The sequence below is a fragment of the Lentzea sp. NPDC058436 genome (assembly GCF_042721515.1).
GTDB lineage: Bacteria > Actinomycetota > Actinomycetes > Mycobacteriales > Pseudonocardiaceae > Lentzea.
Genome location: NZ_JBHXLF010000037.1, coordinates 1 through 42,204, shown reverse-complemented (window position 1 = coordinate 42,204; position 42,204 = coordinate 1). Strand labels below are relative to the sequence as shown.

The following is a 42,204-nucleotide window of genomic DNA, read 5'->3' as shown; positions in this document are numbered from 1 at the left end:
TTTTTGCCTCTTTTGTGGGGGTCTCAAACCCCCCCCCGTTTGGGGGTGCCCCCCCACCCCTCCTCTGATGTGGCCCGCTCTTGGCTCGACTCGTGACGAAGCCACCCCACGGAACGCAACCAACCAACGCACCGCGCAGCCGCCAAAAGCAACAGGCGTGCCATCTACCCGCCGAGGGCGCTGGCCCCGGCTTTGGATCAGATTGGCGGGGTCTGGGGCGGAGCCCCAGGAAGAAACCGGCACCCGCCAACGAAACAGGGGGACGACCTGCGGGAAGGTGCGCGCACCAACCAGCAAGCGTCCCCCTGGGGAACGACGAACCTCAGAGGTTCGGGAACCAGATCTTGATCTCGCGCTCCGCCGACTCGGCCGAGTCGGACCCGTGGACCAGGTTGTACTGGACCTCGGTGCCGAAGTCGCCGCGGATCGTGCCGGGCGTGGCCTTCTCGACGGGGTCGGTGCCGCCGGCCAGCTGGCGGAACGCCGGCACGGCGCGGACACCCTCGACCACGAGGGCGACCAGCGGGCCGCCGGTGATGAAGTCGACGAGGTCGTTGTAGAACGACTTGCCGTCGTGCTCCGCGTAGTGCTGCTCGGCGGTGGCGCGGTCGGCGGTGCGCAGCTCGAGGGCGGCGAGCTTCAGGCCCTTGCGCTCGATGCGGGCGATCACCTCGCCAACGAGACCACGGGCGACGCCATCGGGCTTAACGAGAACCAGGGTGCGCTCGGACACGACGGTGTGACTCCTCGAAAACAGGTACGGGATGTGCGGACAAGGGTAACCGCGCACGTGCGGCACACGTCCGGAGGGCTGTGACGCGGGATACGTCGGCCAACGAGGACGACCGGACCAAGACGACGACCGGACTGAGACGACGACCGCGCTGCATAGGCGGCTGATGCGACATAGTGCTGCGCGTGACTGCCAAGCACACGGGTTCCGCGCTGACCGGCGCCGCCGTCCTCTTCGTCCTGCTGAGGCTCCTCGCCGTCTCCCACTACGACTGGCACACGGCGTTCGCTCTGCTCCACACGCTCGAACTGGACGACGCGCCCGGCCTGTTCCTCGGCACGTTCATGGCCGACGACCGCATCAGCACGGTGTTGCTGATGATCGTCACGCCCGCGACGTTCTTCTTCTACCTGCGCACGCGCAAGGATCCCGAGCGGGCGAACACGACGGCGTTGCTCACGTTGATCGTGCTCATAGCGCTGATGGTGTCGCACACGCTGACGTACCACCGGTGGTGGCTCGCGGCGGGAGCTGTGGTGATCGGGGCGGCGATGGTGCTCGCGATCCGGAACGCGCGGTGGTTGCTCAAGTGGTTCGCGTGGTTGCTGGCCGGGTCCGCGCTCGTGGTGGCTGCCGTCGTGAGCACGCCGTGGGTGCCCAAGGAGCGGATCAACGACGCGCAGGAGGTCTACGTGTTCGAGACGAGCCCCGGCTTTCTGAAGGTGCTGGACGCGCACGACCGGAAGTTCGCCATTCTGCGGACCGACGAGGTCCGCAAGCGCGAAGAACTCGCTGATCACTGACAATCCCATAGAAGCCGAATAAATAAGTTTCGAAACTGTTGCCACACGATCTGGAATCATTCACTCGATCGTGTAGTTCCGCACGCGCTTTTGCGATACCGACAGGTATGAAGTAACGGCGTCGGTCACTCCTTCGATGAGTTAGAAGTGCCCGATTGGGCGGTCATTTGCCAGGATTCCGCTCGGTTAGACCTAAATGACTCGGAGTTACCTCTGTTACGCGACCATCAAGCCGCATTCGATGCCCTCGCATGCGCCTTGACTCGGTGCCACGAGGATCGTGTCACCGGGGCGTTGCGTGTTTCCGGAAATGCGGGAGGACTGTTCCACCTGCACGAAGGCGCGGTGATCGCCGTGGACAGCGCCGGCTCTCCCGGAGTGGAGACGCTGTCGCTGAAGAGCGGGGTCAGCGCGGAGGACTGGGACGCGGCGCTCGCGGAGAGCGTCTCCAGCGGGTCCTTGCACGACGCGCTCGCCGGGCGCGGGTACGACGGCGTGGAGGCGGTCGCCCTGGCCGCCCTGCTGGACGGAGCGTTCGCTGTCGCCGCAGGTGACGTGGAGGAATGCGTCGTCGTCAGCGACTCCGCCGACGTGCCGCTGTTGCCGGTGGACGGCATCGCTCCGGCCCTCTTGCTCGAGAAGGTGGCAAGCAGGCTCGACGAACTGACCGTCCCGTTGTCGCCCTACCGGGACCGCCTGGTGCCGGGCCGCGGGACGCCGTCGTCAGAGGAACGACAGGAGATCGTCGCGCACGCCACGGGACGGCGCAGCGCACGGGACATAGCGTTCGCGACCGGCAGGAGCCTTTATCCGGTCACCGTCGAGATCTCCCGAATGCTCGGTGAAGAACTGCTGGAAATCGCCTCGCCCGCGACGGCCTTCAGTTTTTCGCACTGGGGTCTGCCCTCCCTGCGCCCTCGGGCTCCGGGGCTGGGCAGCGGAAAGGAACTGGAGTGGACTACGACGCCCTGGCCGCCGAACTGCGGAAAGTCAGGGAGAACATCGCCGGAGTGACGGACACGGTGATCGCCGCGTCCGACGGAATCCCGATTCTCACCGACGTCGCGAAGAACGTCGAGCCCTCGCACATCTCGGCGCTCGCGGCCGCCGATCTCGGCATCGCGCGCCAGGCGGCCGAGGTGGTCGGCCTGGGCGCGCTCCGCCAGACCGTGGTGTTCGGCAGCGAGGGCTACATGGCCGTGTACTCCATCAGCAGGACCGCGCTGATGGTCGTGCTCGGGGACAAGGGCCTGAACCTCGGACGCCTCCTGCACGAGACCCGGCCCGCGATCGACCGGATCGGTTCGATCATGACCCCCTGACGCACCGCCCACCGAAAAAATGGTCGCAGCACATGTCCGCATTCGGTTCATTGCTCTCATCTATGTGGAGACGTGTCCGCATGCGATCGGGGAGCGAGAAACCGACCACGTTGCCTCGATCACCAGTTGACACAGAAAAGTGGAGTTTGATGAACATCGACACCGCACTAAAAGAGGCCATGTCCATCTCCGGCGCCGTCGGCGTCGCGCTGGTCGACTACGACAGCGGCATGTCGCTGGGCACCAGCGGCGGCGGCGACTGGCTGAACCTGGAGATCGCGGCCGCCGGCAACACCGAGGTCGTCCGGTCGAAGCTCCGGGTCATCCAGACGCTGGGCCTCAGCGACACCATCGAGGACATCCTGATCACCCTGCACCGCCAGTACCACCTGATCCGCCTGATGGGCGGCGTGAAAGCAAGGGGATCGCTCTTCCTGTACCTGGTCCTGGAAAGAGATGTCTCGAACCTCGCGCTGGCCCGGCACCACCTCAAGCGCATCGAGGCCGAGCTGCAGATCTGACCGGAACAACGACGAGGGGTGCCCGGTTCGCGGAGAACCGGACACCCCTCGTCGGTGCGACTCCCCCTAGTGCACCAGAACGGGCTGGGCATCCCGCGCCACGGCGACCTGCCGCAGCACGAACACCGCGAGCCCCAGAGCGACCGCGACGAGCGCGGCCGAGATCCAGAACGCCAGGTGGAAGCCCGAGGTCAGCGCCTCCAGCCGCCCGACGCCCGACGCCAGCAGCGACGACGTGTAGCTCGTCGAGGTCGTCGCCAGCACCGCGAGCCCCAGCGCACCGCCCACCTGTGCGGTCGTGTTCACCAGCCCGGACGCCAGCCCTTCCTCGCCGTGGGCGGCGCCGGACATCGCCAGCGACATCAGCGCCGGGAACGACAGCCCCAGCCCGATCCCCAGCGGCGCCACCGCGGGCAGGATGTGCGCGAGGTACGAGCCGTCGACCGGCACCTGTGTGAACACCAGCATCCCCGCCAGCATGAACAGCAGGCCCACGATCAACATGTTGCGCTCGCCGAACCGCGAGTTCAGCCGCGCCGACAGCGACACCGAGAACACCGCGATGGCACCGGCGACGGGCATGAACGCCAGGCCGATCTGCAACGGCGTGTACTGCAGCACGAGCTGCATGTACAGCGTGCCGAGGAAGAACAGCCCGAACATGCCGGCGACCATCGAGATCTGCACGAGGTTCGCGCCGGTCACGTTGCGGGACTTGAACACCCGCAACGGCAGCAACGGCTTCGCGGCGGTCCGTTGGCGCAGGACGAAGCCCACCAGCAACGCCACGGCCACGGCGCCAAGACCCACCGTGTGCGCGGAGCCGAAGCCGTAGTGCTCGGCCTTGACGATCGTGTAGACGCCGAGCATCACCGCGGCCACGATCAGCAGCGCCCCCAGGACGTCCGCGCCCTCCCGCAGCCCGAGGCCTTCCGAGTCGGGCACGAGACGCACGGCCGCGACGGCGGCCACGATGCCGATCGGGATGTTCACGAAGAAGATCCAGTGCCACGACATGGCGTCGGTCAGCACACCGCCGAGCAACAGGCCGAGGGACGCGCCCGCCGCCGCGACGAAGCTGAAGATGCCGATGGCGCGCCTCCGCTCGTCGGGCTCGGGGAACATCGTCACGACCATGCCCAGCGTCACGGACGTGGCCAGCGCGCCGCCCGCACCCTGCACGAAGCGGGACACGATCAGCATCTCGGCGCTGAACGACAGCCCGCACAGCAGCGACGCGACCGTGAAGACGCCGAGGCCGATCAGGAACACCTTCTTGTGCCCGATCAGGTCGCCGAGACGGCCCGCGAGCAGGAGCAGACCGCCGTAGGCGATCAGGTACGCGTTCACGACCCAGGCAAGCCCTGCCTGGCCGAACTTGAGGTCCTCCGCGATCGCGGGCAGCGCGACGTTCACGATCGTCTGGTCCAGCACGATCATCAACATCCCCGCGCACAGCACGATCAGCGCGAGCCAGCGCGCGTCGGTTCTCGATCCCCCTGAGGTCATAAGAGGGACCGTAGCAGATAGTTTTGTACGGGACTATCTTCTACCCAACGGCATGACGCAGAGCACGCTTGCGCGGCGGCTTCTCGCACGCGACAGGGGTGCTCAACCGGCCTTCCACGAGCCTCGTCAGGCCGCTGACCATGCCTTTTCGTTCGTCGTCCGGCAACGAGCCCAGCACGCTGCCGACCACGTCCTCGTACACGTCGTCGGCCTTCGCCACGATCTCGCGGCCCAGATCAGTGACGACGACAACGCGCGCACGGCGGTCCGTAGGCGACGGCTTGCGCTCGGCGTAACCAGCGGATTCAAGGGCGTCCATCGTCACGACCATGGTCGTCTTGTCGATGTTCACGCGGTCGGCGATCTCGGTCTGCGTGAGACCCGCGTCGAGGGCGCTGGACAACACGCAGCGGGCTCGCGGAGTCAGTCCGATCTCCGCGAGCCTCGCCGTCAGTTCCGTCTCCAGTGCGTGACCCGTGCGATGCAGCAGCATCATCAGGTCGGTACACCCCTTCGTGCCCATGGGCTCGACGGTACCAAATAGTCCTGATCCGAACTATTTGTTGACGGGACTACCTCTCCAGCACCACGACCGACCGTGCCGCACCGGCCTTCTTCTCGCTGGTCACGGCCTTCCAGTCACCGGCGGGCAGCGTCACGGCCTTGTCCGTCGGGAACGGGTTGATGACCACGAGCACGCCCCGGCGAGCACCGTCCACGTCCGGCCCGACCGTGTCGTCGACGTGCATGACGATCACCCCGGACTCGGCCGCGGGGAACGAGACCTTCTGCTGCACCAGGTTCGCGTCGCCCAGCGAGAACAACGGCGACGTCTGGCGGATCCGCAGCAGCTCCAGGGTCGCGTCCAGCGAGGCCTTCATGTCGGACGAGGAAGGCTTCGCCAGACCCAGCAACGGCTTCGCGTACGGCCACTTCGCCTCGTTGTCGGCCTTGGGCGGCAGCCCGCGACCGAAACCGTTGTCGCGCAACGACGGGTCGTAGGCGTTGAACCAGTCCCCCGAGTCGTAGCTGTTGCGGTCCAACGACTTCGAGCGCAGGAACTCGGTGCCCGCGTGCACGAACGGCCGCCCCTGCCCCAGCAGCGCCGGTGCCAGCGAGACCGTCTGCATCTTCACGCGGTCCGCCATCGACGTCTCGGGCTTCAGCTTGAACATCAACGCGTCGAACAGCGCCTCGTTGTCGTGCGCGTCCACGTACGTGATGGCCTCCAACGGCTGCCCGGTGTACCCGGCGGGCGAGCCGTTGTACTGGACGTCCCGACCGGCGACGACAGGCCCGGCCGTCGACTGGAACCGGTACGACGCCATGTTGCCCGCCATGCCGAGCTTCACGAGGTCGCTGTAGTTCTCCAGGCGTTGAGCCACGTTCCCGTTGGCGGGCGAGGAGTTCACGTCGCCGGCCAGACCGGAGCCGATGCCCTGCACGCGCGGGTCGTCGTCGAACGGACCGCCGCCGCGCACGGCGTCGCGGAGCCGGTCGCTGAACGTGCCGACGCCCGTGCCGGCCATGTTCGCCTGCGTGGCCTGCTCGAACCGGGCGTTGCCGGCGACCTCGCCGAAGTCCCAGCCCTCGCCGTAGACGCCGATCTTGCGCCCGTCCACGCCGTCCCGTTCCACGGTCAACGCGTCCAGCACCGCCCGCACGGCCAGGATGTTCGCCTTCGGGTGGTGGCCCATCAGGTCGAACCGGAACCCGTCGACCTTGTACGTGCGCGCCCACCGCACCACCGAGTCCACGACGAGCTTGCCCATCATGGCGTTCTCGGTCGCGGTGTTCGCGCAGCACGTGGAGTTCGCGACCGAGCCGTCGAGGTTGAGCCGCTGGTAGTAGCCGGGCACGACCTTGTCGAGCACGGACGTCGGTGCGTCGCCGAACGCCGCCGTGTGGTTGTAGACCACGTCCACCACCACGCGGTTGCCGTTGTCGTGCAACGACTTCACCATCTCGCGGTACTGCTTCGAGCGCGCCCAGCCGTTCTGCGCGTCCGCTGTGGCGTACGAACCCTCCGGCACGTCGTAGTGGAACGGGTCGTAGCCCCAGTTGAAGCCGTCACGGCCGGCCACCGCGCCGACGCACGCCTGCTGCTGGTCCGAGTCGGCGGGCAGCGACGCGAGATCACAGGCCGGGGTGGCCTGGTCGGAGCGCTTCTCAGGAATCGTCGCGATGTCGAACGTCGGCAGCAGGTGCACGGTGTCCATGCCCGCCGCGGCCAGCGTCTTCAGGTGCTTCATGCCGGTCGAGTCGCGGTGCGTGAACGCCTTGTAGGTGCCGCGATCCGACGCAGGAACCGACTGGTCGTTGATCGAGAAGTCGCGCACGTGCAGCTCGGTGATCGCACCGCCCATGCCCTTCGCGACGTCGCGCGACCACCCGTCGGGCATCGACCGGCTGTCCTTGAGGTCCGCGAACTGCGAGTGCGTCGAGTTCACCGACAACGCCACGGAGTACGGGTCGGTGACGACGACCGTGCGCTGCCAGTCGGTCACCTCGAACTGGTAGTACTTGTTCTTCCACTCGCCCGTGCCGGTCCACGAACCCGAGGCGTCGTCCCGCTTGAGCTGCACGACCTTCCGGGGCTCACCGGAAGGCTGGTCGAAGACGCGCAGCTTCACGTCGGTGGCCGTCGGCGCCCACAGCCGGACCGAGGCGCGGTCCCGGTCGAACGTCGGCCCGAACGCCAGTTTCGTTGCGGCAGCGGCATAACGGTCGTCCAGCACGCCCGCGATCTGCACGCTCGTGCGGTGCCGGATCGCACCGCCCGCGTCGACGTGCACGGCGACGAGCTTGTCCCGCAACGCCTCGTCCACGAACTCGCGCACGGCGAACACCGGCTTCCCGCGCAGGTGCGGGAACTGCGCGGGAACCTCGTCGGTCGTGGGCGAGAGCCGCAGCACCTTCGCGCCGTACTCCAGCCGGTAACCGTCGGACTGCACGGACGGCACGTCCCAGACGACCTTGTCCTTCGAGATCCAGATCGCCTTGGCCTTGGTCAGGTCGTCATCCGCGGCCGGGCCCACGCTGGACGGCAGCAGGTAGGTCTCGTTGCCCTGCAACTGCCACACCTCGTTGCCCTTCTGCCCCAGGTCGAGGAACTGGTCAGGGCCGGGGTCCTTGGTGTCGCCGCGGTGGACGATGTAGCTCAGGCCCGCCGCGCCGGCCGCCAGTGGCACCGACCAGTAGACGCCGAACTGGTCGCGCCCGTCCGGCACCCGCGACTGGTTCCAGCCCGGTGACGGCTCCGCGGAACCCGTCCAGTGGTACATCGTCCAGTCGGTGTAGTCGCCGTCAGGGCGGTTGTAGTGGATCACCGCCCGGTTCTCGGCGGCGGCGAGCGAGGCGTGCACCTTCCCGCCGGCGACCCACGCGTGGCCGCTCGTGAACTTGCCCGAGGCCTCCACGGTCGTGCCGCGCACGACGGAGAAGTCCGTGGTGGGCGGGAGTTCCGCGACGCCGTTGCTGAACGGCACGTCACCGCGTCCGGCGACGCGCACGAAAGCGCCAGCGGCGTCACCAACGTAGTGCACGACCGCCTTGCCCGTGGCCGCCTGCTCGGAGGGGTGCACGGACGGGTCGCCCTGCTTCAGCCACACCTCGGGCGTCACGCTGGGATCGACGAACCGGTCGACGGACGTGTCCTTCTCGTCGCCCTTGTGCGCGATGAGCCCGACGGACTTCGCGCCCGGCTTCAGCTTCACCCAGGCGAAGCGCCCGTAGGCGTCCTCCCCCGCGAACGGCAGCGGCGCGTTCCACTCGGTCGGCGTCTCCACGTCACCCCAGACGTGCAGGCCCCAGCCGTCGTAGTTGTCGCGCGCGTAGTGCACGACCAGCCAGTCCGGGTTCTTCGTGCCGGGGTCCGGCAGCGGCGGGGCGGCCACGAGCGACACGAACGCGCCGTCCGCTCCGATCTCGCCGGACTTCGCGACCACGCGCAGTTCGACGCGCTTGCCCACAGCCGCACCCGGAAGTGCCGACAGGTCAGCGAAAACGCGGTAGGGCGCTGCGTCGTCGGTGCCGAGCACGGTCCAGTCGCGGGCGCCCTCGACGCGCGCGGCGAAGGTCGCGGCGGCGTTCGGCGCGCTGATGCCGTCCGCACGGAGCTCGACGCGCTTGTCCAGCACCGTTCCGGCGGCCGGGGCGACCAGCGTCGGCGCCGGCTTGGACTTCGCGACGTCGCTGGTTCCCTTGAGCACCAGCGTCGACAGCGCGGGCACGGTCACCGTGACGCGGCCGTTCTGCACCTGGGCGTTCTCGAACCCGGCGGACGACACCGGCACGGTGACGGTCGCGGGCGCGGTGCCGGCGTTGGCGACGACGAGGTGCTCGCGGCCGAGGATCCGGCTGAACGCGAACACGTCACCGTCGGCGTAGCGGAGCACCTGGTTGCCGTCGCGCCACACGGGATCGCGGTCGACCTGCGCGGCGAGTGCCTTGAGCTGCTGGTACAGCGGGTGCGCGGTGTTGAAGTTGTCGACGGCGCCCGTGCGGTCGGAGCCGATCAGCTTCTCCGCCATGTACTCGGGCGTCTTGGAGGCGAACATGTCCTGGCGGGACAGCTTGTCTCCACCCGTGCCCGCGAAGCCCTGCTCGTCGCCGTAGTAGACGACCGGGTTGCCGCGCCACAGGTACATCAGCTGGTTGCCGAGCTTCAACCGTTCCAGCAGCTCGGCGTCCGAGATGCCGGGACGGTCGTTGCGGATCATCCACGCGATGCGGCCCATGTCGTGGTTGCCGAGGAACGTGGGCAGCGACGAGGCGTTGGAGTCGGCGTCGGTGTAGCGGTCGTCGTCGAGCAGGACCTCGCCGAGGCGCTGGGAACCCTTGCCGGACAGGAAGTTCAGCGCACTGCTCTGGAACGGGAAGTCCAGCGTGGCCTGCATGCGGCCGTCGGTCGTGTACTTCGAGGTGTTCTCGGGCGAGGAGTCGAAGACCTCGCCGAACACGAAGAAGTCCTTCTTGCCCTTGCGGTTCGCGTACTGCTTCACGTGCGGCGCGAGGGCCTGCCAGAACTCCAGGTTGACGTGCTTGACGGTGTCGACGCGGTAGCCGTCGATGTCGAGCGTGTCGATCCAGCTGGTGAAGATGTCCTTCATGCCGTTGACCACGCGCGGGTGCTCGGTCATGAGGTCGTCGAGGCCGGAGAAGTCGCCCTGCTCGCTCGACTCGCCGGAGAACGTCGAGTCACCGCGGTTGTGGTAGAGCGTGGAGTCGTTGAGCCACAACGGGAACTTCGTCGGGCCGTCCTTCACCGGCGTGTACGGGAACGACTTGTCCGCGTCCAGCTTGGGGAAGTCCTTCCTGCCCGCGTACTGCCCGATGTCGAACGGCTTGCCCGACGCGTCCAGGTACGGCTGGGCGCCCGTGGAGACGTACTGGGTCTTGCCCTCCTCGTACTTGATCACGTCCGCGGTGTGGTTCGCGACGATGTCGAAGAAGACCTTGATCCCACGCCGGTGCGCGTCCCTGATCAGGTCGCGCATCTCCTGCGTGGTGCCGAAGTGCGGGTCGAGCTTGGTGAAGTCGAGCGTCCAGTAACCGTGGTAGCCGGCGGAGTCGCCCTGCACCCAGCGGTTGAGGAACATCGGCGTCATCCAGATCGCCGTGATGCCCATGCCGTCGAGGTAGTCGAGCTTCCCGCGCAGGCCCTTGAGGTCGCCGCCGTGGTAGAAGCCCTTGTCAGCGGGGTCGAAGCCGTGCTCGGCGGCCTTGGACCGGCCCCGGTCGTTCGACGGGTCGCCGTTCGCGAACCGGTCGGGCATCACGAAGTAGAAGCGCTCGCCCCGCAGGTCGTCGCGTTTGGGCGGCAACGCGAGTTTCGCGTCCCCGTCGCGCACACCGGGCGCTATGTCCACCACCTCCCCCACGGCCAGGCGTTGCGGTGGAGCGGCAACGGCCTGAACGGGTGTCAGGGGGAGCAAAACCAGTGCAGCGAGCGCGGCGACGACCCGACGCATCGCGACCTCCTTGTCGCAAACTCTTGCAGGGTTGCTGCACGAAACCACGACAAACAGCGGGAAACAATACGTCGGCTATTGCAAATGTTTGCGATCAGCCCGTCGGACGCCGGTAGGTGATCGCCATCTTCAACGGATGCGAGCGCCACTCGTTGACCGCCAGACCGGCGATCACGCCGATGCCCTCGACCGACTCCGGCGTGGCGGGGGCGCTGCGGCTCGGCGACCCGGCCAGCGGTCCCTCGGCGGGTGGCGGCGAGAACTGGGCGATCACCACCTGCTGGCCCTCGTGCGGCTGCACGGCCAGCAGGACGTGCGGATCGGCCTGCTCGCCGTCGTTCTCGATCGGTTCCAGCGACAGGAATTCACCGCGTTCCGCCGCCTCACCGCTCATCCGGCCCGCCCACTTGAAGGCGTCCATGACGTCGTCGTCGGAGAGCGCGGCGTTGGCCTCGGCCAGGGAGACCTGCTGCAGACGGGTGCTGTGCGCGGTCATCTGGCCGTTGGTGGTGAAGCGGTCGGGGATCATCGCGTCGCCGGTCTCGACGTCGATCATGAGCATGTCGCGGAACCGGGTGTCCGCGAGCGGCGAGCGGCCCATGAGACCGCGGCCGAGCATCTCCTGGAGCTTCGAGTCGGTGGTGCGCCAGTACGTCGTCTCCTCGCCGATCCGCAGTCCGACGAAGTCCCTGACCGGCAGGCTCGGCAGCGCCGTGATGAGGCTCTGACCAGGCGCGACCGGAGGTGGTGGCGCCGGAGCCCTGAACGGCGGCAGTGAGGCGAAGCCTGGATCCACCTGCGCCGTGCGGACCACGTGGTGTGCCCACGCGCGCACACGCGACAACGGGTGGTCGGGGAACCGTGGGTCGTGGCGCGGGTCGTCGCCCGCGTGGAACGGCAGCACACCCTGCAGCTCGGGCGCGTACGGGTGCGGCTTGACCCAGTCCTCGAACCCGAGCTCGGCGGCGAGGATGGCCTCCCGCGCGCCCGTCATCCCGCGTTCCGCCGCCACGAGCTGCAGCACCGCGCTGGAGCGCTCCTTCGGGACGGTGAAGGAGCAGGTGAACACCTGCCCGTTCGGCTGGTTCGGCAGCGGCAGCTTGACGATCCGCAGCAGCGCGGGCGCACCGCCGAGCTGGACGACGTGCGCCTCGATCAGGCAACCGGCCTCGCCGTGGATGATCGCGAGGTCGTGCCGGAGCTTCGGCAGGTCGTCCAGCCCGGCCGGAAGATCCGGGACCAGGCCGAAGTAGGTGAGCACGGCCTGGTCACCGTTGGCGTGCTGCCAGGTGTTCTGGTCGAGCTGACGGAAGCCGGAGGTGTCGAACGAGATGGGCACGCACCGACACTACGTCGCTGCTAGGCAGCCCTCAGCGTTTTGGACCACAGCGACGCGCCCGTGGCGTCGCGCAGCCACACCGTGAGCTCGTGGTGCGACGCCTTGACCTCCCCGAAGTGCTGGAACCCGTCCAGCGGCGAGGTGTTGGCGGCGGGCGGGGCGTGCACGAACACGGCCTGCGGGCCGAACGTCGGGTCGAGCGTGTTCGGGCCGAACGCGCCGGAGTGCAGCGGACCGGACACGAACTCCCAGAACGGGTCGAAGTCGCCGACGGCCGCGCGGTCGGGCGAGTAGTGGTGCGCGGCGGTGTAGTGGACGTCCGCGGTCAGCCAGACGGTGTTCTTGACGCGGCGCTTCTTGAGCTCCCTGAGCACCCACGCGATCTCGTGCTCGCGGCCGTTCGGTGCGCCCGGCAGGCCGTTCGCGACGCCCTCGATGTCGGTGCCGTCCGGGACCGTGAGGCCGATCGGCAGGTCCGCGGCGATGATCTTCCACGTGGCGGTGCTGCGGCTCAGGGAGTCGACGAGCCACTTCGCCTGCTTGGAACCAAGAATGACGCCCGGCTGGTCCTTGGGCGAGGTGTTCCTGTCCTTGTAGGTGCGCATGTCGAGCACGAAGACCTCGACGTTGCGGCCGTAGGCGAACTTCCGGTAGACGCGGCCGTCCACAGCGCGCTTCTGGTCGATGGGCATCCACTCGTGGAACGCCTGGAAAGCGCGCTGTGCCAGCACGTCCACGCGCTTCTCGGTGTAGAGCGGGCTGTCGAGGATCTCGCCCGGATACCAGTTGTTGGTGACCTCGTGGTCGTCCCACTGGACGAAGCTCGGAACCTGGGCGGCGAAGCGCTTCACGTTGTCGTCGAGGAGGTTGTAGGCGAACTGGCCGCGGTACTCGTCGAGCGTCTCGGCCACCTTGGACTTCTCCGGCGTCACGAGGTTGCGCCAGACCCGGCCGTCCGGGAGCGTCACGCTCGCCTGCATCGGGCCGTCGGAGTAGACGCTGTCGCCGCTGTGGACGAAGAAGTCGGGCCTGCGGTCGGCCATCGCCTTGAAGATCGGCATGCCGCCGATGTCGGGGTTGATGCCCCAGCCCTGGCCCGCGACGTCACCGGACCACACGAAGCTGACGTCCTCGCGGCCGAGCGGGGCCGTGGTGAAGCTGCCCGTGACGGGTTCGCTGCGGCTGCGGCCGTGCAGGTCCTCGGCCGCGACGCGGTAGTAGGCGGTGCGGCCGGGCAGCAGGTGGTCGAGACGAACCTGGCCGGTGCCACCGGTCTCCGGCGTGAGCAGCGGACCGCGGACCCGGTGGGAGAGGCGGAACTTCGGGTCGTGGGACACCTCGACGAGCATCCGGGACGGGCGGTCGGCGCGGGTCCAGACGATGCCGCCGTCCCAGGTGACGTCGCCGGACTGCACGCCGTGCGTGAGGATCGGACGGTCGGTCTTCGCGAGGCTGATGCCCGAGGGCACCAGCGCCGCGGCCGTGCCGAGTGCGCCTGCCTTGAACAACGTACGACGGTCGAAGGTCATGCGCGGGTTTCTAGTCGCCGGTTCTGACCAGGGGCCGAACCTGCGGTGAACTTCAGCAGCGCTTGTCGGTCCAGCCGCTCGCGTAACCGCCGCCGGGCACCGTGACGCTGGCGACCGCGCGGGTGCACTTGTTCAGCGTGGCGCCACCGGCACCCCACAGCTCCTGCCTGGTGGTGCTGCGGGAGTCGCTGCCGGGGTACTCCTCGGTGCCGTCGATCACCGCGATCCAGTTGGTGACGCGGAAGGAGTGGTTCTGGGCGTAGGAGTCCCAGACCCAGGTGTAGGCGTAGTTCTTGCCGCAGCCGGCGAACTGCTTGACCGACGCGATGGTCGCGCCCTGGTGCTTCACGTACCCCGTGGTGCCGATCTGCTTGGCGGAGGCACAACCCGGGACGGTCTCGGCGTGGGCGGTGCCCGAGAACCCGGCGGACAGCAGCGTCGCGGCCAGTGCGGCGGCGATGGCGAAAGGCTTTCTCACGGCCGCGACGCTGCGCTAGTCCGGTTATGCGGTGGTAAATCGCCTACGTCAGGCGCTTCAGCCAGTCCGTGATGATCTGACGTGACGCCGGGGTGGCGTGCACCCACGTCTGGTGGTTCTCGTCGGTGTACTTGACCACGAGCCAGCGGCCGTCCTCGAAGTCGATCGTGGTGAGGAACGTCTTGGCCCGCTGCCTGCCCTCGCCGTTGCGCTTCGCCGCGTACAGCTTCGCCGTGCCCTTGCGGGGCTGGGCGAGCAGCTGGCGCAGCTCGATCGACGGCGACACCTTGCCGGACTGGTGCAGCTTGATCTCGCTCTCGTGCACGTTGATCGACGCGCCGCGGCCCGCCGGGACGTCCGGCAGCTGCATCGCGAGGACCTCCGGCGCGTTCTCCGGGCGGATCGGGTGCAGCTGCACGAACCCGTTGTCGTGCAAGGCGAGCACCCCGTACTGCGAGTTCGCCGCCACGACCACGGGCCTGCTCTCGTTGGGCGTGGCCGCGATCCAGGCCGAGTAGTCGTGCTCGGCCTTGGCGATCAGGTGCAGCGTGCCTCTGACGTCCGGGTGGTCGAGCCCGACGCGGCGCAGCTCACCGATGACGTCGCGCTCGATGAGCACGCGGTCGTCGTCGGTCTCACCGGGCGAGTCGACGGAGAGGGCCGGGTGGTACTCCCCCAGCTTCTCCTGCTTCCACAGCACGTCGAAGGCGAGGTCGGACAGTTGGATGGACGACCGCAGCACGTCACCCCCCGATCGTCGGCGGTGCGACCATCGGCATGTCGCCGATGATCTCGTTCGTGTTCTCCTCGGTGATGAGGTAGTCGGCGGACTTGTGCTCCAGGTCGTCCTCTCCCTGACCCTTCGCGCCGTGACCACCCATCCCGCCCATGCCGGTGGCACCCGCCCTGCCGGCCGCACCCGCGGCACCGCCACGGGCACCCGCGCCGGTCTCGCCCATGCCGCCGAACACCCCGGCCTTGCCGCCGGGCTGCTGGCCCGCGCTGCCGGCCGTGGCACTGCCGCCGAGACCGCCGATGCCTCCGGTGCCGGCCTTCCCCGCGCCGGTCTTCCCCGCGCCACCGGGACCGCCACCGGCCTTGCCCGCTGCGGCACCTCCCGCCGTGCCTGGGCCGCCGGGCCCACCGGTGGTGGGGCGCAGCGGCACGCCGACGGGCGGGAGACCTGTGTTGCCCGGTCTGTCGATCACGCTGCCGACCGGCGGTTTGCCGGTGAGGTTGTCGGTCGGTCTGCCCGTGTTCGTGGTGGTGTTGCTCGTGTTCGTGGTGTCCGTGGTGCCGGTCCAGCCGCTGGTGGTCTGGCCGCCGGTGGTGGTCGGCGCGGTCCAGCCGGTGCCGGTCGTGCTCTGCGGCGAGCCCGTGGAGGTGGGAAAGCCCGAGGAGCTCGACGAACGGGTCGTGGTGCTGCTCGTCGAGGTCTTGTCGTCACCGTTGTCGCCGCCGGTGTTGATGACCTCGACGTTCAGCGTGTCGGCCGTGACGCCGGGGAACTCCTTGGGCAGCTCACCGCGGTTGGTGTTGCTGGCGCTCTGGAACTCGCTGTAGATCCTGCGGTTGTGCGCCTCTTCGGCGTTGTAGCTGTTGACCTTGTCCTCGGTGTCGGTGTCCCAAGGGGTCGCGTCGTCCCAGAAGTTCGTGTCCGGCTTGGTCGCCGGCATGTCCTTGAGCTGACCCTTGTTCAGGTTGAACTGGTAGACCTGGTTGGAGATCGACCGGTCGGCCTGGCGCAGCGCGTCCTGCATCTGGACCATGGCCTGGTTGATCGGGTTCGCGGCGGCCTGCGCGGCGTCGGCGCTCGCCCCGGTCCACGACTCCCCCAGGGTCTCGCCGACCTTCTTGAGCCGCGCCTCGATCAGGGCGTAGCCCTTCGCCAGCTCCGCGGCCTTGTCCGCGGCGAGCTGCGCGGTCCCCGTGCCGTCACCGCCGTGCATCTGGGCGTAGATCTGGGCCCCGGAGAAACCCTCGGCGCGGGTGTTGTCCTCCGCGAAGCAGCTGGGCGCGGGTCGCGTCATTTCGCACCTGCCTTGATCGTGGTCATCGCCAGGTTCGCGAACTCGGTCGCGCCCGCGCACGGATCCGCGAAGTACCTGCTCTTCGCGAAACTCTGGAAGCTGAAGAGGATCGCCTTGTCCTCGGAGGCGCCGACGAACAACTCGCAGCTGCCGTCCTTGCGCTGGTCGACGGCGAGCGCGACGGCAGCCGGGTAACCCTGGACGTCCGCCTGCGGCTCGAACACCGGATAGGTCGAGTCCTTCTTGGCGTAGATGGATTCGAGGCTCGTGCCATTGGGGAGGATGGTGACGCCGGGCGTCATCTCCGCGTCCGTGACCACGCCGGGCCACGAGCAGCCGGCGCCGGGAGCCGTGGTGTTCACCTTGCCCGCCACGCCCGTCAGCCCGTACGTCTGCAGCTGCGCCGCGGTGACCACGGCGCACGGGTCGGACTCGGCGGCCGTCAGGTCGAGCGGGTTCGAGATCTTCGGAGCGCCCGCGCCGTTGCCGGTGCCGGTCGGCTGCGGGGCGTTCGTCGGCGTACCGCTGGTGCCACCGCTGTCACAGCCCGCCAGCAGCACGAGTGCGGCGGTACCGGCGACGATGGTTCGGATGCGCAACAGCTCAGTCCTTCGGCTTGAGGTTTGCCCGGTTGCCGTGCTCGGTCTGCTCGTACTGGGTGAGCGTGGCCTTCAACCGGTCGATCCGGGCCTTCAACGTCTCCTGCAGCTGTCTGTTCGACGTCTGGTGCGCGGCGCCTGCCGTGACGGCCCAGTTGTTGTAGACACCGCTCGGCCGGTCGAGACCCGCGGGGCGGACGGAGATCAGCACGGCGCCCGTGGTGTGCGCCTCGCCGAGCTCGACGAGGACGGACTCGTACTCCTTGATCGCGGCGCGCAGAGTCTCCAGATCGACCTTGGTCCCGCTCATCCCCGGTGCCTCCCCTGCGGAATCTCGCGCAGAACAGAATAGCGCCAGGTCGCGGGACCAGTCCCGGTTTCCAAGCACGATCGGGTGAACACGCGAAGTGCTTTCCGCCGGCCCGGACATCGCTCGCCGACGTCATTTCCGAATCACACCCGGCTCACCCGCCACCTCATTAGGGTGTGCCCGTGCGCGCACTCGCCTTCGGACTTGCCGCGGTCCTCGCCTTCCTCGCACTGGCCACGACGATCCGGACGACGGACGTCCTGACCGGTGCGCTCGAAGCACGGCAGGTCGGCACCGCCACCGTGGCGTCGTGCACCGAGCACGGCCCTATCGGCAGATGGGGTGTGGGCACGTCCTACGGGTGCGAGGCCGACGTGCGGTGGGACGGCGGCGGCACCGAACGGGTCGCGTTCGCACCGGGGCAGCTGGAGCCGGGTGAGCAGGACGTCGCCGTGTTCCGGTCCACTCGGGAGGCCGGGCGCAACGACAGCGCGCGGTGGTTCCTCGCCGGACCGCTGGCCGCCGTGGCACTCGGACTGCTGACGTTGTGGTTCCTGCTGGCGGCAGTGCTGTCGCTCGTGCCCGGCCGCCGTTCGCAGAAGCCCGACGAGGAGTGGCCGGTCACCAAGGACGAGGTCAAGGCGACTCCGGTCATTCGGCGGGTGCGCCGGTTGCGGTTGCTCGCGTGGCTCGGGCTCGGTACGGCCGCCGCAGAGGGCCTGGCCTCGATGCCGTTCTTCGACGCTCCGCGCAGGGCCGGGGAGTTCGTCTCGCCGTGGCCGGGGATCGAGCAGGCCTGGCTGGTCGACCTGCCGTCGGGTGTGCTGGCCGGGTTCGCGGTCCTGGTGGCCGCGATCATCGGGCTGATCGCGGAGAACGTGCACAAGGACGCCGCGCGGATCGTCCGATATGGACAGTCTTATCTGGACTCCAGGAAGGCGCCGCAGGGCGGGAACAGCTGGGTGCCGGCGGCGCTGATCGCGGCGCTCGCGGTGTGGGCGGTCGTCGAGGTGGTACTGGCAACGGGTGACGCGCCGGTCGTCGTGTGGCTGGCCGGCGGACGGGACGCGCTGGTGCTGCTGGCCCTGCTGGGCGTCGTGCTCTCGACCAGGCAGTCCGCAAAGGACATGGTCGCGCGATTGGTCGCGAAGTAGGGGAACCGGACGGCGGTCCGACCAGTCTCACGGGGCATGAGTTCCGCAGAACTGGGCGCTGGGCAGCAGCGGCTCGACGAGTACATGCGTCGCGTCAACGACATCCAGCGCAGAGCCGAGGAGACGCAGGCCCAGCTCAAGGCGTTGCGCGCGGACGTGAGCAGTCCCGACCGGTCGGTCACGGTGCGGATGGCGCCCGGCGGGCGGCTGGAGAAGCTGAGCCTCACGCCCGCGGCGATGCGGATGTCGCACGACCAGCTCGCCGCCATGATCACGGAGACGATGAGCAGGGCGCACGCGGCCGTCGCCGGGCAGATGGAGGCGACCATGCAGCCGTTGATCGGCGGCACGCCGGCCATGGACTTCCTGCGCGACCAGGTCACCGCGGCGCAGGCGCCGGAGGAGACCGAAGAAGCTCCGAAACAGCAAAGGCCGCGGCCGTCGGGCGACGACGACGAGCCGTTCGGCACCATCTACCGGTAAGGGGTCCCGGTGACAGGATTTTCCATGGAGCCCGCTGACGTGATCAGTCACGCGGGCAACGTGCGGTCGTTCGGAATGGAGCTCACACGCGCCGCCGGACGAGGCGAGAGCGTTGATCTCGGCGTCGAGACGTACGGGCTCATCGGCCAGGTGTTCAGCATTCCCGTGCGCATTCACATCGCGGCGATCGCGAGCTCCATCAACGAGCTGGCGAACGCGCTGCCGGACGTGGCCGACGCGCTGCGCGACAGCGCGGACGCGACCCGCGAGACCGACGACGACCACGCGAAGCTCTTCGCGAAGTACAAGGGGTAGAAGATGGTTCTCGACGTCAGTGCGGACAACGCCACCGACGGTGCGCGGATCGTCGACACCGTCTGGAAGTGCGCGGAGGACTTCAACAACCCGAGCGACTGGGCGTTCGACGGCGTGGCACTCGGGCTCGACGTGCTCGGCTTCGTCGCCAACCCGCTCGGCACGCTCGTGGGCGCGGGCATCGGCTGGCTGATCGAGCACGTGTCGTTCCTCAAGGAGCCGCTCGACGACCTGGCGGGCGATCCGGGCGCGATCAACGTCGTCGCGGCCGCCTGGGGCGAGGTCGCCAAGGCGTGCGCCAAGGTGGGCAACGACTACGCGGCCGCCGCCACGAGCCAGACCGGCACGTGGACCGGCCAGTCCGGCGACGGCTACCGCGCGGCGGCCTCCACGCTCGCCGAGCAGATCAAGGCCCTGGAAGGCGCCGCGAACGCGGTGGCGACGGGCATCCGCGGCACGGGCATCCTGGTCGCGGCGGTGCGCGGCATCATCCGCGACATCGTGGCGGACGTGGTGGCGGAGTTCATCATCGCCGCCGTGACCGCGCTCGCGACGAGCTGGTGCAGCTTCGGCGCCTCGATCGCCGCGTTCACCGGCTGGGCCGTGGCACGGGCGGCGTCGACGGCGGGCAAGATCGCGGGCAAGGTCAGCAAGCTGCTGATGAAGCTCGCGCAGGCCGTCCGCAAGTTCGACAACCTCAAGGGCGTGTCCGACGCGCTCGCCAAGGCGGCGATCAACATCGGCCGCAAGGCCAAGGGCGTCGGCCGCTCGATCGGCAAGAACCACGCCGCGGTCAAGCAGATCGAGGACGGGTTCGCCAGCGCCAACAACGCGATCCGCGACAAGCTGACGTTCGGCAACGACGCGGCGAAGAACGCGGCGAACCGGGTCGACGACGTCATGGCCCCGCGTGGCCGCGACGGTTTCGCGGACACGGTGAAGCCCGTCGCTCTCGGCCGGACCGGCGCCTCGGAGGCGTTCAAGGAAGGCGCGAACTGGGACGAGAGCTACGAGAAGGGCCAGGAGGACCTGAACAAGCAGAAGTGAGGGGTCGGGCCTGGCCGCCGCACGCGGTCAGGCCCGGCTCACGCGGTCAGGCCAGTCTCAGGCCTGTTCCGCCTGCTTCTGTTCCGCCTGCTCCTTCGCCGCCTGCTGCTGCGCGGGAAGCCTGCCCTCGGCCATCCGCTGCAGCAGGTCCTTGCGCAGCCACAGCAGGTACGCCCACACCAGCCCGAAGATCACGCCGATCACGCCCATCGCCGGCAGCAGCAGCCACGAGGCGATCAGCAGCACGTGCAGGCCGACGACGACCGGGATCGCCCACGGCTTGCGGACGAACGCGCACATCGCGATGAACACCGCGATGAACCCGAACGCGATCCAGCCGACCAGCGACGTGACGCCGCCGTGCAGCTTGGCGATCACCGGCAGGGCCAGTGCGACGACGATGACCTCGAGGATCAGCGTGCCGGCCATGATGCCCCGGAACGCCTTCATCGGGTCCTTCTTCAGAGGGGCCGGGGCGGTCATGCCGGCTCCTTTCCGAACAGCGCGCGGGCCTCGCCCGCGGTGACGACCGAGCCGGTGATGACGATGCCCGCGCCGGACTGCTCGTCCTCGGTGAGGTGGATGGCCTCCTCGATGGCGTCGACCAGTCTCGGCCGCACCTCGAAGCGGTCCTCGCCGAAGATCGGGACGGCGATGCCGGCGAGCACGTCCGGGTCCATGGCGCGCGGCGAGGAGTTGGTGGTGATCACCAGTTCCTGCACGACAGGTTCCAGGGCGGCGAGGATGCCCTCGGCGTCCTTGTCGGCCATGACGCTGACCACGGCGACGAGCTTGCGGAAGCCGAACTCCGAGTCGAGCGCCTTGGCCAGTGCCGCGGCGCCGTGCGGGTTGTGGGCCGCGTCGACGAAGACGTTGGGCGCGGAGCGGAGGCGCTCCAGGCGGCCCGGCGTCACGACCGAGGCGAAGCCCTCGCGGATGACGTCGATGTTGATCTGACGGTCGGGGCCCGCGCCGAAGAACGCCTCGACCGCCGCGAGCGCCAGTGCGGCGTTGGCGGCCTGGTGTTCGCCGTGCAGCGGAAGGAAGATGTCCTCGTAGATGCCGCTGAGGCCCTGCAACGTGATCATCTGGCCGCCCACCGCGACCGCGCGGGAGACGACGCCGAACTCGCTGCCGAAGCGCGCGATCGTGGCGTCGACCTCGGCCACGCGCGTGAGGATCACCTTCATGACCTCGGCGGTCTGCTCGCCGATGATCGCGACCGAGCCCGGCTTGATGATGCCGGACTTCTCGACCGCGATGTCCTCGGGACGGGTGCCCAGGTACTCGGTGTGGTCGACGCCGATCGGGGTCAGCACGGCGACGCGGGTGTCCACGATGGACGTCGCGTCCCACGTGCCGCCCATGCCGACCTCGACGACGGCGACGTCCGCCGGCGCCTCCGCGAAGGCCGCGTAGGCCATGCCGGTGAGCACCTCGAACTTGCTCATCCGGATTTCCGACTGCGCGTCGACCATCGCGACGTACGGCTCGATGTCGCGGTAGACCTCGACGTAGCGCTCGGGCGAGATCGGCTCGTTGTCGAGGCTGATCCGCTCGGTCGCGAGCTGCAGGTGCGGGCTCGTGAACCGGCCCGTGCGCAGGCCGATGCGCGTGAACAGCGCGTCGACCATGCGCGACGTCGACGTCTTGCCGTTCGTGCCCGTCAGCTGCACGACCGGGTAGGACGTCTGCGGGTCGCCCAGCACGTGGGCGAGCGCCTTGATCCGTTCCAGCGACGGCTCGAGCTTGGTCTCGGGCCACCGCTGGTTGAGCTCGTTCTCGACGTCGAGGAACTCGTCGAGGTTGGTTTCCACGGTGCTTAAGCCTCCGGCAGCGCGGCCAGGCGCTCGTTGATGCGGGCGATCTCGGACTCGGCCGTGGCCTTGCGCTCCTCGATCTTCGCGCGAACGTCGGCGGGCGCCTTGGCGAGGAACGCCTCGTTGCCGAGCTTCTTCGTCGTGCCGTCGAGCTCCTTCTGCGCCACGGCGAGGTCCTTCGCGAGGCGCTTGCGCTCGGCGGCGACGTCGATCGTGCCGGACAGGTCCAGCTCGACCTTCACCGCGCCCTTGGGCAGGCCGACCTCCAGCGTCGCGGAGACGGTGAACTCGTCGCCGGGCTCGGTCAGGCGCGTCAGCGAACGCACCGACGGGACCTGGTCGATCAGGCCGACGCAGCACGCGCCGCGGACCTTGCCCGCGACCTTCTGGCCGGGGTTCAGGCCCTGTTCCGAACGGAACCGGCGGATCTCGGTCGCGAGCTTCTTCAGGCCCTCGATCTCGGCCTTCGCCTCGACGTCCCGCTCCGCGCCGGAGACCTTCGGCCACTCGGCGACGACGAGCGACTCGCCGCCGGTCAGCGACGTCCACAGCGCCTCGGTGATGAACGGGATCGCCGGGTGCAGCAGGCGCAGCAGCTTGTCGAGGACGTGGCCCAGGACGGACTGCGTGGCCTCGGCGCGGCCGTCCGCGATCTGGACCTTCGCGATCTCCAGGTACCAGTCGCAGAACTCGTCGCGCGTGTAGCTGTGCAGCGCCTCGCAGGCACGGGAGAACTGGAACGCCTCGAAGTTGGAGTCCACAGTGGACACCAACTCGTCGAGCTCGTCGAGGATCCAGCGGTCGGCCGCCGTCAGCTCGTCACGGGCCGGCAGCGGGCGCTCGATCGTGGCGCCGTTGCCCAGGGCGAACCGCGTGGCGTTCCACAGCTTCGTGGTGAAGTTGCGGGAACCGGCCGCCCACTCCTCGGCGACGGCCAGGTCCGAACCGGGGTTCGTGCCGCGCAGCAGCGTGAACCGGGTGGCGTCCGCGCCGTAGCGCTCCATCCAGTCGAGCGGGTCGATGCCGTTGCCCTTGGACTTCGACATCTTCTTGCCGTACTGGTCGCGGATCAGGCCGTGCAGGAAGACGTGGTCGAACGGCTGGACCTCGTCCATCGCGTACAGGCCGAACATCATCATCCGGACGACCCAGAAGAACAGGATGTCGTAGCCGGTCGACAGGACCGACGTCGGATAGAACTTCTTGAGGTCCTCGGTCGACTCCGGCCAGCCCAGCGTCGAGAACGGCCACAGGCCAGAGGAGAACCACGTGTCGAGGACGTCCTCGTCCTGGCGCCAGCCCTCACCGGTGGGCACCTCGTCGTCCGGTCCGACGCAGACGACCTCGCCGTTCGGGCCGTAGTAGACCGGGATCCGGTGGCCCCACCACAGCTGGCGCGAGATGCACCAGTCGTGCAGGTTGTCGGTCCAGTCGAAGTACCGCTTGTTCAGCTCGGCCGGGTGGATCGTGGTGCGGCCGTCGCGGACGGCGGCGGACGCGGCCTCGGCGATCGTCTCGACCTTGACCCACCACTGCAGCGACAGGCGCGGCTCGACGACGGTGTTGCAGCGCGAGCAGTGCCCGACGGAGTGGAGGTACGGCCGCTTCTCCGCGACGATCCGGCCCTCCGCGCGCAACGCGGCGACGATCGCCGGACGCGCCTCGAACCGGTCCAGGCCGAGGAACGGGCCGTTCGCGGTGATGACCGCGCGGCCGTCCAGGACCGTGAGGTTCGGCAGGCCGTGGCGCTGGCCGATCTCGAAGTCGTTCGGGTCGTGGGCAGGGGTGACCTTGACCGCGCCGGTGCCGAACTTCGGGTCGACGTGCGCGTCCGCGACGATCGGGATGCGGCGGCCGGTCAGCGGCAGCTCGACCTCGGTGCCGATGAGGTGCCGGTAGCGCTCGTCGTCCGGGTGGACGGCGACCGCGGTGTCGCCCAGCATCGTCTCGGCGCGCGTGGTCGCGACGACGATCGACGCGTCACCGTCGCCGTAGCGGATCGAGACGAGCTCGCCCTCGTCCTCGCTGTGGTCGACCTCGATGTCCGACAGCGCGGTCTGGCAGCGCGGGCACCAGTTGATGATCCGCTCGGCCTGGTAGATCAGGCCGTCGTCGTACATCTTCTTGAAGATCGTCTGGACGGCGCGCGACAGCCCCTCGTCCATGGTGAAGCGCTCGCGCGACCAGTCGATGCCGTCGCCGAGCCTCTTCATCTGGTCGAGGATCTTGCCGCCGTACTCCTCTTTCCACTCCCAGACGCGCTCGACGAACTTCTCGCGCCCGAGGTCCTGCCGCGACAGGCCCTGCTTCGCGAGGTCGCGCTCGACGGCGTTCTGCGTCGCGATGCCGGCGTGGTCCATGCCCGGCAGCCACAGGACCTCGTAGCCCTGCATGCGGCGACGCCGCGACAGCGCGTCCATGACGCTGTGGTTCATGGCGTGACCCATGTGGAGGCTGCCGGTGACGTTCGGCGGGGGCAGCACGATCGTGAACGGCGGCTTGTCGCTCTTGACGTCCGCCTCGAAGTACCGCCGGTCGACCCACCGCTGGTACAGCTCCGCCTCTACCTCCGCCGGGGTCCACGCGGCGGGGAGGTCGGGACGCTGGGTTGCGGTGTCGAGTTCAGTCACAGCCGAGAAGTCTACGGAGGCCGGGGTCTCGACTTGAAACGAGATACCTGATAACGCCCGGCGGCAACCCCGACCTGATCGACAGCGTGCATTTCCCGTACCCGATGATGTGCGCCGAACTTCTGGGGGGAACGTTGCAGTACGACATAGAAGACCATCCCGATCTGAAGGACGCGGCGTGGATCCGCGACGCGAACAGACGGGCCAAGCGGGAGATCCGCAAGCAGCGCCGGCAGGCGCGCAGGCGCAGGCACGGCGGCAAGATCGTGTCCGTCGTCTCGCTGCTCGTCATCGGCGGCGTCCTGTACGGCTTCTACCGCGCGGGCAAGTTCAGCGACGTCTCGCTGCCGGACGTGGAACTGCCCTACTCGGGCGTGAACGTGCAGGTGCCGTTCGCGAAGACGCCGGCGGAGCAGTGGCCGGAGGGCGAGAAGGGCATCGTCGCGCCGGACGCGAACCCGGCGTACGAGCAGGTGCGGCAGGCCCTCATCGCGTCCAGGCTGGATCCGGCGACGCTCACCGACCACAAGCCGGACCGGTTCCTCGCGATGCTCGCGCCGCCGGCCCGCGAGCACATCGCGAAGGACGTGTCGGGCTGGGTCACGCGGCTCAAGCAGGGCACGAAGCTGCTCCCGAACGGCATCCGCGCGTCCGGGAAGATGACGCTCGGCGAGAAGGACGGCTACCCGGCCGTCACGACGGACTACGTGTTCGCGTACGCGTTCGAGCCGCCGGACCCGAAGAAGCTCCTCGACCAGATGGAGATCGTGGCGGCGGTCCGCGAGCAGGTGACGTACACGATCACGCCGGAGGGGCTGTGGCCCTCGGACTCGACGGGTTTCCAGTACTCCATCGCGTGCCAGGCGGCGCGGGAGGGTTTCCTCGCGCCGCAGTTCACCGAGCCGCCCAAGTACGGCGACGGCGTGGCCGGTGACGAGAAGAAGCACTTCTCGGTCGACGGGCAGATGCCGACCGAGAACAGCTGCGACTGATCACTCTTTCAGAGGTGCCGGGCGAGAGTGACGGCGATCACAATTGAGCGTCACGGACCGGTCAACCCCTTGGGGCCCGTGACGGGCGACGCCGCCGCGTTCTTCGGGGGCGCTGGCGGCGCCGACGTCCATAAGCGTTGAATGAAGGCATGAGCAGCAAGCCCCCGCAGCACGACGTCGACGAGTCCGCGATCGAAGTCAGCACCCCGAAGACCTGGGCAGCGGGGATTCCCGGTGTGCTCGTGTCCCTCGACCGCGCGGTCGAGCAGATGGGTGTCGGGCGCACGGTCAAGACGTTGCGGCTGCTCAACCAGCGCGAAGGCTTCGACTGCCCCGGTTGCGCGTGGCCGGAGCCGCAGGGCCACCGCAAGATGGCGGAGTTCTGCGAGAACGGCGCCAAGGCCGTCGCGGAGGAGGCCACCAAGCGCCGCATCGGGCCCGCGTTCTTCGCCGAGCACTCCGTCGAGAGCATGCGGACGAAGACCGACTACTGGCTCGGCCAGCAGGGCCGGCTCACCGAACCCATGGTGCTCAGGCCCGGTGCGACGCATTACACACCGATCAGCTGGGACGACGCGTTCACGCTGATCGCCGACGAGCTGACAGCGTTGTCGAACCCGGACGAGGCGATCTTCTACACCTCGGGCCGCACCAGCAACGAGGCCGCGTTCCTCTACCAGCTGCTGGTCCGCTCGTTCGGCACCAACAACCTGCCGGACTGCTCGAACATGTGCCACGAGTCGTCCGGCTCGGCGCTGAACGAGACGATCGGCATCGGCAAGGGCTCGGTGTCGATCAAGGACTTCGACCTCGCCGACCTCATCGTGGTCATCGGCCAGAACCCCGGCACGAACCACCCGCGCATGCTCAGCGCGCTGGAGGACGCCAAGAAGAACGGCGCGAAGATCATCGCGATCAACCCGCTGCCGGAGGCGGGCCTGATGCGGTTCAAGAACCCGCAGAACGTCGCGGGCGTCGTCGGCAAGGGCACCGCGCTGTCCGACGAGTTCGTGCAGATCAAGGTCGGCGGCGACCAGGCGCTGTTCCAGGCGATCGGTCACCTGCTGCTGCAGTGGGACAAGCTCGACAGGACGTTCATCGAGGCGAAGACCCACGGCTTCGAGGCGTACGCGGAGAGCCTGCGCGAGCTCGACTGGGACGCCGTGCTCACCGCGACCGGCCTGACCCGCGAGCAGATCACGCGCGTGGCGGGCATGTTCGTCGACTCGAAGGCCACCATCGCCTGCTGGGCCATGGGTCTCACGCAGCACAAGCACAGCGTGCCGACGATCCGCGAGATCACGAACGTCATGTTCCTGCGCGGCATGATCGGCAAGCCCGGTGCGGGCCTGTGCCCCGTGCGCGGCCACTCCAACGTGCAGGGCGACCGCACGATGGGCATCTACGAGAAGATGCCCGAGTTCTTCCTGAAGGCGCTGGAGAACGAGTTCAGCATCTCCGTGCCGCGCAAGCACGGCTTCGACACCGTCGACGCGATCAACGCGATGCGCCAGGGCCGCGGCAAGGTGTTCATCGCGATGGGCGGCAACTTCGTCAGCGCCACCCCGGACACCCCGGTCACCGAGAAGGCGCTGGAGCAGTGCTCGCTCACGGTGCACGTGTCGACGAAGCTCAACCGCTCGCACGTGATCCACGGCAAGACGGCGCTGATCCTGCCCGCGCTGGGCCGCACCGAGAGCGACGTGCAGCACTCGGGCGAGCAGTTCGTGACGGTCGAGGACTCGATGTCGGTCGTGCACCGCTCCCGCGGCCGGTTGGCACCCGCGTCGGACCAGCTGCTGTCCGAGGTCTCGATCGTCTGCCGGTTGGCGCGCAAGACGCTCGGCGCCTCGCACCCCGTGGCGTGGGAGACGTTCGAGAAGGACTACGACATCATCCGCGAGCACATCTCACGGGTCGTGCCGGGCTGCGCCGACTACAACACGCGCGTCCGTCAGCCGGACGGTTTCGTGCTGCCGCACCCGCCGCGCGACTCGCAGGAGTTCGCGACGGCGACCGGCAAGGCGAACTTCACGGCCAACGAGATGACGGTCATCGACATCCCCGAGGGCAGGCTGCTGATGCAGACCCTGCGCAGCCACGACCAGTACAACACCACGATCTACGGCCTGGACGACCGCTACCGGGGCGTGAAGGACGGCCGTCGCGTGGTGTTCGTGAACCCGGAGGACGTTGCCGCACTGGGGTTCTCGGACGGTCAGATGGTCAACATCATCTCGGAGTGGAAGGACGACCCGACGGGCGTCGTCGAACGCCGCGCCGAGTCGTTCCGGATCGTCTCCTACTCGACCGCCCGCGGCTGCGTGGCGACGTACTTCCCGGAGGCGAACCCGTTGGTGCCGCTGGACTCCAAGGCGGACATCTCCGGGACGCCGACCTCCAAGTCGGTGATCGTGCGGCTCGAAGCCGCCTGACCACCTCAGGCGTGCCGGACCCGGACGAAGAGCCTTAACCGGCTCCGTTCGGGTTTCGGCGCGACCTCCTCGGTCTTCTTGACGAGCCGGCGCGCCGCGGCGTCGGCCTCGAACTCCTGCTGACGGAACTTCGCGATAGCAAACGCGTCGTGGTGTGACAGCACAGCGGATCTCCTTCGGTGGGTTCTTATTCGGGTGCGACCGTGTGGCTCAGGAAGAACCTGACCGCCTTCGCGCCTTCCGGCCGCAGCTCGGGGTTGAGCCGGCGCTCGTCGTACTTGTCGAAGAGCGCCCGCAACTCCTCGACGAGAGCGAAGGCCTCCTCGGCGGTGACGAACTTGACCGTGCCCTCGGTGCCGACCACCTGACGCCACTCCGCCGGCAGGTGGTCGAACTGCCGCAGGCGCGCCCGCATGCGTTCGAACTCCTGGTCCAGGTAGGCCATCGACGCCGCCTCGGCCGCCATGGCCGCCTCGCCCTCCAGGCCCTCCGACGAGATGGACTGGCGCTTCGGGACGATCTTCCAGGGCTTCTGCCGGCCAGGACCCTCGACCTCTTCGACGAAGCCGTACTTGGACAGCATGTTCAGGTGGTACGAGCAGCTCGCGACGCTCTCACCCAGCGCCGCCGAGCACTGGGTCGCCGTCTGCGGCCCCTCCTCGGTGAGCAGCTGGAGCAGCTTCCACCGGAACGGGTGCGAGAGGGCTCGCAGCGCTTTGGGGTCGGTGATCGGAGCGTCGGTCATGGCACCACCGTACGCTTATCAAGGAACCCTTAGCAAGGTTCCTTGATATAGAAGTCTTGAGTTAGCGGGTCACCAGTCCGGCGAGTTGCGCGCCACGGCCGTGACCAGCGGCAACGACTCGATGACCGGCACGCGCAGCAGTTCGGCGGGTACATCAGGGTCGCGAACGGGCTCGATGAGCTCGCGCAGCAGAGCGCCGACGACGTCGTCCGCGGACTGGTCGACCTCGTGGATCAGGTCGCGCAACTGGTCCGCGGCCTCGTTGAGCACGCGCGGCCGTTGGGGTTCCTCCAGCATCAGCGCCGCCAGCCTCAGCACACGACGGCAGGTGCGCAGCCTCAGACTCCTGCTCGCGGACTCACGCGTACCGGCGAGGCCGAGCCGCCCGCGCGTGCGTTCGATCCACGGCTCGACCGTCTCCCGCCGCCAGATCGGGCCGGACGCGAGCTCCGCGTCGGGCTCGGGAATGCCGTGCGAGCGTCTCTTGCGCCAGACGGCCACCAGCTGCCGGCTCAGCCCCATGGCGTCGGCGATCTCGGCGATTCCGTAGAAGTCCCCCACGCCGCAAACTGTAACCAGAGATGACGGCAGGTGTCATCGAACATGTCTCAAATTCGTTCGAGAACCGCCCTCGCGGCGTTGTGCCCGCCGATGCCGCTGACCCCGCCGCCGCGCCGGGAACCCGCGCCGCAGACGAAGATGTTGTCCACATCGGTCTCGACGCCCCACTTGCCGACCTGGTCGTCGGTCTCGGCGAACGGCCAGTCGAGCTCGCCGTGGAAGATGTTGCCGCCCGGCAGGCCGAGCTCGTCCTCCAGGTCGAGCGGGGTGCGCGCCTCGATGCACGGGTTGCCCTGGGCGTCGACCGCGAGGCAGTCCTGGATCGGCTTCACCAGGTGCGCGTTGAGCTGGTCGAGGTAGCGCCGCACCAGCTCGTCGCGCAGCTCGTCGTTGCGGCCGCGGAAGAGCGACGCGGGCAGGTGCAGGCCGAACAGCGTCAGCGTCTCGTGCCCCCGCAACGACGGCCCGAGGATCGACGGGTCCGTCAGCGAGTGGCAGTACATCTCGCCGGGCAGCACCGACGGCACCTGGCCGGCCGCGCTCTCCAGGTACGCGGTCTCCAGCTGGTCGTAGGACTCGTCGAGGTGGAACGTGCCGGCGAACGCGAGCCGCGCGTCGACCCCTGACTTGAGTTCGGGCAGCTCGCGCAGCAGCATGTTGATCTTCAGCTGGCAGCCGGGAGCGTCCTGGACCTCGTTGCCCCGCAAGCGTCCCAGCACCGACGGCGCCACGTTGGACAGCACGAACCTGGCCTCGACGGTGGTGTCCCCGTACGTCACCGAGGCTGTCTTGCCGTCCGACTCGACCGACGTCACCTCGACTCCGGTGACGATCTGCGCGCCGGCCTCGCGCGCGACGCGTTCCAGTTCGGCGGTGACCCCGCCCATGCCGCCGACAGGGACCTTCCACTCCCCCGTGCCGTTGCCGATCACGTGGTAGAGGAAGCACTTGTTGGCGCTCAACGAATGCAGCGACGCGTGCGTGCCGATCAACGCGTCCGTGGCGACCACACCGCGCACCAGGTTGTCGTCGAACAGCTCCTGCAGCGTCGCGCCGATCGGCCGTTCGAAGACCTGCTCCCACAACCGCCCGCGCACCACGGCGTCGACGTGCACGCGCAGATGTTCGCGTGACACCAACGGTTCCAGCAGGGTCGGCGCCAGTGCCTGGGCCATCAGCTCCAGGTCGGCGTACCAGCGCTGCCACCGGTCCCAGTCGTCGAGCGACCCGCAGACGGCCTCGAACGACCGGACGGTCGCCTCCCCCGGCGAGCGCTCGACCAGCAGGCCCGTCCTGCCGTTGGGCGTGTAGGAGGAGGCCGCACGGGACTTGAGGGCCAGCTTCAGCCCGAGGTCCGACACGATCCGGTCGGGCAGCAGCGACACGAGGTACGAGAAGCGCGAGAGCCGGGCGTCCACGCCCTCCCACGGCGACGCGCTCACCGCGGCCCCGCCGACGTGCGGCAGCTTCTCCAGCACCCTGACCGACTTCCCCGCCCGTGCGAGGTACGCGGCCGCCACCAACCCGTTGTGGCCGCCCCCCACGATCACGACGTCGTCCATGCCCCGGAATCCCTCCCACGTAGCCTGGTCGGTGGGGAACATAGCGGTCCGAAGGAGATGTGCACATGGGCCGAGTGACGGTGCGCCGAGCGGTCGAACGGGTGTCGTCGAGCGGTCGTCGCCGCAGGGTGGACGCGCTCGCCGCCGAGGAACCGCTGGAACTGAGGGTCAACGGCAAGGCCTTGGCCGTCACGATGCGCACGCCCGGTCAGGACGTGGAACTCGCGCACGGCTTCCTGCTCAGCGAGGGCGTGATCGGGTCGTCGGCCGACATCTCGATCGCCCGGTTCTGCGAGGGCACCGGGCCCGACGGCCTGAACACCTACAACGTGCTGGACATCGCGCTGGCCGAGGGCGTGCCGCCACCGGACACCGGGGTGGAGCGGAACTTCTACACCACGTCGTCGTGCGGGGTGTGCGGCAAGGGCGCGCTGGACGCGGTGAAGCTCAAGACCCGCTACTCCCCCGCGTTCGACGCGGTCAGGGTCACGCCCGAGGCGCTGACGGGCTTCCCGGACGCGTTGCGGGAACGGCAGAAGGTCTTCGAGAGCACCGGCGGGCTGCACGCGGCCGGGCTGTTCGTGGACGGCGAACTGCTCGTCGTGCGCGAGGACGTGGGCAGGCACAACGCCGTCGACAAGGTGCTGGGCTGGGCGGTGCTGCAGAACCTGGTGCCGTTGCGCGGCGCGGTGCTGATGGTGTCCGGGCGGGCGTCGTTCGAGCTGGTGCAGAAGGCCGCGATGTCCGGGATCCCGGTGCTCGCGGCGGTGTCGGCGCCGTCGTCGCTCGCGGTCGAGCTGGCCGAGGAGCAGGGCATGACGCTCGTCGGCTTCCTGCGCGGCGACTCGATGAACGTCTACACCGGTGGGGAGCGCGTGGTTGAGACCGCTTGACGGCGTCGTGGTGGTGAGCCTGGAGCAGGCCGTCGCCGTGCCGTACGCGACGCGGCTGCTGGCCGATCTCGGGGCGCGGGTCGTCAAGATCGAACGGCCCGGCGTGGGCGACTTCGCCCGCCACTACGACTCGGCGTGCGGTGAGGTGTCGTCGTACTTCGCGTGGACGAACGTGGGCAAGGAGTCGGTGTCGCTGGACATCACCCACCCCGACGGCCACGAGGTGCTGTCCCGACTGGTCGCGCGCGCCGACGTGCTGCTGTGCAACCTGTCGCCGCGGGTGTGGTCGCGGCTGGCCCTGGACCTGCCGCCGTCGTTGATCGTCGGCGAGCTGTCCGGCTACGGCTGGGACGGCCCGTACGCGGACCGCAAGGCGTTCGACGCGCTGGTGCAGTCCGAGGCGGGGCTGGTGTCGCTGACCGGCGAGGGCGACGTGGTGGCCCGCGCCGGCATCTCGGTCGCGGACATCGCCGCCGGGGTCCAGCTGCAGGCGGCCGTGCTCGCGGCATTGCTGCAACGCGGCCGGACGGGTGAAGGTGCGAGGCTGCGGTTGTCACTCTTCGAAGCGATGGCCGAGTGGATGCACCAGCCGATGCTCTACGCCGCCGGGACGGGCGCCTCCGCCCCGCGTTCGGGAGCGCACCACCCGAGCATCGCGCCGTACGGGCCGGTGGCCTGCGCGGACGGCGCCGTGCACCTCGCAGTGCAGAACGACGGGCAGTGGCAGCGGTTGTGCGGCCTGATCGGACTCGCTCCGCAGGAGAGGTTCGCCACAGTGGCCTCCCGCGTGGAGCACCGCGCGGAGCTTCAGAAACTGCTCGAAGAGGCGTTCTCGGGCCTCACCGCGGCTGAGTTGCTGATCACGTTGGACGGCGCCGACGTGCCGGCCGCACTGACCCGCCCGATCACCGACCTGCCCACCCACCCGCAGCTCGACACGTGGGTTGACGTGCGCGTTCCCGGCGGAACGGCCCGGATGCTGCCGCCGCCGGTGGCCGGTTTCGAGTGGACACCGGGTGCGGTGCCCGCACTCGGCGAGCACAATGACGCCGTGCTGACCTGGCTGGGCTATTCGAGTGAGGAACGAACCTCATTACGTGAGCGTTGCGTCCTCTGAGTAGGAAACGCGCAACGGTGCCCACGCGATGAGGTGAGCATGGGGGAACCGAGGTACAGCCGCCGCACCCTCCTCGCGGCGATCGGCGTGGTCATCGCGACAGCCGTCGGCGTCGCGACGTACGTGACGTCGTCGTCCAGCGCCGTCGAGCAGCAGCAGATCGCGACGGCGGACAAGGTGCGCGCCACCCCGGTCGCGAAGCCCGTGATCCGGTTCGAGCGCGTCTACTCGGCCGCCCGCCACCGCGAGATCACCCTCGCCTTCTACCTCCCGGCCGGCGCGAACACCCGCGGCCTGCCGATGTCGATCCTGCTGCACGGCCTGCGCGGCGACGCCCGGCACGCGGCCGTAGGTGACCTCCCCCAGGTCCTGTCCGCGGCCGTCGCGAAGGGCTCCGTCCCCGCGTTCGGCTTCGTCGCGGTCGACGGCGGCGACAACTACTGGCACGAGAACATCCCCGGCGACGACCCGATGGCCATGCTCCTCGACGAGATCCCGCGCTGGCTCAAGGAACGCGGCTACGGCGAACCGTTCGCGGTGACGGGCGTGTCGATGGGCGGCTTCGGCTCACTGCTCTACGCGCGGCGCCGAGCCGAACGAGGCGACCCGATCGCGGCCGCCGCGGCCATCTCCCCCGGCCTGATCACGACGTGGCCGGAGATGGCCAAGCGCCGCGCGTTCAAGAACGAGCGCGAGTGGACCTCACTCGACCCGCTGCGCAACCTCAAGTCGACCGGCACCACCGCGCTGGGCGTGTGGATCGGCGACAAGGACAAGTTCATCGAGGGCACCCGCCGGTTCATCCGCGACGTGCGCCCGCAGGTGAGCGCGGTGAAGCCCGGCGGCCACGACGACGGGCTGTACCGCAAGGTGACGCCCGACGTCGTGCAGTTCCTCGCCAAGTACGCGAAGCGCGCCGTCTAGACCCTGCGGGCCGCCCGGCCCCAGTGCAGGTACTTGACCCGGTCCTCCTCGTCGCGTCCACACAACACGGCCACCGAGTGGTACCCGCCCTCGCTCTTCACAGCGATCAACGCGTCGTCGCGCAGCCCGGTGAACTCGTGCTCGTCGCCGTCGACGAAGTCGTCCCAGTCCGGGTCGAGCCGCTCGAACCGCAGCTTGACCGTGCCGCCGTCGCCTTCGGTGACGTGCAGTTCCAGACCTGTCGACCGGTACACGCCGACGACCCGTTCCACGTCCACCGGCACCGGCGGCGGCGTGGGGAAAGCGGGCAGGACGATGCCCTGCCTGCCGAGCACCTCGTCGAAGACCGCGCGGGCCAGCGAAAGGCTCTCCCCGCCGTTGGTGAGCACGGCGATCGCGAGCCCAGCAGCGGGGACCACCCGGAGGTAGGCCCGATACCCGCGGGTCGACCCGTTGTGGCCGATGCCGGTGACGCCGTCCGCGTACTCGTGCAGTGCCCAGCCGAGCCCCTGCCTGCCGCCGAACCCGAAGTCCGGCGGCACGACCTGAGGCTCCCGCATCGCGTCGAACTCGTCGGTGCCCAGGTGCATCCGCACGAACTCCAGCAGGTCCCGCGCGCTCATCGCGAGCACCGTGCCCGCCGGCGCGTCGCCCTCGGCCATGAGCTTGCCGGCGGGCTTCGGCTCCTTGCCGACGTGCCCGGTCGCGAGGGTCTGCGCGGCGTACTCTGCGTGGCTCGCGGCAGCCGTGCGCAGGCCGAGCCGGTCGATCAGGCGTTCCCTGAGAACAGCCCGGAAGGGCTTGCCCCGCAGCACTTCCACGATCCGGCCGAGCAACGTGAAGCCGCTGTTGCAGTACGAGTAGAGCTCGCCCGGCGGCACCTCCTGCCGCGCGTCCGCCAGCAGCGCGACGTACTTCTCCAGCATGTCGTCGCCGTGACCGGTGTCGTGGAACAGATCGCCCTGGAACCCAGCGGTGTGCGTGAGCAGGTGCCGCGGCGTGATGACCGCCGCGGCCTCCTCGTCGGCGAGCCGGAACTCCGGGAGGACGTCCCGGACCGGCCGGTCGAGGTCGAGCAGCCCCTCGTTCACCAGCTCCTGGACGAGCGTCGCCGTCCACACCTTGGTGATCGACCCGATCTGGAAGATCGAGTCCGTCGTCACCGCCTCACCGGTGACGTTGTTCAACACACCGGCCGCCAGGTCGACGACCTCGCCGTCGCGCAGCACCGCGACTTGGGCGCCGACGACACCGTGTTCGGCCAGCAGTTCGTTCAGCTCGATCATGCAATTCCCCAGGATTCGATGAACTAGCGCGGCGAGAGCGGCACCGTCCTCGACCGCACCCACTTGAGCACCGCGGGCCACTCCCCGTAGCCCGAGTCGATGTTGATGTGCCCGGCCCCCGGCACCACGTCGACCTCGATCCGCAACGCCTCCGCGAGCTGCTTCGCGTCCTGCATCGAGCAGTGCGGGTCACCCTCCCCGGCGACGAGGCGCGTCTCGGTGGCGGCGCGGCGCAGGTTCGCGGGGTCGAGCGGAGACGGCAGGAACGACTTGATGGCCGGCTCCGGGTGGTCCAGCCGCGGCGGCGCGACCAGCAGCACGCGGTCGACGTGCGCGATGCCCTCGCGGGCCGCGTGGTGCAGCCAGAGGTGGCAGCCGAGCGAGTGCGCGACGACGACCCGTTCGCGGTCGGCCGGCAGCGCTTCGAGGTGGGTGTCGAGCTCTCGCAGCCACGTGTCGAGGTCGGGTGCGTCCGGGTCGCTGAAGTGCGGCATGTCGGCGAGGCCACCGTGTTCGGACACGGTCTGGGCGAGCCAGCGCTGCCAGTGGCCGGGGCCGGAACCGGTGTAGCCGTGGAGCATTAGCACGTGGGGCAGCGACATGCCTCCACCCTAGTGGCGGACGGGGGTGTCGAGCGGGGGCGCCGGCGACGCGGAAGGAAGGTGGTCGGCACGCGAGCCCGCGCCGCACTCGCCGGACCGTCTGAGGGGCCGCTTGGTGGACCCCGAACCACTCCGCCGGCACGCCGGAGGGGAAGCCGGTGCGCGAGCCCGCCCTCGCTCAGCTCACAACCCGGCCCCGTCATGGACGGCCCATGGCGCCTGGCGTGCCCGCCCGCCCCCTGAAAGGAGCGCTGGTGTGCCCACCACGCCCCTGGAGCGACGAAAGACGCCCGAAGGGGCCAGAACGCCGAAGGGCGCCCGGTCGGAACCGGGCGCCCTTCGGCGTTGAAGACCTCGAACCTAGGCCGACTTCTCGCGGCGCTCTCGGCGCGAGGGCTGCCGGGCCACGATGGTCGGGTTCACGTTCTCCTTCACCGTCTGCTCGGTGATGACGACCTTGGCGACGTCCGTGCGGCTCGGGATGTCGTACATGACCGGCAGCAGGACCTCCTCCATGATCGCGCGCAGACCACGAGCACCGGTGCCGCGCAGGATCGCCTGGTCGGCGACCGCTTCGAGCGCGGTCTTGGTGAACTCGAGCTCGACGCCGTCCATCTCGAAGAGCTTCTGGTACTGCTTCACCAGGGCGTTCTTCGGCTCGGTGAGGATCATGACCAGCGACGGCTTGTCGAGGTTCGTGACGGAGGCGACCATCGGCAGACGCCCGATGAACTCGGGGATCAGGCCGAACTTGATCAGGTCCTCCGGCATGGAGTCGGCGAAGTAGTCCGCCGCGTCCGTCTCCGCCTTGGAGCGGACCTCGGCGCCGAAGCCCAGGCCGCGCTTGCCGACCCGGTCCTGGATGATCTTCTCCAGCCCCGCGAACGCACCGGCCACGATGAACAGCACGTTCGTCGTGTCGATCTGGATGAACTCCTGGTGCGGGTGCTTGCGGCCGCCCTGCGGGGGCACCGAGGCGGTGGTGCCTTCCAGGATCTTGAGCAGAGCCTGCTGGACGCCCTCACCGGACACGTCGCGCGTGATCGACGGGTTTTCACTCTTCCGAGCGATCTTGTCGACCTCGTCGATGTAGATGATGCCCGTCTCGGCGCGCTTCACGTCGTAGTCGGCGGCCTGGATGAGCTTCAGGAGGATGTTCTCGACGTCCTCACCGACGTACCCGGCCTCCGTCAGCGCCGTCGCGTCGGCGATGGCGAACGGCACGTTCAGCATCTTCGCGAGCGTCTGCGCGAGGTAGGTCTTGCCGCACCCCGTCGGGCCGAGCATCAGGATGTTCGACTTCGCCAGCTCGACGCCGTCGTCACGACCCTCGCGCCCGCGGTCGCCCGCCTGGATGCGCTTGTAGTGGTTGTAGACGGCGACGGAGAGGGTGCGCTTGGCATCACTCTGGCCGATGACGTACTGGTCGAGGAACTCGTGGATCTCGGCGGGCTTCGGCAGCTCGTCGAGCTTCACGTCGCCGGCTTCGGCCAGCTCCTCCTCGATGATCTCGTTGCAGAGATCGATGCACTCATCGCAGATGTAGACGCCGGGGCCGGCGATGAGTTTCTTCACCTGCTTCTGGCTCTTTCCGCAGAAAGAGCACTTCAGCAAGTCGCCGCCGTCACCGATACGCGCCATGACCGCTGACCTATGTCCCCTCCGGCGCACACCTGCTGAGTGCGCCTGCTGACTTGCTGTGGCAGTCCCACTGGCTGTGGGTGCGAAGCCCGTTCTCCTGACGGTACCTGGCCGACCCCGTTTCAGGGGAGGACCCGCGTGCCCCCGACGCGCCGATCAGGCCAGATGACTGGTCACATCGGCGTGTCGGGTGGGCAGCCGCTCTCCGGAGGCCGGTGTCCCAGCCCCTGGGAAAGCACCCCAGGTCTGGAGGCCCCGGACGGCGGGTGGGCGAGCGCTCCTCACGAGCACACCTCGCCCCTCCGCCGACACCCTCAGGACTTGGCGGAAAGCTTGCGGTAGGGCAGCACCGTGTCGACGATGCCGTACTCCCTGGCCTCCTCGGCCGTCAGAATGCGGTCGCGCTCGATGCTCTCGCGAACCTCCTCCGCCGTCCGGTTGGTGTGCCGCGCGAGGGTGGTCTCCATCAGGCGGCGCACGCGCTGGATCTCGTTCGACTGGATCTCCAGGTCGGACACCTGACCGTACGCACCCTCCATGGAGGGCTGGTGGATCAGGATTCGCGCGTTGGGCAGCGCGTGGCGCTTGCCCGGGGTGCCGGCGGCCAGCAGCACCGCGGCGGCCGAGGCGGCCTGGCCGAGGCAGTACGTCTGGATGTCCGGACGGACGAACTGCATCGTGTCGTAGATGGCCATCAGCGAGGTGAACGAGCCACCCGGCGAGTTGATGTACATCAGGATGTCGCGGTCCGGGTCCTCGGACTCGAGGACCAGCAGCTGCGCCATGACGTCGTTGGCCGAAGCGTCGTCAACCTGCACGCCGAGGAAGATGATGCGTTCCTCGAACAGCTTGTTGTACGGGTTCGACTCCTTCATGCCGTAGCTGGTGCGCTCGACGAACGACGGCAGCACGTACCGCGACTGAGGGGCGTGGAACTGGCTCACTTCGAGATCTCCTCAGCTGCTAGTTGCTCGAGCCGACCGGCTGCGCGCGGGTGACGACCTTGTCGACGAAGCCGTACTCCAGCGCTTCCTGCGCCGTGAACCAGCGGTCGCGGTCGGAGTCACGGGTGATCGTCTCCACCGACTGCCCGGTGTGCTCGGCGATGAGCTCCGCCATCTCGAGCTTGGTGCGCGTCAGCATGTCCGCCTGGATCGCGATGTCCGCGGCCGTACCGCCGACACCCGCCGAAGGCTGGTGCATGAGGATGCGGGCGTGCGGGAGCGCGTGGCGCTTGCCGGGAGCGCCCGCGGAGAGCAGGAACTGCCCCATCGAGGCCGCGAGGCCCATCGCGTACGTGGCGACGTCCGGCTGGATGAGCTGCATCGTGTCGAAGATGGCCATGCCCGCCGTGACGGAGCCACCCGGCGAGTTGATGTAAAGCGTGATGTCCTTCTCGGGGTCCTCAGCGGCGAGAAGCAGCAGCTGAGCGGTGATCTGGTTGGCGATGCCCTCTTCGACCTGCGATCCCAGGACGATGATCCGCTCGCGGAGCAGCCGCTCGTACACCGAGTCGTTGAGGTTCATCCCGGCGGTGGCCGACCGCATCTCGGGGGTCGGGAAGGAGTGCTGCGTCACGTCTGCCTGCCTAACTCCAGGTGGAACGAATCTGGAAGCGAAAACTCTCTGCGATCGACCTTAACGAAGGCGGGCGGCGTCAGATGCCCGACACCGCCCGCGTTCGCTATCAGCTGTATTTCCTAGAGCTCGCCCGCTCGCGGTAGGGCGCGTGAAGTGCCCGTCTGAGATGGGAAGACCCCGTCTCGGACGATCAACTCACGCCTCCTGGCCGTCCTCTTCGGACTTGGTCTCGCCGAAGAGCTCGTCGAGGTCGAGCTTGTTGCCGCTGGTGTCGGACACCTCGGCCTGACGCACGACGCTCGCGAGCGCCTTGCCGCGGCGGACGTCGGCGAAGATCGCGCCGAGCTGGCCGGACTGCTGCGCGCGCTTGACGTACTCGTCGGGCGAGATGCCGAAGCGCTGCGCCTGGTAGATGATCCGCTCGGTCAGCTCGCCGTCGGACACCGTGACCTGCTCGGCGTCGGCGATCGAGTCGAGCACCAGCTGGGTCTTGACGGCCTGCTCGGCCGCCGTGCGGAGCTCGGTGTCGAACTCCTCCTCGGTCTGACCCTGCTCGGTCAGCCACGCGGCGAACTTCGCGTCGTCGTGGTCGAAGGCGTGCACGGCGTCGTGCTTCCGCGCGTCGATCTCGCCCTGGACGATGCCCTCGGGCAGCGGGACCTCGGTGGTCTCCAGCAGCGCCTCGAGGACCTTGTCGCGCGCCTGCACGCCCTGCTGCATCTTCTTGACGCGGGCCAGGCGGGTCTGCAGGTCGGCCTTGAGCTCGTCGAGCGTGTCGAACTCGCTGGCGAGCTGCGCGAACTCGTCGTCGAGCTGGGGGAGCTGACGCTCCTTGACGGTGCTCAGCACGACGGTGACCTCGGCCTCGCGGCCCTCGTGCTCACCGGCGACGAGCGTCGTGGCGAAGGTCTTGGTCTCACCCTCGGAGGCGCCGACGAGCGCGTCGTCGATGCCCTCGACGAGCTGGCCGGAGCCGACCTCGTAGGACAGGCCGCTGGTGCGGGCCTCCTCGACCTCTTCGCCGTCGACGGTGGCGGACAGGTCGACGATGACGAAGTCACCGGTCTGCACCGGGCGGGAGACGCCGGTCAGCGTGCCGAAGCGCGCGCGGAGCTCGTCGAGCTGGGTGGTCACGTCCTCGTCGGTGACCTCCTGCTCGTCCACGGTCACGGCGAGCTCGCCGAACGCGGGCACGGTGATCTCGGGACGGACGTCGACCTCGGCGGTGAACTCGAGCGTCTGGCCGTCCTCGATCTTGGTGACCTCGAAGTCCGGACGGCCGAGCGTGCGCACCTCACCCGCGTTGACCGCTTCCAGGTACTTGGCCGGGATGGCCTCCTGGATGACCTCGTCCAGCACCGGAGCGCGGCCGATGCGGTTCTCCAGGACCTTGGCGGGGGCCTTGCCCGGACGGAAGCCGGGGATGCGGACCTGCTTCGCGAGCTTCCGGTACGCCTGGTCGAAGTTCGACTTGAGCTCGTCGAACGGCACCTCGACGTTGATCCGGACCCTCGTCGGGCTCAGGTGCTCGACGGTGCTCTTCAACGTGGACTCCTCGATACGAACAAGAACGTGCAAGACAGCCGGTACCACCACTGCGGGCGCCCGGATTCCCAGCGAGTCTAGGCGAGACCCGCACCGTGACCGCCGCCACCCCGCTTCAGGCCGGCGGGAGGCCGCCCGGCACCCCGGCCACCACTCACCTCGCAGACTCGCGGAACCACCGGCTCTCGGCTCGCGTCCAACCGATCACACGGCAAGTCGGCACCACTTCGCGTCACCGTTATTTGTTCGCCTCGCGAAAGGCTTCACTGAAGGAAGTCACGCCACTACGGCGCGTCAAAACATTGCCCGCAATTTCACTCGTTCGGCCGAAACAGCCTTTCCGCGACCGATCAAGATGACTCCATAAGCACCAATCATCCCGCCTCTGCGGACAGGTAGCGTTACTGCTCCCGCACCATCCGTAACAGGACCACGGGAACGAACGAGAAAAAGATGTCGCACCGTTTTACCCCGAGGATCCGCCTGATGGAGACACGCCAGCTTCTCGCGTTCACGACCGTGGTTCAGACAGGGAGCTTCACCAAGGCCGCAGCCACGCTCAACTGCTCGCAGCCGACCATCACCACCCGCATCAAGGCGCTGGAGGAGGCCCTCGGGGTCGTCCTTTTCCGACGCCTCCCCAGAGGTATCCAGATGACCTCCGCAGGCGTGGAACTACTCCCGTTCGCGCGAAACATCATCAACCTCACCGAAAAGGCTCGAAAAGCCATCACGATGAACGGCGAGCCGCACGGCAAACTCGTCATCGGTTCCGCTCAGAGCCTGACCGACTACCGTCTGCTACCGCTCATCGAATACATGTGCTGGCGCTACCCGTCGGTCCAACTCTCACTGCACTCGCGCAACGCGCTGAACAACCTGAACTCGGTGCGCGACGGCCAACTGGACTGCGCGTTCTTCATCGGCGCCATCGAACCGCGAGAGGGCCTGGAAACCACAGTGCTCTGCCCGGAACCCCTGGTGATGGTCGCGGGCCCGAACCACATGCTCACCCAACGCCAGTCCCTCGCCGAGGACGACCTGACGAGCAGCACCCTCATCCGCGCGGAGAACGGCGCCTCGTACCACGAACTCTTCGAGCACTCCCTGGGCTACGACGACACACGAGCGCCAGTCCTGGAACTGGACTCCGTGGACGCCGCCAAGCGAGCAGTGGCCTCAGGCCTGGGCATCGCCCTCATGCCCGAGGTGACGGTCTCCTCGGAACTGGCCGACGGCAGGTTGGTCCGCTTGCCCTGGTCCCCGACCTTCCGCGTGTACACGCAGTTCGGGTGGCGCCAGGACAACTCGACGAACCCGGCGGTGACGGCCCTGGTGTCGGCGGCGGCGCAGGTGGTGAGCGACCAGGTCGCCTCCCTGACCTGACGCCAGCGCAGGCCGTCGTGGGGGCTGGGCTGGGCTGGGCTGGGCTGGGCTGGGCTGGGCTGGGCTGGGCTGGGCTGGGCTGGGAAAAGGTAGCGGCGGGTCAAGCCACGCGCAGGCAAGGCAGGGCGGCTGGTGAGGCAGGGCGGCTGGTGAGGCAGGGCGGCTGGTGAGGCAGGGTCGATGGGGGGCCGGACCCAGGCGCCTGATCATCCGCGATGCCGCAGGCGAGCCGTCCTTACCAAGAGGCCTGGGTGGGGTGGCTTCGTCACGAGTCGTGCCACAGCTCTTGCTGCATCAGAGGAGGGGTGTCAAACCGCCACGCTCTTCGGCGGTTTGACAC

The 42,204-nt window shown here is 68.7% G+C and carries 38 protein-coding genes; 14 read left to right on the top strand and 24 right to left on the bottom strand.

The annotated features are described in order from the left end of the window. Positions 1-322: 322 nt before the first annotated feature. Complete coding sequence (gene ndk / locus ACFWN2_RS45420; RefSeq protein WP_382436958.1) at positions 323-733, bottom strand: nucleoside-diphosphate kinase; 411 nt, start codon at positions 731-733, stop codon at positions 323-325. A gap of 185 nt (positions 734-918) precedes the next feature. Between ndk and ACFWN2_RS45415 the strand changes: the two genes are divergently transcribed. From ACFWN2_RS45415 to ACFWN2_RS45400, 4 genes are all read left to right on the top strand, one after another. Beyond that, positions 919-1,536 carry a hypothetical protein gene (locus tag ACFWN2_RS45415; protein WP_382436957.1) on the top strand — a complete coding sequence of 206 codons (618 nt, stop codon included), beginning with the start codon at positions 919-921 and terminating at the stop codon, positions 1,534-1,536. Between the two features lie 345 nt (positions 1,537-1,881). Then, entirely contained in the window at positions 1,882-2,550 is a 669-nt protein-coding gene (locus tag ACFWN2_RS45410; protein WP_382436956.1) for a hypothetical protein, read from the top strand. Then, positions 2,490-2,858 carry a roadblock/LC7 domain-containing protein gene (locus ACFWN2_RS45405; protein WP_382436955.1) on the top strand — a complete coding sequence of 123 codons (369 nt, stop codon included), beginning with the start codon at positions 2,490-2,492 and terminating at the stop codon, positions 2,856-2,858. Before ACFWN2_RS45410 ends, ACFWN2_RS45405 begins: the two co-directional genes overlap by 61 nt. A 149-nt stretch (positions 2,859-3,007) precedes the next feature. Next, complete coding sequence (locus ACFWN2_RS45400; protein WP_191305660.1) at positions 3,008-3,379, top strand: hypothetical protein; 372 nt, start codon at positions 3,008-3,010, stop codon at positions 3,377-3,379. Positions 3,380-3,445: 66 nt separating this feature from the next. Here ACFWN2_RS45400 and ACFWN2_RS45395 read toward each other — a convergent pair whose 3' ends face one another. From ACFWN2_RS45395 to ACFWN2_RS45350, 10 genes are all read right to left on the bottom strand, one after another. Continuing rightward, entirely contained in the window at positions 3,446-4,888 is a 1,443-nt protein-coding gene (locus ACFWN2_RS45395; protein WP_382436954.1) for a DHA2 family efflux MFS transporter permease subunit, read from the bottom strand. Between the two features lie 40 nt (positions 4,889-4,928). Beyond that, positions 4,929-5,411, bottom strand: a complete 483-nt coding sequence (locus ACFWN2_RS45390) for a MarR family winged helix-turn-helix transcriptional regulator (protein WP_382436953.1) — start codon at positions 5,409-5,411, stop codon at positions 4,929-4,931. A gap of 49 nt (positions 5,412-5,460) precedes the next feature. Beyond that, the gene (gene pulA, locus ACFWN2_RS45385; RefSeq protein ID WP_382436952.1) at positions 5,461-10,860 is read right to left on the bottom strand and encodes a pullulanase-type alpha-1,6-glucosidase; all 5,400 of its coding nucleotides are present in this window, start codon (positions 10,858-10,860) and stop codon (positions 5,461-5,463) included. 94 nt (positions 10,861-10,954) lie between these two features. Continuing rightward, positions 10,955-12,199 carry a hypothetical protein gene (locus ACFWN2_RS45380; protein WP_382436951.1) on the bottom strand — a complete coding sequence of 415 codons (1,245 nt, stop codon included), beginning with the start codon at positions 12,197-12,199 and terminating at the stop codon, positions 10,955-10,957. Between the two features lie 20 nt (positions 12,200-12,219). Next, complete coding sequence (locus ACFWN2_RS45375; RefSeq protein WP_382436950.1) at positions 12,220-13,728, bottom strand: alkaline phosphatase D family protein; 1,509 nt, start codon at positions 13,726-13,728, stop codon at positions 12,220-12,222. 52 nt (positions 13,729-13,780) lie between these two features. Further along, positions 13,781-14,206: a hypothetical protein gene (locus ACFWN2_RS45370; protein WP_382436948.1), complete on the bottom strand. Its 426-nt coding sequence runs from the start codon at positions 14,204-14,206 to the stop codon at positions 13,781-13,783. 43 nt (positions 14,207-14,249) lie between these two features. Further along, the gene (locus ACFWN2_RS45365) at positions 14,250-14,948 is read right to left on the bottom strand and encodes an ESX secretion-associated protein EspG (protein ID WP_382436947.1); all 699 of its coding nucleotides are present in this window, start codon (positions 14,946-14,948) and stop codon (positions 14,250-14,252) included. A 1-nt stretch (position 14,949) separates the two neighbouring features. After that, a complete protein-coding gene (locus tag ACFWN2_RS45360; protein WP_382436945.1) occupies positions 14,950-16,236 on the bottom strand; it encodes a hypothetical protein in 1,287 nt (428 codons plus the stop codon). Then, a complete protein-coding gene (locus tag ACFWN2_RS45355) occupies positions 16,233-16,835 on the bottom strand; it encodes a DUF3558 domain-containing protein (RefSeq protein ID WP_382436944.1) in 603 nt (200 codons plus the stop codon). The genes ACFWN2_RS45360 and ACFWN2_RS45355 overlap by 4 nt, the downstream gene beginning before the upstream one ends. 4 nt (positions 16,836-16,839) lie before the next feature. Then, positions 16,840-17,145, bottom strand: coding sequence for a PE domain-containing protein (locus tag ACFWN2_RS45350; RefSeq protein ID WP_382436943.1), 306 nt, complete (start codon positions 17,143-17,145; stop codon positions 16,840-16,842). Between the two features lie 182 nt (positions 17,146-17,327). On the opposite strand from ACFWN2_RS45350, the gene ACFWN2_RS45345 reads away from it, so the two are divergent. Genes ACFWN2_RS45345 through ACFWN2_RS45330 form a run of 4 tightly spaced genes read left to right on the top strand, consistent with a single transcriptional unit; the run spans position 17,328 to position 20,144 of the window. Beyond that, positions 17,328-18,299 (top strand): DUF6346 domain-containing protein, encoded by a 972-nt coding sequence (locus ACFWN2_RS45345; protein ID WP_382436942.1) that lies wholly within the window; start codon positions 17,328-17,330, stop codon positions 18,297-18,299. Between the two features lie 36 nt (positions 18,300-18,335). Continuing rightward, positions 18,336-18,782, top strand: a complete 447-nt coding sequence (locus ACFWN2_RS45340; RefSeq protein ID WP_382436941.1) for a YbaB/EbfC family nucleoid-associated protein — start codon at positions 18,336-18,338, stop codon at positions 18,780-18,782. 24 nt (positions 18,783-18,806) lie between these two features. Then, positions 18,807-19,097: a hypothetical protein gene (locus ACFWN2_RS45335; RefSeq protein ID WP_382436940.1), complete on the top strand. Its 291-nt coding sequence runs from the start codon at positions 18,807-18,809 to the stop codon at positions 19,095-19,097. Positions 19,098-19,100: 3 nt separating this feature from the next. Continuing rightward, entirely contained in the window at positions 19,101-20,144 is a 1,044-nt protein-coding gene (locus ACFWN2_RS45330; protein WP_382436939.1) for a hypothetical protein, read from the top strand. A 57-nt stretch (positions 20,145-20,201) separates the two neighbouring features. Here the strand turns inward: ACFWN2_RS45330 and ACFWN2_RS45325 are convergent, their stop codons facing one another. Genes ACFWN2_RS45325 through ACFWN2_RS45315 form a run of 3 tightly spaced genes read right to left on the bottom strand, consistent with a single transcriptional unit; the run spans position 20,202 to position 24,594 of the window. Further along, positions 20,202-20,627 carry a DUF4233 domain-containing protein gene (locus ACFWN2_RS45325; RefSeq protein ID WP_382436938.1) on the bottom strand — a complete coding sequence of 142 codons (426 nt, stop codon included), beginning with the start codon at positions 20,625-20,627 and terminating at the stop codon, positions 20,202-20,204. Next, the gene (locus ACFWN2_RS45320) at positions 20,624-21,961 is read right to left on the bottom strand and encodes a bifunctional folylpolyglutamate synthase/dihydrofolate synthase (protein ID WP_382436937.1); all 1,338 of its coding nucleotides are present in this window, start codon (positions 21,959-21,961) and stop codon (positions 20,624-20,626) included. Before ACFWN2_RS45320 ends, ACFWN2_RS45325 begins: the two co-directional genes overlap by 4 nt. A 5-nt stretch (positions 21,962-21,966) precedes the next feature. Then, positions 21,967-24,594 carry a valine--tRNA ligase gene (locus ACFWN2_RS45315; protein WP_382436935.1) on the bottom strand — a complete coding sequence of 876 codons (2,628 nt, stop codon included), beginning with the start codon at positions 24,592-24,594 and terminating at the stop codon, positions 21,967-21,969. Positions 24,595-24,680: 86 nt separating this feature from the next. On the opposite strand from ACFWN2_RS45315, the gene ACFWN2_RS45310 reads away from it, so the two are divergent. Beyond that, on the top strand, positions 24,681-25,586 hold the full coding sequence (locus ACFWN2_RS45310) for a hypothetical protein (RefSeq protein ID WP_382436934.1): 906 nt from the start codon (positions 24,681-24,683) through the stop codon (positions 25,584-25,586). Positions 25,587-25,735: 149 nt separating this feature from the next. After that, on the top strand, positions 25,736-28,021 hold the full coding sequence (locus tag ACFWN2_RS45305) for an FdhF/YdeP family oxidoreductase (protein ID WP_382436932.1): 2,286 nt from the start codon (positions 25,736-25,738) through the stop codon (positions 28,019-28,021). A gap of 5 nt (positions 28,022-28,026) precedes the next feature. On the opposite strand, the gene ACFWN2_RS45300 is transcribed toward ACFWN2_RS45305, so the two are convergent. The 4 genes from ACFWN2_RS45300 to ACFWN2_RS45285 form a co-directional block, all read right to left on the bottom strand. Beyond that, positions 28,027-28,185 (bottom strand): hypothetical protein, encoded by a 159-nt coding sequence (locus ACFWN2_RS45300; protein ID WP_382436931.1) that lies wholly within the window; start codon positions 28,183-28,185, stop codon positions 28,027-28,029. Positions 28,186-28,208: 23 nt separating this feature from the next. After that, complete coding sequence (locus ACFWN2_RS45295; RefSeq protein WP_382436930.1) at positions 28,209-28,766, bottom strand: winged helix-turn-helix domain-containing protein; 558 nt, start codon at positions 28,764-28,766, stop codon at positions 28,209-28,211. 69 nt (positions 28,767-28,835) lie between these two features. Then, positions 28,836-29,327, bottom strand: coding sequence for a hypothetical protein (locus ACFWN2_RS45290; protein WP_089922227.1), 492 nt, complete (start codon positions 29,325-29,327; stop codon positions 28,836-28,838). 47 nt (positions 29,328-29,374) lie between these two features. Beyond that, a complete protein-coding gene (locus tag ACFWN2_RS45285; RefSeq protein ID WP_382436928.1) occupies positions 29,375-30,889 on the bottom strand; it encodes a phytoene desaturase family protein in 1,515 nt (504 codons plus the stop codon). Between the two features lie 65 nt (positions 30,890-30,954). On the opposite strand from ACFWN2_RS45285, the gene fdhD reads away from it, so the two are divergent. The 3 genes from fdhD to ACFWN2_RS45270 are packed head-to-tail and all read left to right on the top strand — an operon-like array spanning position 30,955 to position 33,823. Continuing rightward, positions 30,955-31,782 carry a formate dehydrogenase accessory sulfurtransferase FdhD gene (fdhD, locus tag ACFWN2_RS45280; RefSeq protein ID WP_382436926.1) on the top strand — a complete coding sequence of 276 codons (828 nt, stop codon included), beginning with the start codon at positions 30,955-30,957 and terminating at the stop codon, positions 31,780-31,782. Beyond that, positions 31,769-32,899, top strand: a complete 1,131-nt coding sequence (locus ACFWN2_RS45275) for a CaiB/BaiF CoA transferase family protein (RefSeq protein WP_382436925.1) — start codon at positions 31,769-31,771, stop codon at positions 32,897-32,899. The genes fdhD and ACFWN2_RS45275 overlap by 14 nt, the downstream gene beginning before the upstream one ends. A gap of 39 nt (positions 32,900-32,938) precedes the next feature. Further along, a complete protein-coding gene (locus ACFWN2_RS45270; protein WP_382436923.1) occupies positions 32,939-33,823 on the top strand; it encodes an alpha/beta hydrolase in 885 nt (294 codons plus the stop codon). Here the strand turns inward: ACFWN2_RS45270 and ACFWN2_RS45265 are convergent. The 6 genes from ACFWN2_RS45265 to tig all read right to left on the bottom strand — a co-directional run bounded on the left by ACFWN2_RS45265 (position 33,820) and on the right by tig (position 40,478). Continuing rightward, on the bottom strand, positions 33,820-35,109 hold the full coding sequence (locus tag ACFWN2_RS45265) for a serine hydrolase domain-containing protein (RefSeq protein WP_382436922.1): 1,290 nt from the start codon (positions 35,107-35,109) through the stop codon (positions 33,820-33,822). The genes ACFWN2_RS45270 and ACFWN2_RS45265 overlap by 4 nt on opposite strands. A gap of 23 nt (positions 35,110-35,132) precedes the next feature. Then, on the bottom strand, positions 35,133-35,711 hold the full coding sequence (locus ACFWN2_RS45260; RefSeq protein WP_382436921.1) for an RBBP9/YdeN family alpha/beta hydrolase: 579 nt from the start codon (positions 35,709-35,711) through the stop codon (positions 35,133-35,135). Positions 35,712-36,071: 360 nt separating this feature from the next. Then, complete coding sequence (clpX, locus tag ACFWN2_RS45255) at positions 36,072-37,352, bottom strand: ATP-dependent Clp protease ATP-binding subunit ClpX (protein WP_191305687.1); 1,281 nt, start codon at positions 37,350-37,352, stop codon at positions 36,072-36,074. Between the two features lie 314 nt (positions 37,353-37,666). Beyond that, complete coding sequence (locus tag ACFWN2_RS45250) at positions 37,667-38,296, bottom strand: ATP-dependent Clp protease proteolytic subunit (RefSeq protein ID WP_382436920.1); 630 nt, start codon at positions 38,294-38,296, stop codon at positions 37,667-37,669. A gap of 19 nt (positions 38,297-38,315) precedes the next feature. Next, the gene (locus ACFWN2_RS45245) at positions 38,316-38,900 is read right to left on the bottom strand and encodes an ATP-dependent Clp protease proteolytic subunit (RefSeq protein WP_382436959.1); all 585 of its coding nucleotides are present in this window, start codon (positions 38,898-38,900) and stop codon (positions 38,316-38,318) included. A 228-nt stretch (positions 38,901-39,128) separates the two neighbouring features. After that, positions 39,129-40,478 carry a trigger factor gene (tig, locus tag ACFWN2_RS45240; protein ID WP_382436919.1) on the bottom strand — a complete coding sequence of 450 codons (1,350 nt, stop codon included), beginning with the start codon at positions 40,476-40,478 and terminating at the stop codon, positions 39,129-39,131. Positions 40,479-40,964: 486 nt separating this feature from the next. On the opposite strand from tig, the gene ACFWN2_RS45235 reads away from it, so the two are divergent. Next, a complete protein-coding gene (locus ACFWN2_RS45235) occupies positions 40,965-41,864 on the top strand; it encodes a LysR family transcriptional regulator (protein ID WP_191305690.1) in 900 nt (299 codons plus the stop codon). Positions 41,865-42,204 lie beyond the last annotated feature (340 nt).

What these genes read in the sequence shown, in the direction of transcription:
- ACFWN2_RS45400 (WP_191305660.1), top strand. Translation starts at nt 3,008, where the DNA reads ATGAACATCGACACCGCACTAAAAGAGGCCATGTCCATCTCCGGCGCC.
- ACFWN2_RS45395 (WP_382436954.1), bottom strand. Translation starts at nt 4,888, where the DNA reads ATGACCTCAGGGGGATCGAGAACCGACGCGCGCTGGCTCGCGCTGATC.
- ACFWN2_RS45390 (WP_382436953.1), bottom strand. Translation starts at nt 5,411, where the DNA reads ATGGGCACGAAGGGGTGTACCGACCTGATGATGCTGCTGCATCGCACG.
- pulA (WP_382436952.1), bottom strand. Translation starts at nt 10,860, where the DNA reads ATGCGTCGGGTCGTCGCCGCGCTCGCTGCACTGGTTTTGCTCCCCCTG.
- ACFWN2_RS45375 (WP_382436950.1), bottom strand. Translation starts at nt 13,728, where the DNA reads ATGACCTTCGACCGTCGTACGTTGTTCAAGGCAGGCGCACTCGGCACG.
- ACFWN2_RS45360 (WP_382436945.1), bottom strand. Translation starts at nt 16,236, where the DNA reads ATGACGCGACCCGCGCCCAGCTGCTTCGCGGAGGACAACACCCGCGCC.
- ACFWN2_RS45350 (WP_382436943.1), bottom strand. Translation starts at nt 17,145, where the DNA reads ATGAGCGGGACCAAGGTCGATCTGGAGACTCTGCGCGCCGCGATCAAG.
- ACFWN2_RS45340 (WP_382436941.1), top strand. Translation starts at nt 18,336, where the DNA reads ATGAGTTCCGCAGAACTGGGCGCTGGGCAGCAGCGGCTCGACGAGTAC.
- ACFWN2_RS45335 (WP_382436940.1), top strand. Translation starts at nt 18,807, where the DNA reads ATGGAGCCCGCTGACGTGATCAGTCACGCGGGCAACGTGCGGTCGTTC.
- ACFWN2_RS45330 (WP_382436939.1), top strand. Translation starts at nt 19,101, where the DNA reads ATGGTTCTCGACGTCAGTGCGGACAACGCCACCGACGGTGCGCGGATC.
- ACFWN2_RS45325 (WP_382436938.1), bottom strand. Translation starts at nt 20,627, where the DNA reads ATGACCGCCCCGGCCCCTCTGAAGAAGGACCCGATGAAGGCGTTCCGG.
- ACFWN2_RS45305 (WP_382436932.1), top strand. Translation starts at nt 25,736, where the DNA reads ATGAGCAGCAAGCCCCCGCAGCACGACGTCGACGAGTCCGCGATCGAA.
- ACFWN2_RS45295 (WP_382436930.1), bottom strand. Translation starts at nt 28,766, where the DNA reads ATGACCGACGCTCCGATCACCGACCCCAAAGCGCTGCGAGCCCTCTCG.
- ACFWN2_RS45285 (WP_382436928.1), bottom strand. Translation starts at nt 30,889, where the DNA reads ATGGACGACGTCGTGATCGTGGGGGGCGGCCACAACGGGTTGGTGGCG.
- fdhD (WP_382436926.1), top strand. Translation starts at nt 30,955, where the DNA reads ATGGGCCGAGTGACGGTGCGCCGAGCGGTCGAACGGGTGTCGTCGAGC.
- ACFWN2_RS45270 (WP_382436923.1), top strand. Translation starts at nt 32,939, where the DNA reads ATGGGGGAACCGAGGTACAGCCGCCGCACCCTCCTCGCGGCGATCGGC.
- ACFWN2_RS45265 (WP_382436922.1), bottom strand. Translation starts at nt 35,109, where the DNA reads ATGATCGAGCTGAACGAACTGCTGGCCGAACACGGTGTCGTCGGCGCC.
- ACFWN2_RS45260 (WP_382436921.1), bottom strand. Translation starts at nt 35,711, where the DNA reads ATGTCGCTGCCCCACGTGCTAATGCTCCACGGCTACACCGGTTCCGGC.
- clpX (WP_191305687.1), bottom strand. Translation starts at nt 37,352, where the DNA reads ATGGCGCGTATCGGTGACGGCGGCGACTTGCTGAAGTGCTCTTTCTGC.
- ACFWN2_RS45245 (WP_382436959.1), bottom strand. Translation starts at nt 38,900, where the DNA reads ATGCGGTCGGCCACCGCCGGGATGAACCTCAACGACTCGGTGTACGAG.
- ACFWN2_RS45235 (WP_191305690.1), top strand. Translation starts at nt 40,965, where the DNA reads ATGGAGACACGCCAGCTTCTCGCGTTCACGACCGTGGTTCAGACAGGG.